Raw genomic sequence first — 49,319 nt, forward strand, 5'->3', positions numbered from 1 at the left:
TGGACTTCAGCCCCCCAATTTCCCCAGCCCCGCGCCCACCCGCTCAGCAGCCTGCAAATCCCCACGCGCCTCCAACTCCTGCGCCACTTGCCGCAACTGCTCAACCGTCAATCCCACATTCAGACTGATCTTCAAATGCGACTCCAGCTGTGATTCCACCCCAGCCATTGCCGCCAGCGCGCCAACCGTCGCCAGTTCCCGATCCGTCCATGCCAGGTTGTCGCGGGCGAAGATGTCGCCGAACAAGTGCACTTTCAGAAACTGATCGATCGCCGGGGCGAATTCGAACAGTGGGCCGGACACTGGCGCACCGACCAGACGAGTCTGATTGTCGGTGCCGAGTTCAGTGAGCGCATATCCCGACGGAACCGGACCCGGCTCGCGTCCCGGCACGTCTTCGATGCCCCGAGCAGCGCGTTCCTGCAAAACCTTCATCAGCAATGACAAGGCGTTGAGGCTGCGCGGGAACCCGGCGTAGGCGTACAGCTGCACCAGAATTTCCTTGGTCTCGCTGATGCTCAGCCCGGCATCGAGACCACGATTGAGTGCGTCGTGCAAACGCGGCATGTCGCCGATGGCAGCGTTGGCGGCAATCGGGGCGATCGCCAGTTGTTCAGGCGTCAGAGGCTGTTCTTTCATGATCGGTTTCTCCGGTGATCGGGAAGGATTGGCGCAAAGGGGACTCACGCAGGCTGCACTGGCGAGGACCGCGCAGCCGAGGGCGACGATGCGCAGAAGACGCCCTTGATTTAACGATTTCTGGTTCATCAATGACTCTCCTCACTCATGCAGAGTGAACGTCACCCGCACATCGCCACGCCCCAAGACTTCAGCCAAGTCCTGCGGGCGGTCGATGCGACCAAGACGCGAATAGCGGTAGGACGAATCGAAGGTTTTGTAGAAGACCACCAACGTATCGTCGCCATACAAAAGGAAATCGCCGTTGTGGATCGTGCCCGGCCGGTAGGGCTGGGTGGGCAATGGCGGCTGCACGGTGGCGTATTTTTCATTGCCGTGCAGGTCGGTCATGTCCAGGCTCAGCGGCAATCGCGTGAGCAATTGCCGCGTACTCGGGTTGTCATCCAGAGCAATGGCAAAACGCTGTTCTCCGACGGTCATCCACATCCTGCTGGCCTCCATAGCGGTCGGTGCAGACAGAGCAACGGGCAGCCATGCCATCAGTACGAATCCCTTCCAGCCGTTGGCAAAAGTCCGCATCGCTTTGCTCCGTCGCGTTGAAAGTTACTTCAGGTTGCTCTTGAAGAACTGCGTCAGCTTGGCAAAAGGAATCAGCTCGACCCGGTCGTACAGATCGACATGGCCGGCATTCGGCACGATCACCAGTTCTTTCGGCTGCCCCGCCAACCGGAATGCCTCTTCGCTGAACTCACGGGAGTGCGCGTCGGCACCGGCAATAAACAACATCGGGCGCGGCGAGATGCTCTCGATATCGACGAACGGATAGAAGTTCATGAACTTGGTGTTGCTGCTCAGCGTCGGCCGCGTGGTCTGTTGCGGCGTCGAGCTGGCCGGGGTGAATTCGCCGCGCGGGGTGCGGTAGAAATCGAAGAATTCACGCTGGATCGGATGGGTGTCGGCCTTCAGTTCCAGCACGGTGCCGCCGGTGTATGCGACCTTGCCGCCAGTGAACTCGGCGTAACGCTGCTCTGCCGCTTGCGCAATAATCTGCTTGCGCTGCGCAAGGCTTTGCGAATGCTTTAGGCCGTCACGGTTGGCCGCGCCCATGTCGTACATGCTGACAGTGGCGATGGCTTTCATGCGTGGGTCGATTTTCGCCGCGCTGATCACGAAGCTGCCGCTACCGCAGATGCCCAACACGCCGATGCGCTCGCGGTCGATGAATGGCCGTGTGCCGAGGTAATCGACGGCCGCGCTGAAGTCTTCGGCATACATGTCTGGCAACACCGCGTTGCGCGGCGCGCCCTCGCTTTCGCCCCAGAACGACAGATCCAGCGATAGGGTGACAAAGCCCTGCTCTGCCAGTTTCTGCGCATACAGATTGGCGCTCTGCTCCTTTACCGCGCCCATCGGATGGCCAACGATAATCGCCGCGCTGCGCGCTGCCGGGTCGAGTCCTTTGGGCACAAACAGGTTGCCGACCACGGTCAGTTGATATTGGTTTTTGAAGCTGACCTTCTGCACGGTCACCTTGTCGCTCTTGAAGAAATTGTCGGCACCGTGGGACATGTCAGCTCCGAATGCAGTAAATGAACTCAGGAGAAACCCGAGCAGTATGAACAGTCGTTTCATGGGGGGCGTCCTTGATCGAGAAGCCAGGCGTGGCCGGGATGAAGGTATTGTTGCGCAGGCTCGAGGCTTTGATTAGCTAATGAGTGCTTAATGCGGTTATAAACACTGCTAATCAATAAACCCGAGCGCGCACCCATGGCCAAACCCAACTTCAACGACCTGCTCGCCTTCGTCACCGTTGCCCGCAGCGGCAGCTTCACCCGCGCGGCGGTGCAATTGGGCGTGACGCAATCGGCGGTGAGTCAGATAGTCTCGGCGCTGGAAGCGCGTCTGAAAATTCGCCTGCTGACCCGCACCACACGCAGCGTGTCACTGACGGCGGCCGGCGAACGTTTGCTGCACACCGTGGGTCATCGTTTCGATGAAATCGAAGCCGAGCTGGACGCGCTGACCGAGTTGCGCGACAGGCCTGCCGGTACGGTGCGCATCACCTGCGGCGACAACATCATCAAGACCACTCTGCTGCCCAAGCTGACGCCACTATTGCTGCAATACCCGGACATCAAGCTCGAGTTTGATATCAACTACGGTTTCCGTGACATCGTTGCCGATCGCTTCGATGCCGGCGTGCGTTTCAGCGATACCGTCGCCCAAGACATGATCGCCGTACCGATCGGCCCGCCGCTGCGCATGGCCGTCGTCGCCTCGCCCGACTACTTTGCCCGGCACCCCGCCCCGCAACATCCGCGCGAGCTGGCGGCGCACCGCTGCATCGACATTCGCTTCCCGACCTACGACGGTGTCGATGCCTGGGAATTCGAGCGGCAGGGCAAAAAGCTGAAAGTGCGGGTCGACGGCCAACTGGTGTTCAACTCCACCGTGCACATCGCCGACGCCGCTGTGAACGGGTTAGGGATTGCCTACCTGCCTGAAGACGAGTTCGGTGCGCATCTGGCCGAAGGACGTTTGGTCAGAGTGCTGGAAGACTGGTGCGAACCGTTCGGTGGCTTCCACCTCTACTACCCCAGCCGCCGCCAACCATCGCCGGCGTTTTCTCTGGTGGTGGATGCGTTGCGCGTGGATCCAGCACCGTTGTAGGAGCGGGCCTGCTCGCGATAGCGTCGGCACATCCAACAGGGTAAGTGCCTGATCCAGCGCTTTCGCGAGCAGGCTCGCTCCCACAGGTTTTTGCGTCAGACCCCGGAAAGCAATCGATTCACAAGTCCAATGTGGGAGCGAGCCTGCTCGCGAAGGCGCCAGACCAAGCAAATCATCTCTGCATGCCAGCCGCGCGGCACCCTCACAACTTCGGCACGTCCCCGGTCGCCTCGGCAATCGTCGCCAAAGTTTCCTCCATGCTGGCGATGTCTTCATGCAGCTTTTGAAACACCAGATCCAGCGACTCGGGAGCGTCCACGGTCTGATGGCCACGCAGCGACTCGACGCTAGCGCTCTCCACGTGCTGGAGAATGTCCACACTTTCTCGCAGTGCCAACAGCTGATCGAAGATAGCGGCAATCTGCGCCTGGCTGCGGGTGCTCATCATTTCCACCCAAGCCTGGCAATGATTTCACGGCGATACGGCGTGTCGATCTGCGCCGGCACCTGTTCGATATAGTCGCGCGCTTGTTCGTGCGCCGCGCCGCTCAACCCGGCCAGATAAGAAACTGCGTCGTCGACATTCGGCACCAGGCCTTCGATGTTCTTGAATCTGCCGGGCAGCGCCGTCCAGATCACTGCATCCAGTTGCCGAGGAATTGCCCATTCGGCGAGCATGCCCATCGGCGAGGTACCGACGGTGAAACTGCCGATGCCATCCTCCCTGCCCTCCGGCACGCCTTCTCGAATACGCAGCAGTTCGCGGGCCTGATCGAGATCGGTCACGTCGAGGACCGACCACAGCACTTTGCACGGCGGCGCGTTCGCGCTTATGGCTGTAGTCAACTCGCCATTGTCACTGACGCGAACGAAGTCGATCGGTACCTGCGGCCCGTCGGCAAACCACTCGCTGGCCAGCGGCAAGCCGTCCGGTTTCCAGATCAGTGAGCCCCATCCCAGACATGCAATGACCATAAATCAGACCCTTCTGAAGAAACGATGAACACAGAAAAGAACAGCCTGCTCAGCCTTTGGTTTTTCGCGGGTCGGCTGCGCGCGGAAAGGTGCGTTCTTCCTGAATCGTCCCGTCTTCTTTATGGATTTTCAGCGAGGCGGTTTTGTCTTGGAGGTAGTCGCTGGCAATTTGGGTGATCTCGGCTTTGGTTGCAGCCGTTTTCGAAGCACGCTGCGCGCCCTCTTTGACCAGTTCCCAGCGCTGCTGGTTTTTGTTGATGTGGTAGTTATCCATTCCTTCACCTCTGATGTGAATGACGTGACCGTTAAAGGATTGACCTTGAGCGGTTCAGAGAGTTTGAAAGAATTGATCCCCTCTCAATACGCGAACTCGTGCCCCAACTCGCTCTCCATCCACGCCAGAAAACGCCTGACCCGTGGAAAGCTCGAATGCGCTTTGGGGAATACCAGATGGTGCGCAGCCACCGCAGCACTCAGAGATTCAGGCGCGACTTCAACCAGCGTGCCCGCGGCCAGATACTTCTGCGCCAGCAATGTGCTTTCCAGCGCGAAACCCAAGCCATGACTCGCCGCTTCCAGCGACATGTAGGAACGATCGAAGCTCAGCGCGTACGGCCGCTCCGGACGCGCCAGACCATGCTGGGCAAACCATTGCGCCCATTTGAGCAGGGTGGCTTCCGACAGAATCAGATCACACTCCAGCAGATCCGCCGCGCCGCGTACCGGGCGTTGCGCGAGCAGTTTCGGTGAGGTCAGCACCGCGAACGTCTCGTTCCTGACCGTGCGCACCTCATAACTGGGCCAGTTCGGCAGGCCGTGACGGATATCGACGTCGATCTTGTCGCGACTGAAGTGCAGCGATTCATAGGAGCACGAAAGATTGATCTGTATGTCCGGGTGACTGGCGCGAAACGCTTCCAGACGCGGCATCAGCCAGAGCAGGCCGAAGCTTGGCGATGAGTGCAAGCGCAGGCAATCGAGGCTGACATCGCTGGTCGCACGCTCGGTGGCAACGGCGAGGCTGTGCAGAATCCCGGAGACTTCCTTGAGGTACTGCTCGCCGACCGGCGTCAGCGAGACGCCCCGAGCAGCGCGAACGAATAATTGCCGGCCGATCATCCCTTCGAGTTTCGCCAGTTGATGGCTGACTGCCGAGGGTGTCAGGTCCAGCACTTCCGCCGCTCTGGCGACGTTGCCGAAGCGCGCGGTTTGTTCGAAGGCCTGAATTGCTTTCAGCGGTGGCAGGATGATCGATGCCTCAGTGTCAGAGCGCATGGGGACTCCGTGGTGATTTCTTGTGATGTACGGCCCGGTTTCATTCAAGCATTTGCGAAACGGCCTGACGAGTGCTGAATTTTTTTCAGCATTGAGTGACTTCCGCGTTATTGCTCACGCTCGCCCCGGAGGACAAGCTGAGTCATCGGTTACTTACACACCGACCCAATAAAAACAATTCGAGGGAATCCTCCATGCTTCTTCAAGGCAAAGTCGCAATCATTACCGGTGCCGCATCTGCCCGTGGCATTGGCCGCGCTACCGCCAGCACATTTGCGCAACACGGCGCTCGCGTGGTCATCCTCGATCTGGATGCCTCCGCAGCACGTGACGCCGCCGCAGCACTGGGCGAAGGTCATCTGGGCCTGGCGGCCAACGTGGCCGACGAAGCGCAGGTTCAGCAAGCCGTCGCCGCCATCATCGAGCACTTCGGGCGCATCGATATTCTCGTCAACAACGCCGGCATCACCCAGCCACTGAAGACTCTGGATATTCGCCCTTCGGACTACGACAAGGTGCTGGACGTCAGCCTGCGCGGCACTTTGCTCATGTCCCAGGCGGTGATTCCGCTGATGCGCCAACAGTCTTCCGGCAGCATCGTCTGCATGTCGTCGGTGTCGGCCCAGCGCGGCGGCGGCATCTTCGGCGGCCCGCATTACAGCGCGGCCAAGGCCGGTGTGCTGGGGCTGGGCAAGGCCATGGCGCGGGAATTGGGGCCGGACAACATCCGCGTCAACTCCATCGCTCCCGGCCTGATTCACACCGACATCACCGGCGGCCTGATGCAGGATGAACGCCGCCACGCCATCATCGAAGGCATTCCGCTGGGGCGCCTGGGTCAAGCGCAGGACGTCGCCAACGCCGCGCTGTTTCTGGCCAGCGACCTGTCCGCTTATCTGACCGGCATCACCCTCGATGTGAACGGCGGCATGCTGATTCACTGAGTAACTCTGGGCGGGCCTGCGTGGCCCGTGCGGTTCTGGATCGATGACGCAGCCGGGCCTGATGACCTGGCGGTCAATAAAAACAAGAGATCAGACCATCATGACTACCCTGTCGCTCGAAGCGGTTTCGACCGTGCGTTCTTCTGCCTATCGCAAAACGGCCTGGCGGCTGATGCCGTTCCTGATGCTGTGCTACCTGTGCGCCTATCTGGACCGGGTCAACGTCGGTTTCGCCAAGCTGCAAATGATGAACGATCTGGCTCTCAGCGAAACGGTCTACGGACTGGGCGCGGGGGTGTTTTTCATCGGCTATTTCCTTTGCGAAGTGCCTAGCAACATCATCCTGCACAAGGTCGGCGCACGGGTGTGGATTGCACGGATCATGATCACCTGGGGCATCGTCTCGGCGCTGTTCGCCTTCGTCGAAACCGCCTGGCAGTTCTACGCGCTGCGCTTTCTGCTGGGGATTGCCGAAGCCGGTCTGGCGCCGGGCCTGCTGCTCTACCTGACCTACTGGTTTCCGTCCTATCGGCGGGCGCGCATGACCGTGTTGTGGTTTATCGCCATTCCGCTGTCAGGCATGGTCGGTGGCCCGCTGTCCGGTTGGATCATGAACCACTTTGCCGGCGTGCACGGCTGGGCCGGCTGGCAGTGGATGTTCGTTCTCGAGGCGGTGCCCACCGTGGTCGTCGGCCTGCTGGTGCTGAGTTATCTGAAGGACGGCGTGCATCAGGCGACCTGGCTCAATGACGAGGAAAAAGCGCTGATCACTCGCGAACTGGCCGAAGACGACCAGCAAAAGGTCACCCACGCCTCGATCGGCGAGTTCATCCGCGACCGGCGCTTGTGGCTGCTGGCGGCGATCTACTTCTGTGTGGTCATGGGCCAATATGCGATCACCTTCTGGCTGCCGACACTGGTGCGTAACGCAGGGGTTTCCGACCCGCTGCACATCGGTTTCCTGACCAGCCTGCCCTATCTGTGCGCCATCGCCGCCATGCTCCTGGTCGGCCGCAGTGGCGACAAACACCGCGAGCGCCGCTGGCACCTGATCGTGCCGATGATCGCCGGTGCCATCGGCTTGAGCCTGGCAGCGCTGATGGGCGGCAATCCGACCTTGTCGATCCTCAGCCTGTGCCTGGCCGCCTCCGGCATTCTCTCCGCCACCTCGTTGTTCTGGATGCTGCCCACCACGCTGCTTGGCGGAGTGTCTGCGGCGGCCGGCATCGCCGCGGTCAACAGCTTCGCCAACCTCGCCGGGTTCTGCTCGCCTTATCTGATCGGCTGGATCACCACCCTGACCGGTTCCAGCGCCATCGGCATGTACCTCATCACCGGGGTGCTGTTCCTCGGCGCGAGCCTGGTCCTGCGTATTCCCGCCGCTTTGGTCAATCGTTGAGTCAACGGAGTTTCATCATGACGACTAATCTTGCACACGCTGCATCGCTGAGCCTGACCCAGCGCGCGCACAACATTCGCCGCCATGCACTGCGCATGGGCCAGGTTCAGGGCCAGGGCTATGTAGGCCAGGCCCTCGGCGCGGCTGACCTGCTGGCGGTGTCTTACTTTCATGCGATGAACCATCGCCCGACAGATCCCGAATGGGAGCAGCGCGATCGCTTCTATCTCTCCATCGGCCACTACGCCATTGCGCTGTACGCAGCGCTGATCGAAGCCGAGATCATTCCGCTCGACGAGCTGGAAACCTACGGTTCGGATGACAGCCGCCTGCCGATGTCGGGCATGGCCGCCTATACCCCGGGCATGGAAATCACCGGCGGCTCGCTGGGTCAGGGCCTGGGTATCGCGGTCGGTGCCTGCCTGGGCCTCAAACGCAAAGGCTCGTCATCTTTCGTCTACAACCTGCTGTCCGATGGCGAACTCAATGAAGGCTCGACCTGGGAAGCGGTGATGTCGGCTTCGCACTGGCAGCTCGACAATCTGATCGCCATCGTCGACGTCAACAACCAGCAGGCCGACGGTTACTCCAGCGAGATTCTCTCGTTCGAACCCATCGTCGATCGCTGGCAAGCCTTTGGCTGGTTCACCCAGCGCGTCGACGGCAATGACCTCGACGCCCTGGTCGCTGCATTCGATGCCGCGCGCAATCACCCCGGCGGGCAACCGCGCGTGATCATCTGCGACACGAAAATGGGCAAAGGCGTGCCGTTTCTGGAGAACCGGGAAAAGACCCACTTCATTCGCGTCGAAGAGCACGAATGGGACCTGGCACTGAGCAACCTTGAAGAAGGAAAAGACCAATGAGCAACGCCGCCAACACTGCGCCTTCGACTGCTACTGGCGCGCCGGTGAAAAAGCGCCTGACCACCTCGGCGATGATTGCCTCGATTGCCTCCGAGGGCCAGGCGACCCGCTCGGCACCGTTCGGCCATGCGCTCGCAGCGCTGGCAGACCAGCGCGCGGACATCGTCGGCCTGTCAGCTGACCTGTCCAAGTACACCGACCTGCACATTTTTGCCAAGGCGCACCCGGAGCGTTTCTATCAGATGGGCATGGCCGAACAGTTGCTGATGAGCGCGGCCGCGGGCATGGCGCGTGAGGGTTTCGTGCCCTTCGCCACCACCTACGCGGTGTTCGCTTCGCGCCGTGCTTACGACTTCATCTGCATGGCCATCGCCGAGGAAAACCTTAACGTCAAAATCGTCTGCGGTTTGCCCGGCCTCACCACGGGTTACGGGCCGAGCCACCAGGCCACCGATGATCTGGCTATTTTCCGCGCCATGCCCAATCTGATGATCGTCGACCCTTGCGATGCGCTGGAAATCGAACAGGCCGTGCCGGCCATCGCCGCTCACCAAGGCCCGGTCTATATGCGTTTGCTGCGCGGCAACGTGCCGTTGGTGCTGGACGAGTACGGTTATAAATTCGAGATCGGCAAGGCCAAGACCCTGCGCACGGGCAACGACGTGCTGATCATCTCCACCGGGCTGATGACCATGCGCTCACTGGAAGCGGCCAAGCAATTGCAGGCCGACGGCATTGATGTGGCCGTGCTGCACGTGCCGACTATCAAGCCGCTGGATGAACAAACCATTCTCGCCGAAGCGCGCAAATCCGGGCGTCTGGTGGTCACAGCCGAGAACAGCTCGATCATCGGCGGTTTGGGTGAGGCGGTTGCCGGGTTGTTGTTGCGCAATGGCGTGACGCCCACCTTCAGACAGATCGCGTTGCCCGACGCCTTCCTCGACGCCGGTGCCCTGCCGACGCTGCATGATCGCTACGGCATTTCGACGCCGGCTGTCTGCGCGCAGATCAAAGCCTGGCTGTAACTCCACCGTGGGCGGCGCTTCGATCAGAGGCGCTCGCTCATTCGAGAACAGGAGGCAGAACGTGAAAGCACATGAACTGCTGGATCCCGACTTCAAAAGCTTTTCAACCCCCGGCGCACAAGCCTGGACGTTGGAGACGCTGCCCGCGATCAGGGAGCGTGTCCATGCGACATTCAAATCCCGAGAACAAGCGCGCGGTGAAAGCCTATGGACCAAGGCCCACGACGGTGAGGATTTGCGCCTGTGTCTTTACCGGCCCGCCGCCGCAGCAGCGGACGGTAATTTTGCGGTGATCCTGTACATCCATGGTGGAGGTTTCGTCCTCGGTTGCCCCGAAATGGCCGATGACTATCTGGCTGACCTCGCCGAAGCACTTAAGGCGATCATCGTCGCCGTCGATTATCGTCTCGCGCCAGAGCACCCCTTTCCTATTCCCCTGGAAGATTGCTACACCGCCCTTGGCTGGGTTTTCGCCCACCAGCAAACGCTCAATATTGACGCCGACAAAGTAATCGTCATGGGCCACAGTGCCGGCGCCGGGCTGGCAGCAGCGCTGGCCATTGCGGCGCGGGATCGCGGCGAGTATTCCATCGCCAGTCAGGTGATGGTTTATCCGATGCTCGACCACCGTTCGGGCAGCGCAGCCTCGCCTCAGCAGAACAGCACGACCGGCGTGATTGGCTGGACGGCGCAAGCCAACCAGTTCTGCTGGGATTGCCTGCGCGCTGACCAAGCGCTGGATGATCTGCCAATTGGCTGGTTTTCGCCGGCCCTGCAAGACGATCTGCGTGACTTGCCACCGACGTTTCTGGCCGTCGGGGCGCTGGATCTGTTTCTGGAAGAGGACGTTGCATTTGCCCTGCGCCTGTCGCGCGCCGGGGTTGCCGTCGAACTGCATGTCTACCCTGGGGCGCCACATATGTTTGATCAGTGCCCCGGCAGCGTTAGCGATCAGTCTGCGCTGGATATCGTCCGATCAGTTCGGCGATCGATAGCTAGCGCATTAACTGCTGAGGAATAGAAAGAACAGCTGAAACGGTACAACAGGATTTCTTATACAAAGCCTTCCCCCCCCTCCCACGCTTATTGATTAATACCTTCGCAGACCGGCAGCTGCGGAGGTTGGCCTGCGCTTTGAGAAATTCAATATCGCTTAGCCATCGCTCTCCTCGATTCCGCCCGGCCCTTTTCCAGCGCCCCTTTGGATAATGTCGAAAACGACACATTTTGTTGCACCCAAAAACCGCTTGGATCCAACGCCCCGACAAACGGTAACGACCTGAATAGAGCAGATTTTCAAATAGATAAACGTGGGCAAATGGCCCATCCATACGCTCGTCAAAAATCAGGCAGCCCCATCCGACACTCCCTATCTATGGTTTTAAAACCATCCGTGGACGTCCGCCCCACCCATTTACAGGGAGTAGTAATGGACAACATCGTCATTGCCGACAAAGCCAATTCTCAGCTCACTGCCCAGAACTGGGGCAATGTTCAGCTCAATCAACCTTCAGTTGTACAAATGCCGGTCCGTCCCGACCAACTGGCGTCGACCAGTCGCAGCGGTCAGGATTTGATCGTCAATCTGAAGTCTGGCGAGCAAATCAAAATCTCCAATTTCTTTGTCACCAGCCCTGACGGCGTGCCCAATGACATTGTCTTTCAGGGTGACGACGCGACGCTGTGGCAGGCGCGCTACAGCGCCGAGCCGTTCAATGGCTTTACCTTTGACGAAATCAATTCGCTGGACGAGCTGATCGCTGGCGTCGGAGTGGTGGATGGCGCGACGCCGGCATGGGCGATTGCCGGGCTTGGCCTGCTGGGCGCGGGTGGTGCGGCAGCCGCTGCCGGCGGAAGTGGGGGCGGCGGCGGTGGCGGTGGCGGTGGCGGTGCAGACGCGACGCCTCCTGCGCCCGCGACCGGATTAACCTTGTCGGCCGATGGCCGGGTGCTGAGTGGTTTTGGCGAAGCTGGCAGTGTCGTTCAGGTACGCGATGCAGCCGGCAACCTTTTGGGGTCCGGAACCGTTGGCGCCGATGGCAGTTTCCAGGTCGACCTGGGCGCGCCGCAGAACAATGGTCAGCCGCTCGACGTCACACTCACCGACCCTGCGGGCAACGTTTCGACGCCGGGTACGGTCACTGCGCCGGATACCACCGCGCCCACCGCGCCAGGCAATCTCAGCGTGAGTGCCGATGGCACGCAACTCGGCGGCACCGGTGAAGTCGGCTCGACCATCCAGGTGCGCGCCGCCGATGGCACTCTGCTCGGTAGCGCTGTGGTGGCGGCGGATGGCACCTTCAGCGTCGCCCTCAGCCCCGCGCAAACCGGCGGTCAGCCGCTGACAGTGAATGCCACCGATGCGGCAGGCAATATCTCGACCGGCGCAACGGTCAGCGCGCCGGAGATCGTCGAACCGACGACGCCAGGCAATCTTGGTTTGAGCAGCGACGGCAGCCAACTGACCGGCACCGCCCGGGCCGGCACCACGATCGAAGTCCGTGCCGCCAACGGCGAATTGCTCGGGCGCGCGGCGGTGGCCGCTGACGGTACTTTCCTGCTGACGCTGGTTCGCGCGCAGGCCAACGGTGAAACCTTCAGTGTCGTGGCAGTCAACAGCGCCGGCGCGCAATCGCCGGCCATCACCTTCAATGCACCAGACATCACCGGCCCCGGCACTGCGACGGATCTGGCGGTGAGCAGCGATGGCCTCTCGGTCACCGGCCGTGGCGAACCCGGCAGCACAGTCAGCGTCACCAATGCCCAAGGTACGTTGCTCGGCACAGCGCAGGTGGCAGCCGATGGCTCGTTTACCGTGCAACTTAACGCCGCGCAAATCGATGGTGAGGCGCTGAGCGTGCTGGTCACCGACGCCGCCGGCAACCCTTCGCCAGCAGCGACCGTTATCGCCATTGATCTGGATGGCCTGACTCAACCGAGCGACATCGCGGTAAGCGTCGATGGCACGCAGTTGAGCGGACGCGGCCAGCCCGGTTCGACCGTAACGGTGCGCGACGCCAACGGCAATGTGCTCGGTTCGGCCGTGGTGGCGGCGGACGGTACGTTCAGCCTGCAACTGAGCAGTCCGCAGAACAATGGCGAAACACTGCAGATCAGTGCCAGCGACGCGGCTGGCAACACTTCCGCACCACTGAACTACGTGACGCCTGACACCCAAGGGCCGACGGCCGTCTCCGATCTTGCGCTCGACGCTCAGGGGCAGACGCTCACCGGTAAGGGTGAGTTGGGTGCGTCGGTCACTGTGCGCGATCCGGCCGGCAACATCATCGGCACGGGCACGGTGGATGCCGATGGCAATTTTACCGTTCCACTTTCCACACCACAGACCGATGCGCAACAACTGCAAGTGATCCAGACCGACGCAGATGGCAATCCATCGGCGCCGGTCAACGTGATCGCACCCGATCTGACCACACCGGTAGCCGTGACCGATGTGAGCATTTCCGCCAATGGCGCCGTAGTCTCCGGCGCGGGTCAGATCGGCGCCACCGTTACTGTCACTGACACCAACGGGACCGTGCTGGGAACAGCTTTGGTCGGCAGCAACGGCCGGTTCGAAGTCACCCTGTCCTCGCCCCAAACCAATGGCCAGAACCTCAGCGTGGTGCAGACCGATGGCTCGCCCACTGGCTCCCCGGCAGTTCCAGTTGAAGCGCCGGATATCCAGGCTCCCACTGCCCCTTCGGATCTGACGCTGAACGCAGGCGGCACTGAACTGAGCGGCACCGGCGAACCCGGTGCCACCGTGTCGGTCAAGGATTCGGCCGGCAATGTGCTGGGCACCGCGATCGTCGACGGCACCGGCGCCTTCACAGTGCCCCTGAACAGCCCGCAGATCGAAGGCCAACAACTGCAAGTCAGCCAATCGGATGGCGTGAACGTTTCCCCCAGCACACCACTGACGGCGACGGACACCACCGCGCCGCTGGCGCCGGACAATGTCGTGCTCGCCAGTAACGGCGTGACCTTGACCGGCACCGGGCAAGCGGGCAGCACCGTAACCGTCAGCGCGCCCGACGGCACGGTGCTCGGCTCTACGGTGGTCGCCAGCGACGGCAGTTTCAGCGTCAACCTGAGCCCGGCTCAGCTCGACGGTCAGGTGCTGAACGTGATCCAGACCGACGCGAGCACCCTGCCCTCGCCAGCCACGCCGGTCACCGCACCGGACATCACCGCCCCGCCTGCACCGACCGGGCTGGTCGTCGATCCTGCAGGGGCCACGGTCACCGGCACCACGCAGCCCAATAACACGGTGCAGGTGCTGGATGCCGACGGTAACGTCCTTGGCACCGCGACCGCTGACGGCACGGGCGCCTTCACGGTCGACCTCGATACTGCGCAGACCAATGGCGAAGCCTTGCAAGTCGTGGTGTCGGATGGCGCCAACAGTTCGCTTCCCGGCAGCGTCACCGCGCCGGACAGCACCCCGCCGGCAGCGGTCAGCGATCTCGCGCTCAACCCGGCCGGCACGCAGGTCTCTGGCCTTGCCGAACCGGGAACCACGGTCACCGTCAGCATTGCCGGCGGTGGCGCTGTGCTGGGCACCGCGACGGCCGATGCGGATGGCCGCTTTGTCGTGACCCTCAGTCCACCGGCCGAGCCTGGCGGCAATCTGGAAGTCATCAGCACGGATAGCGGCGGTAATGATTCGCCCGTCGTGCCGCTGGCAGGACTGGACGGTAGCCAGGTCGCGACCCCGACCGATCTGGCCTTGAGTGCCGATGGTTTCACCCTGACCGGCGCCGGTACGCCCGGTTGCACCGTGACGGTGACCAGCAGCAGCGGCACGGTGCTCGGCTCCGGGCTGATCAACAGCTTCGGCCGCTTCACCCTGTTGCTCAGTAGCAAACAGATCAATGCGCAAGTCCTCCAGGTGACCGCCACAAGTCCCGACGGTGACGTGTCGATTCCGGGCACGGTGACGGCGATCGATGGCACCGCGCCGGATGCTGTGAGCAATCTAACGCTGAATGCCAACGGCACGACACTCACTGGACGCGGTGAGGCCGGGGCGACGGTCACTGTCACCGACGCCACAGGTACCGTGCTCGGTACTGCACTGGTCGCCAGCAATGGCACGTTCAGCCTGACGCTGACGCCGGCACAACTTAATGGCCAGGCGCTTACCGCGATCCAGAGCGATGCCGCCGGCAACCTGTCGCAACCCGCCGGCATCATCGCTACCGATCTGCAACCTCCAGCTGCCGCGACTGGCGTCAGCATCAATGACGTCGGCACCGTGGTCAAAGGCCAGGGCGAAGCCGGCAGCACCGTGACCGTGCGCGATGCCGCCGGTAACGTGTTGGCCACCGGCGTAGTCGATCAGAGCGGCAACTTCCAGGTCACCCTGCCCAACGCGCAGAACACCGGCGAAACCCTGCAGGTCACTCTGACCGACGCCAATGGCAACGCCTCGACTTCCACTGGTGTGATCACCGTAGACGGCACCCCGCCGGCCGCTGTGCAAAACCCACTGATCAGCGCCGATGGCAGCACCCTCAGCGGCACTGGTGAGGCTGGCGCGACGGTCAATGTCACCACCGCCAACGGCACCTTGCTCGGCAGTGCCGTGGTTGGCGCGGACGGTTCGTTCAGCGTGACCCTGGCGCCAGCGCAGAGCAATGGTGAGGCGCTCGCGATCAGCCAGACCGACCCTGCCGGCAACGTCTCGCCATCAACCAGTGTCAACGCCCCCGACATCAGCCCGCCGGCGGCACTGACCCAGGTTGCGGTGAATGCTGACGGTGTCACCGTCACCGGCCACGGCGAGCCCGGCGCCACCGTGTCTGTACGCAGCGCCGACGGCACCCTGCTTGGCACCGCGCAGGTCGGCAGCGGCGGCGCGTTCACTGTCACGCTGAACGCAGCACAACTGAATGCCGAAGTGCTGACCGTCACTCAGGAAGATCCGCCGGGTAACGTTTCGACTGCGGTTGAAGTCACCGCCGTGGATTTGACTGCGCCGGCGATTCCGAGCGCATTGACGCTCAATGCTGCCGGCGTGCAACTGGCCGGTAACGCCGAGGCCGGCAGTACCGTGACCGTGCGCGACAGCCAGGGCAAACTCCTCGGCACCACCACGGCGGCCGCGAACGGCACTTTCCAGATTACCCTCAACAGCCCGCAAACCAATGGCCAGGCACTCAACGTGACAGCCACCGATGCGGCAGGCAATCCGTCGGCCCCGGCAATCGTCAATGCGGTCGATAGCACGGCGCCGTTGGTGGCGAGCGATCTGGCGGTGAGCGCCGATGGTGCCACCCTGACCGGCATTGGTGAGGTCGGCGCCAGCGTGGAAGTTCGCGATGCCGGCGGTGTTTTGCTGGGTACCGCGACCGTGGCCAGCAACGGCAATTTCAGCGTCACGTTGTCCCCGGCTGCCGTGGCTGGATCGAATCTTTCCGTGGTGCAGATCGATGCTGCCGGCAACACCGGACCGGCGGCGCCGGTGACTGCACCGGGCAATCTGGCGGAAAGTGCACCGACCAATCTGGCCCTCAGCGCCGACGGTCTGACCCTGACCGGCTCGGCCACCGCCGGCAGTACCGTGAGCATTCGCAATGCCTCGGGCGTGTTGCTCGGCAGCGCGCTGGTGGCGGCCAACGGCACTTTCAGCGTCACGTTGAATGCCGCGCAACTCAACGGCGAACAGCTGTCTGCCGTGGCGACGTCGAGCGCCGGGATCAATTCATCCCCGACCGATTACACCGCTGCCGATATCGCCGCGCCAACGCCGCTCAGCGAGCTGAGCCTGGCACCGAACGGCACGGCCCTGACCGGGCGCGGTGAAGCCGGCGCCACGGTGACCGTGCTCGGCACCGGCGGAGCGGTTCTCGGCAGCGCCGTGGTGGCGGCCAATGGCACCTTCAGCGTCACCCTCAGCCCGGCACAGACCTCTGGTCAGACTTTGAGCCTGAGCCAGGCCGACGCCGCCGGCAACGAATCCAACAGCGTCAACCTGATCGCCCCGGATCTGATCGCGCCCAATCCGCCGGCGGCGCTCGTGGCAAGCGCTGACGGCACCTTGCTGTCGGGTACCGGTGAGGCCGGCACCACGGTCAACGTGTACAACGCCGCCGGAGCGCTGGTCGGGACCGGCACCGTGAGCATCGACGGCACGTTTGCGATCACCCTGACCACACCGCAAGCCAATGGCCAGGCGCTGACCGTGTCGCTGACGGATGCGGCGGGCAACACCTCGGCAGCCACGCCGTTCACTTCGGTCGACAGCACACCGCCAGCGGCCGTTTCGCAACTGAGCATCGGCGGCGACGGCGCAAGCCTGACCGGGCGCGGCGAACCCGGCGCGCAGGTGCGCGTCATCGACAGCGACGGCGACGTGCTTGGCACCGCCGTGGTCAGCGCGACCGGTACCTTCACCCTGCCACTGAACCCGGCGTTGACCAACGCCGAAGTGATCACCGTGGTCCAGGCCGACGCAGCGGGCAACGACTCGCCGGCAGTGAACCTGACCACACCGGACTTCACCCCGCCTGATCCACTGGACAACGTCGACATCAACTCGTCCGGCGCGCTGGTCATCGGTACTGGCGAACCCGGCGCGACCGTGACCGTGCGCGATGCCAATGGCACCTTGCTCGGCACCAGCGTGGTACTCGGCGACGGCACCTTCAGCGTCACCCTCAATCCGCCGCAGATCAACGAACAGATCCTCAGCGTGCAGCAGGCTGATCCACCCGGCAACGTCAGCGCGCCTGTGTCGATCACCGCACCGGATCTGACCCCGCCAGCGACGCCGGCCGATCTGCAACTGAATGCCGATGGCGACACCCTCACCGGGACCGGCGAAGTCGGCGCCATTGTCCGCGTGACATCCGCAGACGGTACCGAGCTGGGCACCGGCACCGTGGGCAGCGATGGCCGTTTCCAGATCACCGTGACCCTAACACAGACCAATGGCCAAGCGCTGTTCGTGGTGTTGGCGGATGCGGCCGGCAATGCCTCGCCTGCCGGCACCCTGACGGCACCTGACAGCACGCCTCCTGCCGCGCTGACCGATGTCGAGATCGACGCCAGCGGCAACCTCATCACCGGCTCCGGTGCGGCGGGCTCGCAGGTAGTCGTCACCAACGCGGTGGGCACCATCATCGGCACCGGTACCGTGGCGTCCGATGGCAGTTTCAGCGTGACACTGGACCAGCCGCTGCTCAACGGTGAAGCCTTATCGGTGATCCAGCGTGATGCCGCGGGCAACCCCTCGCCGATCGTGCCCGTCACTGCGCCGGACATCACCCTGCCCGCTGCGCCCACAGGCCTCGCTCTTACGTCCGACGGCGTGACACTGACCGGTATCGGTGAAGCCGGCGCCACGGTGCGTGTACTCAGCGCGACTGGCACTGTGTTGGGCTCGGCAACCGTGGCCGGCAATGGCTCGTTCAGCGTGACCCTCAATCCGCCGCAGGTGAATGGCGAGCTGTTGAGCGTCAATCAGACTGATCCGGCTTCAAACATTTCACCCCCAGCACCTCTGCAAGCGGGCGACAGCACTGATCCACTGGAAGTGGCCGATCTCAACGTCAGCCAGGACGGCTTGACCGTCACCGGTACCGGCGAGCCCGGCGCAACCGTCACCGTGCTTGACGGCGCGGTGGTGCTCGGCACAGCGACGGTGGCGGGAGATGGCAGTTTCAGCGTCACGTTGTCGGCTGCGCAACTCGATGGTCGCGCACTGTCGGTCGTGCAGGCCGACGCACAAAACAACCAGTCCGAGCCCGTACTGGTCGACGCGCCGGACAGCACTGCGCCGATCGCACCAACGGTGACATCGCTGACCGGCGCTGGCACCTTGCTCGCCGGGACCGCCGAAGCCGGCAGCACCGTGACTGTCCTGTCTGCCAACGGCACTGTGCTGGGCACGGCGGTAGCATTGGGCGACGGCACCTACACCGTCACGCTGAATCCGGCCCAGGCCAACGGTCAGTTGTTGTCGGTGATCGCGACGGACGAAGCGCAAAACGCATCGCCAGAGCTGCTCTACCCGGCGGCAGATACCACGGCTCCGGATGCCGTCACCGGTCTGACCATCAGCGGCGATCTGAGCCAACTCGCCGGTCGTGGCGAAGCCGGTGCGAGTGTCGAAGTGACCGATGCGCTGGGCAATATAGTCGGCAGCGGCACGGTCGCGGCCAACGGCACATTCCTGATCGATCTGGACCCCGGCATCACCGCCGGGCAAGTGCTGACAGTAAATCAAACAGACGTCGCGACTAACGTGTCCGCAGACGCCGACCTGACTGTTCCGGCAGTGCCAGCCCCGGCTGCACCGGACAATCTTGTACTGACAGCCGACGGCGTGACGCTGACCGGCACGGCGGCGATCGGCACCACCATCAATGTTTATGGGCCTGACAACAGTCTGATCGGCACCGGCGTTACAGGCCAGGATGGCACGTTCAGCGTGGTGCTGACGCCTGCGCAAACCAACGGAGAAAGTCTTGAGGTCACCGCCAACACTGCGCTGGGTGGCGCCTCGCTGCCGACTGAAATCACCGCAGGCGACACCTCGGCGCCGGCGCCGCTCAGCGATCTGGCGGTCAATGCCAGCGGCACACTGGTCACCGGTCGCGGCGAAGTCGGCGCGTCGGTGACCATCACCGGCGCTGGCGGCGTGGTGCTGGGCAATGCGACGGTTGGCGCCAATGGCACCTTCAGCGCACAGCTCAATACGCCGCAGGTCAACGGTCAGGTGCTCAATGCGACTCAGACCGATGCGGCACTCAACACTTCGTCGGGGCTTAACGTAACCGCGCCCGACATCACTCCCCCGGCCGCTCCGACGGCGCTGGTACTCAGCGGTGCCGGTCTGGTGCTCGGCGGGCTCGGTGAAGCCGGCGCCACCGTCACTGTTCGCGGTGCGGGTGGCGCGGTGCTGGGCACGGCGACGGTGGCGGGCAATGGCTCGTTCTCGGTGACCTTGTCATCGGCGCAACTCAACGGCCAGCAGCTGAGCGTCACGCAGAGTGATGCGGCGGGCAACGTTTCGCCGGTTACCAACCTCAGCGTCGCCGATACCACAGCGCCGGCGCCGCTGAGCAATGTCAGCTTGAACGGTACTGGCCTGGCGGTCAGCGGCACGGGTGAGGCCGGCGCGACCGTCAGCGTGACCAACGCAGCCGGTACCGTGCTGGGCACCGCTGTGGTCAATGCTGGCGGCACCTTCACCGTGCAACTGTCCAGCGCGCAACTGAACGGCCAACAGCTGAACGTTCAACAGGCCGACCCGACGGGTAATCTGTCGCAGGTCTTCAATCTGACGGCCCCTGACGTGCAAGCGCCGATTGCAGCCAGCGGTCTGACGCTCGCTGCCAACGGTCTGACGTTGAGCGGTACGGGCGAAGCCGGTGCGACGGTCAACGTCTACGGTCCGGGCGGCGCGCTGATCGGCACCACCACCGTGGGCAGTGGCGGCACGTTCAGCTTCGACCTGAACACCGCGCAACTCGACGGGCAGCTGTTGACCGTGCGTCTGGTCGACCCGGCCGGCAACCTGTCGCCCAACGCCAGCCTGACAGCGCCGGACATTACCGCACCCGGCGCGCCGACTGGCGTCAGCGTCAATGGCAGCGGCACCCTTCTCACTGGCGTCGGCGTGCCCGGTTCGACCATCAGCGTGCGAGGCGTCGGCGGCGTGGTGCTCGGCACCGCCACCGTCGCCGCTAACGGCAGTTTCTCCGTGGCACTGGCCTCGGCGCAGATCAACAGCCAGGTGCTCAGCGTCACCCAGGCCGATCCGAGCGGCAACGTATCGGCTGCGGCGACCGCGACGGCGCCAGACCTGACACCGCCCGCTGCCGCCACGGCGCTGCTGGTCGGCGCCGACGGCCTGACCGTCACCGGTACCGGCGAAGTCGGCGCAACCGTCACCATCAAGTCGGCCAGCGGCGCCGTTCTCGGAACCGGCACGGTCAACAACCTCGGCGTGTTTACCGTCACCCTGAACAGCGCGCAGATCAACGGTGAAAACCTCACCATCAACCTTAGCGACGCACGCGGCAACGTTTCGGTGGCCGCCAACGTCATTGCGCCGGACGTCGACGTCAACGCGCCAGTGATCGCCAGCGATGACCTCGCCGTCGGCACCGTCACCCTGGCACCGGTCACCGCCTCGCAGACCTTCAACGACTCGTTCACCACGCTGCTTGCCGGATTCTCGAAAACCTTCACCTTCACCGTCGCCGGCGGCACGCGTCTTGATCCGACCCTGACGCTGACCACCAGCAGCCTGATTTCGCTGATCGATGGCGTGGTCTACACCCTGCAAGTCAAGGATGCCAGCGGCAACTGGGTGACACTGGATGTCAACGGCAGCGGCGGCCTGCTCGACCTGATCGCGCTCGCCGGCCAAGGCGTGCGGGTCGACATCGGTAACCTGCTGTCAGGCGATTATCGACTGACGGTTTCAAGCACCGGCATCGGCGTGCTGACCACGGTCAATACCCAGCTGCAACTGGATGTCAGCAGCCTGACCCAGTTCAACGGCATTGCCGGGCCAGCGGTGACTGGCAACGTCATCTCCAACGTCGGCGTCGATGGCACGGCCGATCAGACCGGCCCGGACAACGGCGCGCAGTTGCAGATCTTCAAGAACGGCGCCTGGGTCAGCGCCGGCGCCGGCACCACGGTGCAAGGGTTGTACGGCACGCTGACCATCGACGCCAATGGCAACTACAGCTACAAACCGAACGGCAGTGTCAGCAGCGTCGGCAAAGTCGACGTGTTCAACTATCAACTGGTGCACCCGAACGGCTTGAGCGACACCGCCAATCTGTACGTGCGCATCGACAGCCCGCAAGCCAGCGAAGTGTGGAATGACGCCAACCTTGGCAGCCCGGCGCTGGTGGTGGATGCCACAGCGGACAGCGCCTCGACTGACGTCACCCTGATCAACCGCGAAGTCACCACCAACTCTGCCCTTGGCACTTTCAATGTGCTGCTGGGCGGCGGCAGCGGTAACTACAACACGGTGGTCGCGGCCGATACCGTCAGTGACCTGACCGTGGTGGTCAATTCGAGCAACCTGTTGGCGCTGCTCGGTTCGATGACGGTGGGCCTGTACAAGCTCAACACCGCCACCAACCAGTACGTGCTGGTCAAGAGTTACGGCGGCAACGCGCTGGTCAATCTCGGCGGCGGCAACTACGGGATCAAGTTCGACGACCAGACCGCCGGCAGTTATCAGGTGCGGGTGGCAGTGGGCGGCCTCGGCCTGCTGACCAGCGTCAACACCAGCCTGATCAACGTCGCGACCTACAACAATCAGTTCGTGGTCGGCAGCTACACGCCGGTATCGGGCAATCTGCTCACCGACACCGCTGGCGGCGGCGCCGATGTGTTGGGCTCGGTCTACACCTTGCTCAGCGTGCTGGTCGCCGGCAGTTACGTTGCGCTGGGTTACAACGGCGTCTCGCTGGTCGGTAACTACGGCACCCTGGTGGTCCAAGCCAACGGCAACTACACCTACACGCTCAAGGCCGGGCTGACCGATGCGGTGATCGGCCAGGAAGACACCTTCACCTACCAACTCACCCACCCCAACGGCACCGTGGATACCGCGACGCTGACCATCGACCTGAACAATGCCGGCGCATTTGCCAGCACCGCTTTCTCGGCCCTGGCCAGTGATGACCTCGGTCTGGCCCATGCCACTGGCAGCGACTTGATCCAGGGCACCGAGGGCAACGACACCCTCGACGGCTCGCACGGTGGCGCCGTGACCCTGCAAGGTGGCGGTGGCGACGACACGCTGATCATCGCCGATCAGCAATTCACCTCGGTGGACGGCGGCAGCGGCACCGACACCCTGCTCTGGGCCGGTGGTGATGTGTCGATCAACCTCGGCGATCTGCAGAGCAAGATCCACAACGTCGAAATCCTTGACCTCAACCATTCCAGTGCCGTTGCGCTGACACTGAATCTCAGCGATCTGCTGGCGATCACGTCCTCGGACAACAACACCCTGCTGATCAAGGGTGACGACAGGGACAGCGTGCACATGACCGATGGCTGGGTCGCCGATGGCACGCAACAGGCCGACGGCATCGACTATGTTCAATACACGGCGCAGGAGGATCCTAGCCACCACTTGTGGGTACAGAACGGCATTCAAGTGGTTTGAAACAAGACATCGAACGTTGGTCTCTCAACAGTAAGGGAAGTCTGTGGAGTCAGTTTTTCGCCAGAAATGGCCGGTGGTCCTGTTGACCATCGGCCTCTACCCCGCTTTCACCGCCGGCGTTCGCGCCGACGACAATCTCGACAGCAGCTTGCGCAGCATCAGCCCGTCGCAACTGCAACAACCGGCAGGCAATGACAATCGTCAGCGCCCTGCCCTTGCTTCCAAAGCGTCTGCCGATGCGGACGCGTTGGGCCTGGAACAAGCGGTCAGGCTCGCCGTGGACTGGCACCCCCGCATCGGCGAGGCCATCGGCACCCTGTTCCAGCAAGGCGAAGGGGTCAACGTCGCCGAATCCGGTTATTACCCGCAGGTTACCGGCGGCATCAAGGGTGGCTACACCAGCGGTTACGGCAGCGATGCCGGCAGCCAATCGGTGAACATTTCCCTCAAGCAGATGCTGTATGACTTCGGCAAGGTTTCCAGTTCAGTCGACGCCGCCCGCGCCCGGGTGGCGCGCAGTCAGGCCGGGATTCTGCTGGCAATCGACGACATCGCCCGCGACACCGCCAGGGCCTACATCGAAGTGCAGCGTTATCAGCGTCTGCTCGAGGTTGCCCGCGAACAGATTCAGGGCATCGGCGGCATCGTTGACTTGGCCAGACAGCGCAGCGACATGGGCGCCAGCACCCGCTCCGATATGGTCCAGGCGCAGTCCCGCGCAGAAGGCGCGACGGCGACGTTGCAGGAATTCAAGGCGCAATACGCACGCTGGCAAGCCACTCTGACCAGTCTGCTCGGACGGCGCACGCCGCCAGCAGTCAGCGATGCCGCCGCGCCGACGCTGACCCAGGCCTGCGACGCCTCGCAGATCTCCGACACCCTGCCCGCCGTTCTCCAGGCGGCTGCGCAACGCACCCAGGCCCAGGCCGAGCTGGCCCAGGCCAAAGCCGAGGCCTACCCGACCCTGTCGCTGCAACCGTCGGTCAACCAATACCTGGACGACCACTACGACGATCAGAACTCGCGCGCCGATCGCACCCAGGTGGGGATCTTCCTCAACCTCGAAGTGCCGATCTACCAGGGCGGTGCGATCAGTGCGCGCAGCCGCGCCGCCGGGCATGCGCTGACCGCAGCGGATTCGGCCGAAGACTTCGCCCGTCTGCAAGCACGTCAGGGTCTGGCCGAAGCACAGGCGCAAACCTCGGGCCTGAACCGGCGGCTGCGCTCGCTGGAGTTTCGCCAGACCAGCATCACCGAAGCGCGCATGTTGTATGGCCGCCAGTACCTGGAACTGGGCACGCGGCCGCTGCTGGACTTGCTCAACGCCGAGCAGGAAATCCATCAGTCGCGCTTCGATCTGGTCAACACCCAGGCCGAGCTGCAACGCCTGCAGATCGACTGCTTCTACAACAGCGGTGCGATTCGCCGGGTCTTCGGCATCGACCACAGCGCCATCCAGAATGTCGAGATCCTGCCATGACCGATGCCAGCATCACTGTTCCCGAACCCGCTGCTGCCGAAGCTCGCGAAGATTATTCGCCATGGCTGGAAGCGGTGTTGAAGGTCGCCCGCCACTACCGACTCGACGTCTCGCCGGAAAGCGTGCGTCTGGCCTCGGTGCACAGCGAAGGCCGCGTCGAAGAAGTGGTTCGGCACATGGCGCGTCAGGCCGGTTTGAGCGTGAAGTTCGCGGTATTCGACAACAAGAGCCTGAGCCGCTGGCGCACGCCGCTGGTGGTGCAACTGCGCGATGGTCAGGTCGGCGTGCTCGAAAGCATCGGCGAAACCGGCGAGCTGGGCATCTGCTTCAGTGGCGACCAGGGTTTGCAGAGCCGCATGGAGGCTGGCGCGCTCGCCGAGCAGGCCCTGCGCACGGTGATTCTGCGTCCGACGCAACCGGTGGCCGACGTGCGCACCAACGATTACATCAAGCCCTACGACGAGCACTGGTTCCGGCGCATCGTCCTCACCGATCTGCGCCCTTACAGCCAAGTGATGATCGCCTCGCTGGTGGCCAACCTGCTGGGCATGGCCGGGGTACTGTTTTCCATGCAGGTGTACGACCGGGTGATTCCGGCCGAGTCGCTGCCGACCCTGTACGTGTTGTTCGGTGGGGTGATGCTGGCGCTGCTGTTCGATTTCGTCATGCGCATTCTGCGTCTGCGCATCACCGATGTGCTGGGCAAACGCGCCGACTTGCGCGTCTCCGATCTGGTCTTTGGCCACGCCTTGCGCCTGCGCAATTCCGCGCGGCCGAAGTCCACCGGTTCGTTCATTTCGCAGTTGCGCGAGCTGGAGCAGATCCGCGATCTGATCACCTCCAGCACTGCCACGGCACTGGCGGACATGCCGTTTTTCCTGCTGTTCCTGCTGGTGTTCTATTTGATCGGCGGGCCACTGGTGCTGATTCCACTGGTGGCGCTGGTATTCATGTTGCTGCCCGGGATCATCGCGCAACCGCGTCTGGCGCGACTGGCCAATGCCTCGATGCGTGAAGCGGCGCTGCGCAACGCCATGCTGGTGGAAAGTATTCAGGGTCTCGACGACATCAAGGCATTGCAGGCCGAGCAGCGTTTCCAGCAACAGTGGAACCAGTACAACGCCGCCTCGGCGGACAGCAGCCTGCGCCTGCGCACCCTGACCAACAGCCTGGTGGCGTGGACGCAGAACGTGCAAGGCGGAGTGTTCGCAGTGGTCATCGTGTTCGGCGCGCCGATGGTGATTGCCGGCGACCTGACCACCGGCAGTCTGGTCGCGGCGTCGATTCTGTCGTCGCGGATGATGGGGCCGATGGCGCAACTGACCCACGTGCTCACGCGATGGCAGCAGGCCAAGGTCGCGCTCGAAGGCTTGAACCGGATCATGCAGATGCCGGTGGATCATCCCGAAGGCAGTCAGCGCGTGCACCTGCCGGCGATTCGTGGCGACTACCGCATGCGTCAGGCCAGCTTCCGCTACAGCGAGGAATCGACCCCGGCGCTCAACAACATCGACCTGAGCATTCGGCCCGGCGAGCGCATCGCCCTGCTCGGCCGCAACGGCGCTGGCAAGTCGACGTTGCTGCAAGCACTGGGCGGCGCGATGGATCTGAGCAGCGGTGAAACAACCCTGGACGGCATCGCCCTGGCACATCTGGATCCGGCCGATCTGCGCCGCGACGTCGGCCTGCTGTCGCAACAGGCGCGACTGTTTCATGGCACCTTGCGCGACAACATCACCCTCGGCGCCGGTCAGGCCAGCGATCAGGAAATCATCGCTGCGCTGACCGTCACCGGTGCCCTGGACTTTGTTCGGCAGCTGCCCAAAGGCATGGATCACCTGGTGCTTGAGGGCGGCCTGGGTTTGTCCGGAGGTCAGCGTCAAAGCCTGTTGCTGTCACGCTTGTTGATCCGTCAGCCACAAGTGCTGTTGCTCGACGAACCGACGGCCGCGCTCGATGACGTCACCGAGCGTCTGCTGCTGGAAAAACTCGCGACCTGGACCCAGGGCCGAACGCTGGTGGTCGCCACGCATCGGGTCAGTGTGTTGCAACTGGTCGAGCGGATCATCGTCCTCGACAACGGGCGTATCGTCATTGACGACCACCGCGACGCGGCATTGGCGCGGCTGCGCGCACCGGGCAAAGGAGTGGCGGTATGAAGCCGATGATGACCGACGTGCCGGACCCGATGTCCTACCTCGACGGCCGCGATGAGCGCGCACTTGCCGGTGGCGCAAAGGTGATCTGGGGTTGCGCGCTGATGCTCGCCTGCTTCATTGCCTGGGCGGCGTGGTTCGAGATCGTCGAGGTTTCGACCGGTACCGGCAAAGTCGTGCCGAGCTCGCGCGAGCAGGTGATTCAGTCGATGGAGGGCGGCATTCTCGAGCAGCTCAATGTCAGCGAAGGTGCTTTGGTCGAGCGCGGGCAGATCCTCGCGCAACTGGACCCGGTGAAAAACCAGTCCAACGTCGGCGAAAGCGCGGCCAAGTACCGCGCAGCGCTGGCCAGCGTCGACCGCTTGCAGGCCGAAGTCAGCGAAAAGCCCTTGACCTTCGACGCATCGCTGCAGGAATTTCCCGATCTGATCCGCGCCGAAACCGAGCTTTACCAGACCCGGCGCAAAGGTCTGGCGGAAACCCTCGACGGCATTCAGAGCTCGCTAAAACTGGTACGTAGCGAACTGGCGATCACCGAGAATCTGGCGAAGATCGGCGCCTCGAGTCGGGTTGAAGTGCTGCGACTGACCCGTCAACGCTCGGAGCTGGAATTGAAGGCCACCGAAGCCCGCTCCGATTACATGGTCCGCGCCCGCGAAGACCTGGCCAAGGCCAACGCCGAAGCGCAGATGCTCGAAGCGGTGATCCGTGGTCGCACCGATTCACTGTCGCGCCTGACCCTGCGCTCGCCGGTGCGCGGCATCGTCAAGGACATCGAGGTCAGCACGATTGGCGGCGTCATTGCGCCCAACGGCCAGGTCATGCAGATCGTGCCGCTCGATGAACAACTGCTGATCGAGACGCGCATCTCGCCGCGCGACATCGCCTTCATTCATCCGGGCCAGGCGGCGAAAGTGAAAATCACCGCCTATGACTATTCGATCTACGGCAGCCTCGACGGCGAAGTGGTGACGATCTCGCCGGACACCATTCAGGACGAAGCCAAGCCCGAGATCTTCTACTACCGCGTGTTCATCCGTACCGCGTCGGATGAACTGCACAACAAGGCCGGCAAACGCTTCGCCATCGTGCCCGGGATGATCGCCACGGTAGACATCCGTACCGGCGAAAAAACCGTGCTCGACTACCTGATCAAACCACTCAACCGCGCCCGCGAAGCGTTGCGCGAACGCTGATCAGCGGCTGGCCAGTTTGGTCGCCGGTGGCGCTGTCGGGGTGATGCTGGCCTGATAGCGCGACCACTCGCGATTGATCTCCGCGTACGGCAGGAAAATGCTCACGCGCGGTTGATCGAGCAAGTCCTTGCGCTTGAGGCGGCTGACATCGTCACGGGTGAGAAACGCCACGTTGATGCCAACCACTTTGCCATCGGCGGAAAACACCGGCCCGCCGGACATGCCTTTGGCCAGTGCGCCATTATGGGTGCCGTAAAGCACGTTGCCCTCTTTGACGTCGAGGCGAACCATCGCTGGCAACGCCTGGCCGGTGCCCTTGACCGACATGTACAGCGAATTGAAGCCCACCGAAGTCAGCTCCTCGCCCGGCTTGTAGCCGCGCCACGCCGGCACGCTATTGGCCTTGTGGCGGAAGAACTGCACGTCTGCCTGCCCCTGGAAAACCGTGCCCGACAAGTAAGGAATGTGCTTCACCGTCACGGCGAAGTCTTCATTCCATTGCACAGCCGAACCCATCAGCACGTAAGGCAAAGGCGCGCCGGAGTGAACGACAAAGGCTTGGTCTAAAACAGGATCCTGAACAAAAGCGACTGGCATTCCATTGCACCCGCTGAGCAGCAACGACGCTGCAACAAGTGACTTGAGGGGGCGCATTTTCGGTACATCTTGAGGTGAGGAAAGGTGCTGCAATATGTCATTGCGCCATCACTTTTAGCAATAGGCTCAGCCTACCGCTTGTCGGCATGCGATATAGTGAGTCAATGATTGGATCCAAGCAATTTCCCGGCAATGCGCGCAATCCACAGCGAATGACCGCAAATGATCGTGATTGTCTTCAACCAGGTCGATTGATCCCATGCTGACGAAGCTTGCGGTACAGCGTATTGCGGCTAATCCCCAGACGACGGGCAACTCGCGCGACATGCCAGTGTTCAGCTTCAATCAAGCTGAGCAGAGTTTGCCGTTCGGATACGCCCAGTGGATCGTCAACAGGTTGGTCGTCACTTGCGGGCAGTAACTCGTGCACGTCCTCCAGCGTGACCCGGCCTTCCACTGCCAACGCCACCAACGTACGCAAACAGGTGCGCAGTTGCCGGACGTTGCCCGGCCAGGGCTGCGCCAGCAAGCGCTCTCGAACTCCCGCTTGCAGCCGCACAGTGGCGCCCGCCGCTTCTTCGCGCAGCAGCAGGTCGAGCAGACGGCCCCTGTCGGAACGCTCGCGCAGCGGCGGCAGTTCCACGGCGAAACCGCCAATGCGATAGAACAGGTCCTCGCGCAGGCGTCCGTCGGCCACGCAGGCTGGCAGATTCTGGTGACTGGCGCTGATCAGGCGTACATCAAGCGGTCGCGGCGTTGCGCTGCCCAGCGGCACAACCTGGCGCTCTTCGAGCACGCGTAGCAGACGGGTCTGTAGCGCGAGGGGCATGTCGCCGATTTCGTCGAGAAACAGAATACCGCCATGGGCCTGCTCAAGCTTGCCGACCATGCCGTCCTTGCGCGCGCCGGTGAAGCTGCCGCCGCGATAGCCGAACAGCTCGCTTTCAATCAGCGTCTCGGGGATCGCCGCGCAGTTGATCGCGACAAACGGCTGGCCGGCGCGGGAGCTGGCGCGATGCAGCGCTGCCGCAAAGGCCTCCTTGCCGGTGCCGGTTTCACCCTGCAGAAACACCGGCACGTCACGCTCCAGTACACGCAACGCGCGAGCGAATCCGCGTTGCAGGCGCGGGTCTTCCAGGCACACGCGCTCATCCTTGATTGGCGGGACAGGCGCAAGGGTCAACGGCGCGGAGCGGATCGGTTCGCGCAACTGGCCGTAGAACAAGCGCCCGTCGGCCAGGCGCATCGGCCAGCAGACGTGCGCCTGAGCACTGGCCTGTTCGAGCAACTGCTCCATCGGCGTTTCCAGCAACATGGTCAACGACTGCCCGACCATCTGCTCGCGGCTCAGGCCCAACAGATCCAGCGCCGCCGCATTCACCGAACAGATCCGCGCACTCTCGTCGAAGCTGAGCAGGCCTTCACCCAGCAGCCCGACAAACCCGGCGTCGGGATGAAACCGCAGCAAATAGCGCTGCGGATCGTGGCCAAGGAAAAAACAGCTCTCGATCAACCTGGCCGACAGATTGGTCAGGGCCATGGCCTTGAAGCGTTGCTCAAGGCTGCTTTCCTCGCGCACGGAGGACAGGTTGAGCACCGCGAGCAACTCACCGCTGGCGTCGAATATCGGGCTGGCCGAACAGGTCAGGCCGACGTGCTGGCCACGGAAATGCTCGTCGCGGCGAATGGTCACGTGCTGGCGCTCGACCAGGCAGGTGCCGACGCCGTTGGTGCCCTCGTGCTCCTCGCTCCAGACCGAGCCGAGCCACAGCCCGGAGCGCTGGAACTCGCCGCGTTCGGCTTCGTTGAACACGCTGTCGATCGCCACGCCGCGCGCATCGGTGAGCAGCACGACATGGCCGTCACGTCCCAGTTGCTGGTGCAGGCTGTTCATCTGCCAGTGCGCCACGGAAATGATGTGTTCCAGCGGCGCACGGTGTTCGCGCAAACGCGCCTGTTCGAGCACGTCCGGCGCGCGGCGGCTGGCCGGATCGAGCTGGTATTGATCCAGGCAGCGCCGCCACGAACGGGTGATCGCCAGGTCTGCCGCCGCGCTGTGGCTGGCAACAGAGCCCTGCACCGCTTGCAGTACCTGGCGCGCGTGGGCGTTGATCGAGGCCGGTTTCATTGTTGTTGTTCTCCGCTTCGGTGAAGACACGGGTGTGTCCGCAGCTTAGATGAAAAGCTCGTTGCGGGGGAATTTCGCGCCGAGTGACACAGTGTCATCCGCGATTCTCGAATTTGTGACATGTCGCCTCCGCCAAGCCTTGTCGGCCTTTGCATCAAATGCTCTGGCCCGCGCCTTTCAAGGAGATGGCCCAAGCCTTGCTCTGATGCCATGGCTTACCAAAACAACAAGATCGGGAGTGGCCCCATGAACATCGCTATTGAAACCCCTTTGCAATCGCCAACAGCGCAACTTGCGGCCTGGGTCGAACGCCTCGGCGAACGTCTGGCGCAACGAGATGTGGACGGCACGCTGGAGCTGTTTGCCGAAGAATGCCACTGGCGTGACTTGCTGCTGTTCAGTTGGAACCTCGTCACTCTGGAAGGCAAACCGGCGATTCGCGACATGCTCGAAACACGCCTTGAGCAGACCCGGCCCGAACGCTGGCAACTCGAAGGTGAAGCCACGCTCACCGATGGCGTGCTTGAAGGCTGGATGAGTCTGGAAACCGACTCGGCGCGCGGCAAAGGCTATGTGCGCCTGAAAGACGGTTTGTGCTGGACGCTGCTGACCACCATGCGCGAACTCAAAGGCTTCGAAGAACCCAGCGGTCGCCGCCGGCCGATGGGCGCGAGCCACGGCCATGCCCACGCTGACAAGCGCAACTGGCTGGAGCGCCGCCGCGATGAAGAAGCGGCGCTGGGCATCACCACGCAACCGTACTGCCTGATCGTCGGCGGCGGTCAGGGCGGGCTCGGCCTCGGCGCAAGGCTCAAACGCATTGGCGTACCGACGCTGATCATCGACAAAGCCGAACGCCCCGGCGATCAATGGCGCGGCCGCTACAAGTCGCTGTGCCTGCACGACCCGGTCTGGTACGACCACATGCCCTACCTGCCCTTCCCCGACCACTGGCCGGTGTTCACCCCGAAAGACCAGATCGGCGACTGGCTGGAGATGTACACCAAGGTCATGGAACTCAACTACTGGCCGCGCACTGAGTGCCTCGGGGCTACGTTTGACGAAGAGACTGGCCGCTGGACCGTGGAGGTCCTGCGCAACGGCGAGCCCGTCACCCTGCAACCGACGCAACTGATCCTCGCCACCGGCATGTCTGGCGTACCGAATGTGCCGGTGTATCCAGGCGCCGAAAACTTCCAGGGCCAGCAACATCACTCCAGCCGTCACCCCGGCGGCGATGCGTGGAAAGGCAAGCGCGCAGTGGTCATCGGCGCGAACAATTCAGCCCACGACATCTGCGCCGATCTGGTGGAAAACGGCACCGAGGTGACCATGGTGCAACGTTCGAGCACGCACATCGTGCGTTCGGACAGCCTGATGGAACTGGTTTTCGGCGGGCTTTATTCCGAAGAGGCGCTCGAGTCGGGGCTGACCACGGACAAGGCCGACCTGCTGTTCGCCTCGATTCCGTACAAGGTCATGCCACAGTTTCATCGGCCGATCTTCGACGCGATCAAGGAGCGCGACAAGGACTTCTATGAACGCCTGAGCCGGGCGGGTTTCATGCTCGATTTCGGCGACGATGAATCGGGTTTGTTCTTGAAATACGTACGCCGTGGCTCGGGTTACTACATCGACGTCGGCGCCTCGGAACTGATCGCCAACGGCACGATCAAGCTCAAGAGCGCGCCGGGCCTCGGTGTCGAACGCATCGAAGCGGATGCGGTGGTGCTCACCGATGGCAGCCGCTTGCCGGCCGATCTCATCGTTTATGCGACAGGTTATGGCTCGATGAACGGCTGGGCCGCGAAGCTGATTTCTCAGCAAGTCGCCGACAAGGTCGGACGCTGCTGGGGCCTGGGTTCCGGCACCACCAACGACCCCGGCCCGTATGAAGGTGAACTGCGCAACATGTGGAAGCCGACCCAGCAGCAGAACCTCTGGTTCCACGGCGGCAACCTGCATCAGTCACGACACTATTCGCTGTATCTGGCGTTGCAGTTGAAAGCCCGTTTCGAAGGCCTCGACACCGATGTTTATCGCCTTGCAGAGCGCCATCATCTGGGCTGATTCCTCAAGTGGTCGTTCGTCGGTGCGCAGACCAAGCGCACCGGCGAACTGGAAAGTGCGTGCTAGGGTGTCTAGCCCAAGCACGTTTCAATCCAGGAAAAATGAGGAGGATTCATGCCACTTCATCCCATTCTGTTCATGGGCGGCTCCGGCGCCATCGGCCATCAGACGGCCCGCGCATTGCGCGCGGCGCATCCCGACGTCCCCTTGCTGATCGGCGGGCGCGACCTCGCCAAGGCTGAGCAAACCGCCGAGCAAATTGGCAATGCCCAGGGTGTGGTCATCGATGCTCGCGCAGAAGATCTGGGGCTGGGTGATCGCCCGGTCAGCGCCATCGTCCTGTTCTACATGGACCACGCCCTCGCCGGACTGCGCTTTGCGCAAAAGCGCAAGGTTCCGCACTTGAGCATCTCTTCCGGCGTATTCGAAATCGCCCCGCAGATCGCCAGTTTCATCCACTCGCCCGACGCGTCTCCCATTGTCCTCGGCTACGAATGGATGGTCGGCGCGACCACGGTAGCGACGCTGCACATCGCCAAAGCCTTCGCCCGCGTGCACGACATACGCATCCACGCACTGGTCGACGAACAGGACGGCGGCGGCCCGACCGTGGCCGTCGATTTCGAGCACCTGAACAAAATGCTGCCCGCCGCGCTGACCCGCCGTGACGGCGAATTCATCTGGCGCGAAGGCGACGACGCCAAGGTCAGCTTCCGCGCCGTCGACGGCACAATCATGCAGGGCGCCGGCTTTTCCTCGATCGACGTCACCGGCCTGGCCGCCGCCACCGACGCCCCGAACGTCGAGTTCAACCTCGCCAGCGGCGTCAGCTCGACCCGGCGTCAGGGCCAGCCGATGTCGACGGAAATACTCATCGAACTTGAAGGCACTGATCACGATGGCCAGCCATTGCGCACCCGCCACGCCGTTGTTCACCGATCAGGCGCAGCAGCGTTGACCGGGCTCAGTGTGGCCATGCTGCTGGAGCGACTGGTTGGGCTGAATGGGCAAGCGCCTGTGAGGCCCGGGTTGTATTTTCCGTATCAGTTGCTGGACGCACAGGTGTTTTTGCAGCGGCTGGAAAAAGACGATGGCGAGCTGATCGAATTGGACGTGTGACCCCTCTGGACAAAGGCTGGTCAATTTTGTCCGAGCGCCTGTACGACACGCTCCGCGATGGCGAGACAGCTCGTCAACCCAGGAGATTCGATGCCGAACAGATTAACCAGCCCCGGCACTCCATGCGCCGATGGGCCACTGATGACAAAGTCCGCCGCCGGCTCGTGTACGGCGTTGATTTTCGGGCGGATGCCGCTATAGGCCGGTTCCAGGCTGCCATCGGGCAGGCCGGGCCAATAGCGGCGAATCGCCTGATAGAAACCTTCGGCCCTCTGAGGATCCACGCGGTAATCAACCTGATCGATCCACTCGACATCCGGTCCGAAACGCGCCTGCCCCCCCAGGTCAAGCGTCATGTGCACGCCGAGACCCGCAGCTTCGGGCGCGGGATAGATCAGATGGCGAAAAGGTATCCGACCGCTGAAGCTGAAGTAGCTGCCTTTGCACAACCTGGCCAACGGCACATGTCGCGAAGACAGACCAACGATGTGGCCCGCAAGCCGGGGCGCAGACAAGCCTGAACAGTTGATCAGCTCGCCACAGCTGACGTTCATGGGTTGCGCGCCGCCGATCTGCAACTCAAAACCCTGCGGGCGACGACAGGCCGATTCGAACGGCGTGTTAAAGGCAAACGAGGTGCCCGCCGCCTCGGCGTCTGCCTGCAGGGCAAGCATCAAGGCATGGGAGTCGACAATTGCAGTAGAGGGCGACCAGAGTGCCGCGATACATGACAACTCAGGCTCCAGTTCCAGCGCCTGCCGGGCGCTGAGCAGTTGCAGGTCGTTGACGCCGTTGCGCCGTCCCTGCTGCCATAAGCGCTGCAATGCCCCGCACTGCGCGTCATCGGTTGCGACGACAAGCTTGCCCAGAGGTTGGCACGCTACTGCGTGCGCTTCACAAAAGGCATACAGACGATGCCTGCCGTCGACGCACACTTGCGCCTTCAAGCTGCCAGTGGGGTAGTAGATGCCAGCGTGAATGACTTCTGAATTGCGCGAGCTGATGCCCGTTCCAATGCGTTCACCCGCCTCCACCACAACCACTTCACGGCCGCTCAAGGCCAGGGCCCGGGCGACAGCCAGCCCGAGCACTCCGGCGCCAATCACAACACATTCGATATCGACGCTCACCGTCTCACCGCGCGTTCAAATTGCTTGATCAGCGTGACGACCTTTTCCACGTCGCCATCCGACAAATGATGGTGACAAGGAAGTGTGATCATTTGCCGGGACAGGCGTTCGGTTGTGGGTAACGCGATGCGTGGCTGACTACTCAACCATGCCTTCTGCCAATGAATGGGCACCGGATAATGAATGGCCGCTTGCACATCGTGCTCTGCCAGATAAGCCTGCAGCTCGTCACGATGCGTGGATTGCACGACATAGTGATAGTAGGCATTTCCCGGTTTGCCGCCCCCCAGGTCGGCGCCCGTGCGGGTTGTCGAGAGGACGTCATCATAGAACGCGGCAATTTCCACGCGTCGCTTCAGCCACTGATCCAGATACTTCGCTTTGATGTTGAGTGCTGCGGCCTGCAACGAGTCGAGTCTGGAGTTGATGCCGAACCGGATCGATTCGTTACGGTTTTCCAGGCCGTGATTGCGTGCAATCCGCGCGTACTCGGCAATTCCCGGATCGCGAGTCACCAGCATCCCGCCGTCACCCAGACCACCGAGCGTCTTCAAGGGATGCATGGAAAACGCTGACGCATCAGCGCAAGTGCCGACTTGCCGGCCATCGATCGTAGTGCCGATCGCCTGAGCGCAATCCTCGATCACGGCAACCCCGCGCGAGCGGCACAGGTCGATGATGGGGTCGATATCCAGAGGGCGTCCGCGCAGATAGACAGGAATCACGGCTTTGGTCCGATCATTCACAAGTGGCGCAATCGTCTCGACGCTCAGGAGTTCATCGTCACCCACATCTGCCAGGATCGGCCGGGCACCAACAGCAACAATGGCTCCGACTGTGGCAACAAAGGTATTGGCGCAGGTGATCACCTCGTCACCGGGGCCGATATCGAGCGCGCGCAATGCCAGAAACAGCGCATCCGTGCCTGAATTGAGGGCAACGGCGTGCGCGCCGCCACAACGATCCGACATCCATGACTCGAACGCCAGAACCTGATCGCCGAGAATGAACTCGCCCGATTGCAACAGCTCCCGCCAGCGTTCAAAGATCTCGCCACAGAGATCCTGGGCCTGTTCCTGTACGTTATTGCACTTGATCATTACGCGCACTCCCTGGCATGAACATGATGGACGTCAGGACGATCAGCAGAGTGCCAACCGCGCTGATGACGGCGGTCAACGCAAGCGTCTGGGAATAGCCGATCATCCCGCCGACTACGCCGCTGCCCAGATAAATGAACGGGTGCACACCACTGGTGACAAAGGTATCCACCGCCACGACTTTGCCCAGATCCTTTTCGGGCGACAGTGTCTGCATGGCGGTTGCCCAGCCGGTGAGCCAGGACGCTTCGACGACACCGACGCACGTCGCCCCCAGAATAGCCATCCAAGCCGCCGTCCCCAGCCCGAGTAACGCCATCGCTCCGGCCAGGAACAACCCGCATACCACCGCAAGCCCGACCAGGCGTTCGTGCCCCGAGGCCAGCACGGTGACAACCGATCCGAGACAAGCGCCGAACCCTGATGCTGCCAGGCAATATCCCCACATTTCTTCGCTGAAACGAAGACTGATCGCGTAGGGTGCAACGACCAGAAAAATCGGAAAACACAGCACGTTCACCACCAGCGTCGCCGCAAACCCCAGCAGCAGCGTGGCGTTACGGCTGACCACGGTGATGCCCTTGAACGCCTCGCGCAGGGAGAACTCTTCTTCGGATTCATGACGGCCGACATTCGGTAACTGAGCGGTGTAAATCGCCGCGCCGAAGAAGGTCAAGCCATCGATCAGTATCCCCCAGACCGGATCCCACAAGATGATGAACACGCCCAACGTCGCCGGAAACAGAATGGCGACCAGGTTATCGATGAAGTTCATCGCGCCGTTGCCCGCGACCAGCGCCTTTTTCGGTAACAGGCTGACCAGCAGCACCTGAGCGCAGGGCCGAGAAACGCCGATGCCGATGCCGAAGATCAGATAGGCCAGCACCAGCCAGCCCCAAGGCGCACCGGTCAGAAGCAGTGCGACGGCGGCAAGCTGCGCCATGCCTCGGGCCGTATCGGTGTAGATGAGCACCTGTCGAGGCGACTTGCGATCCGCCAGCATGCCGCCGGCCAGAGCACCGATGACGGTTCCGATCCCGACTGCGGCCATGATGAAGCCAAACACATCACCACCAAAACCGTCCCGTATCAGCGCTATCGGCAGCGCCGCCAGACAGATGGCGTCGCCGGCCATCGACAGACCCTGGCCGATCAACAACTTGCGAAAGGGCAAGACCCGCAGCGCATCGTTATAGGGGGATAAGCGTTTTTTGATAGAGATCATCGGTGCCCCTCCTTGAGGCATATATATCCATCCTGGCCATGTTCTGTTGCCAACTGCCGGCCGCCCTCGCGGATTTCCAGCTCATCGTCTCCGATTACGGAAATGCGCAGACGCCGGCCCCGAAACTCAAGGGTGAAGTGGTAGGCATCCCAATCGGCGGGCAACCTCGGGCGGAAGGCCAGTTGGTCCGCAACGAGATCAAGTCCTGCCAGCCCTTCCACCAAGCCTTGCCAGGCTCCGGCATAGGCGGAAAGATGCAGGCCATTGCTGTAGTCGTCGAGCGGAGTGAAATCCAGGTTGTAGCGGCTGGCCCGAGCAATGAAATCGGCACTGATCGACGTCTTGCCCAAGTGCGCGGCGACAACCGCGTGCGGGCCGTAGCTCAATGACGATTCATGCACCGTACGCGGTTCATAATATTGGAACGCTGCGCGTTTCACGTCTGTTGAAAAATCTTCTGGAAACATCGACATCAACAACACGATGTCGGCCTGTTTGACCACCTGCGACGCGAAATTCTGCAGGTTCTCTGCGCTCTCCCGTTCGGCCTCGTCCGCAAACTGCGGTCCGCGCTTTTTGTCGGAACGCAGCTGCGTGTCAGGTAAGGCGGCATAACCCTCAAACTCTTCAGGAATGACCACCCCACCCACAGTGATCCAGGGCAGAAAGACGTTATCGGCTATCGACTGCCAGCGCCTGGACTGTGCCTCGGGCAATCCCGGAAAGCCCGGCCGGTCGCACAGGGAAAGCGCTGACCGGAGACACCAGCGCAGCATGTAATTGGTAAAAAAGCTGTTGTCCACATGATAGTGGTATTCGTCCGGCCCCATGACCGATTCAACGACATACGCCTGACGACTCTCGGACCACTTGAACACGGACGCGGCGAAACGGGCGCACTCGAGCAGCATTTCAAAGCCGCGAGAGATCATGAACGCATCGTCACCGGTGACCTTCCAGTATTTGTTCACGGCATAGCAAACGTCTGCCGAAATGTGGAGCACCTCATGGACACTCCACTCTCGTCGAATGTCCTGTTCGGGATACGCCAGCACATAATGGGGACCATTTTCCCGCCCTCGATCATTGGCTGCTTCCGGAAAACGCGCTCCCTCATAGCCACTGGCCCGAGCAAACTCCCGTGCTTGTTCCAGACAGTGGTAGCGATAGTCAATCAACGCCCTGGCGACGCCGGGTTCGTTCCAGATCCAGAACATGCACTTGTGCAGTTCGGTATCGAAGAACGTCGCTCCGGAGTGATATGTGCTGGTCAGGCCGCGCGCCGGCGAGAGCGTTCCCCGCTCGGGGGGCGCGACTCCCACGCCGTGCTGCAGCAATTGAAACATCGCGTACTTGATGCCCAGATCGATACGTCTCTGCGCGGTTTGAACAGTGACGTCATGCTCGCTCCAGATCTTGCTCCATCGGCAAAGATGGCTGCTCTGGATATGGGTCATATCGAAGTCGCCAGAAAGCGCGTCGGGCATACTGTGCTCGCCATCGATTGCAACCCGCCAATGCGTGGCGATGCGATGCTGCAACACCGAGTTGAAATCCATGGTGACGGAAGCAATACAACCCTGCAGGCCGTGTCGCCAGCAAACAACCGAACTCGCCGCTGTACCGGACTGTTCGACACGTACGTCGTAGCGCAGCCGATACTCTGCGGCATCGACATCCACAGTGAAGGCCGTTCGATCGACAACACTTTGCCCAAAACGGTAATGTCGGGCGGTCAGCCAGTCACTGGTGCCCAGGTATTCATTCTCGGCACTGCCATCCACGCCGTAATCCAGTCGCAATCGGTGCGCACCGGTCGGCTCGCCCAGTCGAGTCAGACTGATGCGGGTCGACACGGCGCTGTCATCAGGAGCATCAATGAACTGATCAATCGTCAGCTCATAACGGACGCCCCGCAGTTGGAACAGCTCGCGGCTGCTGACTGTCGCCTGATCCATCGCCAACACCACCGCCGGTCCATCGCCTGATGGCTCGAGAGGTTCGCCCGTGTCCACATCGTAGAGGCGCAGGACTGCCGGCGCTGGCAAAGAAATGATCTCCCGCGAAACGCCGACCCCGGGTGCATAGACCCCCGCGCAGAGCAGTTGCGTGCGCCGTGTGCGCGGCGAGGCACTGGGCACATGCGGGCGCACGCCGATCAAGGGATTGGCCAGCATTGCCACGCAGGCTGCGAAGGACGATGTCCGCGGCTCGATACCGACGATATCCTCGCACTCTTCTCCATAAGCGATGGTCAGCACGACGTGTCCCCCGACGCCTGGTACGACCAGTCGTTGTGCAGCATGTTGCGCACATTGTGATAGCGGGTGTCGGACAGCACATCGTCACTGTCGTTGAAGTTCCCGGATTGCCACTGCTCGCAGATTTCCACGATGGCATCCCTGATTGAATAGATGAACTCGAAACCCAGTGTCTGCTGCACCCGTCGCGAATCCAGACGGTAAGACCGAACATCATCGCTGCGGGTAGTGGTGATCGGCACGTTGACGAGGAAGTAGCGATCGACAACCTGTTTTACCTGATCGGCTATCTCGGTCACCGTGTGGTTTTCGTAGCCGACGTTGATTGCGGTTCCGCAGACTTCGTCCAGCGATTCGCGCTCCACGAGCATCGTATACAGCCGGGTCAGATCGCCGATATGCACATTGGGGCGGTATTGGCTGCCGCCGAACACGGTAATTTCACCGCGCGCCAGCGCACTGGCGGTAAGGATATTGACGGTCAGATCCAGGCGCTGGCGAGGCGACCAGCCGCACACGGTAGCGGCTCGAACCGCGACGGTTTCAAAGGATGCATCAGTGAGCCCGAACAGTATTTTTTCGCCGTCAGCCTTGAAGCGGTTGTAGTCGGTGATGGGCACGCAGGGTTGGCGCTCATCGACAAATGGTTCTGTATTGACGCCGTAGACACTGGCTGAGGATGCATAGATAAAGCGCCGGCAGCCAAGGCGCTTTGCACTGCTCATGAGATGCGGCAGACAATCGATATTGATGGACTGGCCGAGTTCGGGTGCCGAATTGAAACTGGGATCATTGGCCACTGCGGCAAGATGGACAACGGTGTGCATCCCCCGAAGCGACTGCTCGACGAGCAGCGGATCGCGAATATCGCCCTTTATGAATTCCAGTGCCGGATGGTTCATCACGCCCTCCAGGCCGTTGCCGAAATAAAGCGCATCCAGTACCCGGACCCGGTAACCGGCAGCCAGCAGTTTTGGTACCAGACGCGAGCCAATGTAGCCCGCACCGCCTGTAACGAGAACAGCGGATTGATTATTCATGGTCCTTCCTTGGGATGGGTTTGCCAGGGGGTATTCATCAAGCGATGACAGTATTGATGCCTGTGGATGAGCAGCCTTGGGCTCAAGATCATGCCGGCGGATCTGCCAGGCATGGAGCCCCAGGCCACAGGCCAGATCCGTTGCATAGGGACTGTCGTCAATCAGCTCGACATCCTGCGGATCGCGGCTTCCGACCAGTTGTTGAATCAGCGCTTCGCGGCTCTGACCGGGCGCCTGTCGGGTAATCGATAATCTGGATTCTTGCCGCAGACTGGAGCGCTCGATAGCCGCCTCGAACAATTGCGGCGCATTCAGAGACGCCGTATAAAACATCACTGGCTGTGCGGCTTGTGCAATACGTTCCAGCAATCGCTTTGCGTCCTCGAACAGCTCAGTGCCTTGGGAGAGCTGTAGAAATTCCTTTTGTTTGTGCTGCGCCAGTTCGTCTGCGCTGAGCGAGCCGGTCATTTCAGCACCGATGTCATCGGTGATCAGCGCCAGCAATCGTGAAGCGCCTTCCATGCGAGGACGTCCGGCAATGTGGTCAATGTATTCGCGCTGAGTCAGTTGTTTGCCGGCAAGTCTGTGAGCGGCGTTGCTCCACGCTTGAAAATGCGGCGTGTCGATCATTGTTCCGTCGAGGTCAATCAGCAAAAGTTTCGACATGATTGCTTACCTGTCATCTGTGCGTGGACATGACGAGCCGGGCGATTCTGGACGTCGAGTCGAATATCTTGTCGTCCGTCAAGATCATTCGCCCCCCTGCGCTTTCAACCAGTGCGCGCTCCGCCTGAAGTCTCACGTCTGACCCGTCACTGTAATCCGCACCCTTGAAATAGAGGTTGGGACGTAGCGTCTTGATCATCAATTCAGCAGTGGGTGTGTGATTTACGATGACATGATCGCAATAGCGAATAGAGGCAAGAAACTCTGCGCGTTTTTGATCGGGGAATACCGGCCGGTCCGCTCCTTTATTGACATATGGGTCGGCGGTAACTGACACGAACAATCGATCCACCATTGTTCTGGCACGTTGCAAATGATAAAGGTGCCCAGGATGTACGATGTCGAAACAGCCGTGACAAAGACCGATAGTCAAACCTTTTTCGCGGCAATAAACCGCCTCATCCTGCAATGCAGTGATGTCACTTAAAACGCCCATGATTATTCATTCCTTTGAGATAAGAGATTTAGCCATGATGTTCAGGTGTTCAAGTTCTCCCCAGTAATCGGGAAGCTGCCCGACGATTTGAAAACCATTGCGTAAATGAAAACGGTAGGCTGCACGTTCTTTGTCAATATTTCCTATATCCAGACATAACCATGTCTTTTCATTTGCCAGAGCATACTTTTCAATTTCGTCATATAACAACGAAGCCACCCCGTATCGACGGTATTGGCTATCAACAATCAACCAGTCTGCCCACAGGACATACTTCGAGGGGATCGGACCTGCGGCGCAGCCCATCGTCCCGATCACCCGTCCGTCTACTGTGGCGACAAATCGCCCCCCCTCAAATTGAGGATTGGCAAGTTCATTGGCAAATTGCTGACCCGCAGACTCGGTAAGATCCTCGCCAGAGGCAATCTGGGCGACCAACCCCAGAACAGCTTCCATGTCAGCCTTTGCAAATCGCCGCAGGCGAATCTTCGTAACAGGTTCATTTGGCATGGTACTGAACCCTCTTGAGTGCCGAATCAAGCCGCTCACAGGCGTCCGCCAACATTTCAGCCGTATGCGATGCACTCAGGGTGACAGGCTCCGGGCAATAACTGAGGGGCATCAAAAAGCCATACAAGTTGTACTCACGGGATAGCAGGGCGAACAACTTCTGGGCAAAGTCGATCGGGTAGAAATGCTCTATCTCCCTCATGGTTCGAGGACGTTCGGAGGTTCCGATGTGGACGCCGATTCGACCGCCGTACCCATCGATATGACAGGGTATGTGGTGTTTATCGAAAACGTCCCTAAGCCCGGCTTTCAAGCGCGATTCCAGGCCGGCGATGTGGCGGTGCACCGCTCCATCCTGCAAATGCTCGATGGCGGCAAGCGCGGCGGACACGGACAGGTATCGCCCCGTATTGGTCCCGCTGACCTGAACAGGGCCGCGTGGTGCGATTACGTCCATGTATTCGGCTTTACCGGCAATACCCGCGATCGGCATGCCGCAGCCGAACGCCTTGCCGAAGGCGGCGATGTCGGGTACGACGCCGAAGTCCTTTTGCGCACCACCAATGTTTGCGCGGAAACCGGTGAGCACTTCGTCGAAGATCAGCAGCGCGCCCTTACGGCTGGTCAGCGCACGCACATTTTGCAGAAAACCTTCATCCGGCCTGATGCATCCGATATTCAATGCAACAGGTTCCAGGATCACCCCTGCCACATCGTCCTTGTATTTTTCAAAAGCATTTTCCAGCGCTTCCAGATCATTCCATGAAACCGAAACCGTCAAGTTGCCGAATTCGTCAGGAATTCCCACAGTGCCCGATAAACGTTCCAGTTCTCTTCCCGCCAATAACGCGCCAGAGCGCGGTGAAGAGTCCACGTTCCAGGTCAAAGAGTCATTCAGCCCATGAAAATGCCCTTCGAACTTGATGATGATGCGTCGACCGGTAACGGCACGGGCGATACGCGTCGCATACATGGTCGCTTCCAGTCCGGAGTTGACCAGCCGCAACTTTTCGGCGCAGGGGACGACCGCACAGAACCGCTCACTCAACAAACGATGTTCATCGGTCTCATACTGCTGAAGAAAGCCCCGCTCCAGTGCCTTGAGAATGGAGTTTTTGATGACCGGACTATCGTGCCCCAACAGGCAGGATCCCCAGCCCATAATATAATCATCGCGCCATTCGCCCGATGACAGCTGAACGCGCGCGCCGGCGGTATTCTGCACATTTATCGGCCCGACTACCGACAAGTGATTCCATCCCGATAGAACATTGCCAACACGTGTTTCCTTTAAACAATCCATGACGACTGACTCTCCCTTTAAAAAGTTTAGAGCGAACAAAGTCCAATACCCAGGCAAATGAAATTCGCCATGGCATTCGAACAAGATTCGATCGTGCGATACGCAATAACGTAGAAAGCAGCGCAGCAAGTTGGAGAAAAAACTAGCCCCGCCATCTACGTCGCGTCAATTTAAAAAATAAATGGCCGCCTAACAGCTTGTTTGCCAATGAAAACTGTTTTTCTTAAGAGAAAGTCGCGCAAAACATCAGGCGCATTATTTCAAACAGATATAAATGAATTTTCGCACTTATATTTCAGCAAGTTAGCCACAGCAAAACGCATTCTTTCAATGACGGGAAAATCTGATCCGCAAAATTCGCAAACAACTGTGATGCTTATTAATCACATCCTGTATAAGCGGCGGACTTGGTTAATGACGAGAGTCAACTCCGCACACTTGAAAATCTCCAATAGCCAAGAGAGAGAGTTAGTCGCGGATAGCAAAAGGCCCGTCATTGACGGGCCTCTTTCAAACCTGACCTTATACCGAACGCGAGGGTTGAACCTGCCCCCTGTTCTCAGGCCGAATCCTGAACCAGATCGCATACATCGCCGGCAGAAACACCAGCGTGATGATGGTGCCAACAAACGTGCCGCCGATCAGCGTGTACGCCAGCGTGCCCCAGAACACCGAGTGGGTCAGCGGAATGAACGCGAGAATCGCCGCCAGCGCGGTCAACAACACTGGTCGCGCTCGTTGCACTGTCGCTTCGACCACGGCATGGAACGGCGCCAGCCCTTCCTGCTCGTTGTGATGGATCTGCCCGATCAGAATCAGCGTGTTGCGCATCAGAATCCCCGACAGCGCAATCAACCCGACCAGCGCATTGATGCCGAATGGCTGATTGAAGATCAGCAGCGTCGGCACCACACCGATCAAGCCTAACGGCGAGGTGAGGAATACCATGATCATCGCTGAGATCGAGCGTACCTGGACGATGATGATGAGCAGCGTCATGGCGATCATGATCGGCAGCAATGGCAGGATCGCTTTGCCGGCCTTGCCGGATTCTTCGATGGCGCCCGCCTGTTCAATCCGGTAGCCGGAAGGCAGGTTTTCGATGATCGGCTGCAACTGCTGGATGATTGCGCCGGAAACGTCCGGTGGCTGCAAACCTTCGGCGATGTCACCACGCACGGTGATGGTCGGCGTGCGATCGCGGCGGCGCAGGATCGGGTCTTCCATGCGCACTTCGACCTGGCCGATCTGCGACAGCGGGATGCGCTGCCCCGCTGCGCCGACCAGGGTGAAGCCTTCGATCTGTGCCGGGTCCAGGCGGATATTGCCCGCCGCACGGCCAACGACCTGCACGGAACGGATGTCCTCGCGCACCGCCGTGATCGGCACGCCGCTGAGCAGAAATTGCAACTGCTGGGCGACCGCGCTGGACGTCAGCCCCACCGCCTGCAAGCGGTCCTGATCCAGGTTGAAATGCAAAGTCGGCGTCAGCGGCCCCCAGTCAGTGTTGACGGTTCTCATCATCGGGCTGTTCTGCATTACCGCCCTGACCTGCTCGGCGATGTCGCGCAATTTCGCCGGATCAGGCCCCATCACCCGGTAGGCCACCGGGAATGGCGAATATGGACCGAAGACAATTTGCGTCGCCCGAACCCGCGCCTCTGGAGCAAGCCCTGCGGCGACCGCTTCGCGCAAACGCAACTTGAGGGTTTCGCGAGCGTCCTGGTTGTCGGTCAGCACGACGATTTTGGCGAACGACGGATCCGGCAACTCCGGCGCCATTGCCAGGAAAAACCGTGGTGCACCCTGACCGATATAGGCGGTGACGATTTTGGCTTCATCCTGCTTGTGCAGCCAGGCTTCGACTTTGGCCGCCGCGGCGCTGGTCTGCTCGATGGACGTGCCGTAGGGCATCTGCACTTCGATCATCACTTCGGGGCGGTCAGAGGTCGGAAAGAACTGCTTCTTCACCAGCCCCATGCCTGGAATCGCAACGGCAAACAGCGCGACCACCGCACCGGCCACCAGCCATTTGCGCGTGATCACCCACGCCAGAACGCGCCGGAAACGGTTGTAGCGCGGCGTGTCGTAGATTGCCGCGTGCCCGCCTTCGACTTTCTTGATGTCCGGCAACAGCTTCACGCCCAGGTACGGCGTAAAAGCCACGGCGACGACCCACGAAGCAATGAGCGCGATGCCGACAATCCAGAACATGTTGCTGGTGTATTCGCCCGCCGTTGATTGCGCGAATCCGTTGGGCAAAAAGCCAATCGCCGTCACCAGCGTACCGGCCAGCATTGGCGCTGCCGTATGACTCCAGGCATAAGCGGAGGCCTTGATGCGGTCGTAGCCCTCTTCCATCTTCACCACCATCATTTCGATGGCGATGATCGCGTCATCGACCAGCAAGCCGAGCGCCAGAATCAGCGAGCCGAGAGTGATCCGGTCAAAGTTCTTGCCGGTGGCCGCCATCACCACAAACACGATCGCCAAGGTCAACGGCACCGCCGCCGCAACCACCACGCCGACACGCCAGCCCATGCTGAGAAAGCACACGAGCATGACCACCAGCAGCGCGACAAAGAACTTGACCATGAACTCGCCCACCGCCGAGTCGATATTCACTGCCTGATCGGTGACTTTCGACAGCGTCATGCCCAACGGCATTTCCCCGTTGATCCTGACTGTCTCGGCATCCAGCGCCTTGCCCAGATCGAGACCGTTCCAGCCCTCGCGCATGATCACGCCGAGCAATAACGCTTCTTCGCCGTTGTTGCGCACCAGGAAGGTCGCCGGGTCTTCGTAGCCGCGTTCGACCGTGGCCACGTCAGACAGCTTGAGTGTTCGGCCCTGAGCGACAACAGGCGTGTCACGGATTTTCTGCAACGTGTCGAACGCGCCGTCGACGCGCAAAAACACCTCTGGCCCTTTGGTTTCGACCGACCCGGCGGGTGTCAGCACGTTTTGATTGTTCAGCGCGGCGAAGAGGTCCTGCGGCGACAAGCCCAGCGTCGCCAAGCGATCATGGGAAAACGAAACGAATATCCGCTCGGCCTGCTCGCCGATGATGTTGACCTTTTTCACCCCCGCCACGTGCAACAGGCGCTGGCGTAACGTCTCCGCGTCGCGTACCAGCAAGCGCTGCGGCTCGCCCTTGGCTTTCAAGGCGAACAGCGCGAAGGTCACGTCGGAGAACTCGTCGTTGACCATCGGCCCGATGACACCCGCCGGCAGCCTGATCGCTTCATCGTCGAGCTTCTTGCGTGCCTGGTAGAACTCTTCCTGCACTTGCGATGGAGGTGTGCTGTCGAGCAACGAGACCATGGTGAATGCCAGTCCCGGGCGCGTGTAGGTTTCCGAGCGGTCGTACCACTTCAGTTCCTGCAAGCGTTTTTCGAGGGGTTCGGCGACCTGATCCTGCATCTCTTGCGCGGTCGCTCCCGGCCACGCGGTGATGACGGTCAGCTGCTTGACCGTGAACGGCGGATCTTCCGCCCGGCCCAATTTGAAGAACGACAGGACGCCGGCCACGGCGATGAGAAAAATCAGAAACACCGTGATCGCACGTTGGCGCACGGCGATAGCGGAAAGGTTGAACCGGCCCTCGCTCATGGACGACTCCCGGCAATCTGGCCGTCGTCGCGGGCAAGCAAGCGCACTTCTTCGCCATCACGCAGCAGATGCGCGCCCAGCGCGACAATCGGCTCACCGACGTTGAGCTGGCCAGCGACACGGGCCGAATCATCGCTCAAGCCCAGCACCTCGACCGGGCGCCAGCTCACTGTCGCCGGAGTGCCGGCGATGACCCACACGCCGGGGCCTTTGCCCGGGTTGTAGATCGCGGCGACGGGCACTTTCAGCGTCTGATCTGGCGAAGAACCCTGAGCAATTTCGACGGTGACCGTCGAGCCGATTGGCGCATTGGCCAACCTGCCTTCAAGCACATAGCGCGCCTCAAAAGTACGAGTTGTGCTGTCAGCCGAATCGGAAAGCAGACGCAGTTTTGCGCTGACGGCAGCCGACGTATCGCCATACAGTTTTGCCTGAGCGGTTGAGCCCGGCGCGGGGCGCAAGGTCTCGGGCAGATGGACGATGGCCTCCCGCTGACCGGCCCGCGCCAGCCGCACCACCGGTTGTCCCGGGCTGACGACTTGCCCGGGTTCGGCGAGGGTTTCCACCACCACGCCATCAGCGTCCGCCAGCAAAACCGCGTAACCCGAGGCGTTGCGCGCTACGTCCGCTTGCGCCACAGCGGCATTGAGCTGCGCCCTGGCGGTGTCAGCGGCGGCTTTGAACTGATCGTAGGCCGATGCCGAAATAGCGCCGGCGGCGACGAGTTTGCGATTGCGTGCTTCGTCACCGGCTGTCTGTATGGCTCGGGCGCGAGCGGCGCTCACCGCTTCTTGCTGGGCTCGCGCCTGCAGGCCGAGGTCGATCGGGTCGAGGCGCATCAGTGGCTGGCCACGCTTGACCGTCTGACCGGTATCAACCAGACGCTCGAGCACCTTGCCCGAAACGCGAAAGCCCAGATCGCCCTGGGTGCGCGCAGCGACGACGCCGGTGAATGATCGAGACCCATTTTCTGCCGGTTGCACCGTTGCCGATCTGACAATCGGCGCCAAGGTACGTGGATCTTTTGCGCTGGAGGAATCCCCGCACGCCGTCAGGGCCAAGGGCAACAAACATACCGCGAGGGGGAAAGGTCGGAGCCGGCGCATGGAATTCCTTCACTGAAAATAGGATGATCATCATATTCTCAATCTTGTGACCGATGTCGTCAACAGTCACAAAGTCGCCGGCCCGACTTTCAGCGCTTAATCAGAACCGATAGCTGACAGAAGTACCGAGCCCGCTGGCGCTGTTCTTGTATTTCGCGCTGTACGAACCCCGGTACGCAGCACTGAAATAACCAAACTGCGGCGGCCATGTTGCCCTAGTGACCATGCCAGTCAAGAGTCACAAACAGAACAGCGGAAATGTCGTTGCGTCAGGAACAGGATGGGGTTGGGACGACTGATCCGAGTATTCGGATCAGCAGAGGGTCAAGGCATCAAGCTGCGCAGGATGAGGTTCGAAGTCAGCGTGGGTGCCACTTCGATGAAATCGAGGTTGTGTTGCAGCATCAGTGGATTGACGAAGGGCCTTAGCGCCAGGTGAATCGATTCGACCGTCTCGTCCAGCGGCGTCCTGCGCTCGAACTCACCGGCCTCGCGCCCTTCACGGACAATGTCGGTGATAAAGCGCTTGATCTGCGCATCGTAACGCTGCGCACTTGGCCAGTTCTCACCCGCTGCAAACGCGGCAATGTCATAGAGTTTGCGATCGTTGAAGAACAGATTCACACCCGTGGCGATCACAGTTTTCACCAACCGGCGGAAACGCTCGGTGGGCGTTAGTTCTTCCTCGTTTATCGCCTCCTCGACCGCCGCAACGATCTGCCCCAGACAGTTCGCGCAGATGGCTTCGCCAATCGCCTGCTTGGAATCGAAGAATTTGTAGATGTACGCCTTGGAGAAACCGATGGCCTTGGCCAGATCGGACACCGTGGTCTTGGCGTAGCCGTACTGGCTGAAATGCTCGTTGGCCGCCGCGACAATCTGATCACGAATGTCGTGATCAACGGGACCACGCGGGCCGGGGAAGGATGGGGAAACTGAGGACTGATTCATGTCGGCAGCTTACTCACCCGCCCGCCGACTGACAACGTGTGACTCATTCTGAAAAACACCACCCATCCACTGTGGGAGCGAGCCTGCTCGCGAATACGCCCGCCCAAACAACACCAATTCCCCAAGCTGCTGCACTACCCGGCCTTACTGATCGCAGAAAAATTGATACGAGAAAAGCCATGCAGCAACATCCCGACAATGATCAGCGCCCCCGCCCGCAACCA

General features: G+C 61.5%; 32 protein-coding genes. 12 read left to right on the plus strand and 20 right to left on the minus strand.

Annotated elements, in window-relative coordinates:
• Positions 1 to 6 precede the first annotated feature (6 nt).
• The 3 genes from D8U70_RS18330 to D8U70_RS18340 form a co-directional block, all read right to left on the minus strand.
• On the minus strand, positions 7 to 639 hold the full coding sequence (locus D8U70_RS18330) for a carboxymuconolactone decarboxylase family protein (RefSeq protein WP_241664672.1): 633 nt from the start codon (positions 637 to 639) through the stop codon (positions 7 to 9).
• 141 nt (positions 640 to 780) lie between these two features.
• Positions 781 to 1,218 carry a cyclophilin-like fold protein gene (locus D8U70_RS18335; RefSeq protein WP_241664673.1) on the minus strand — a complete coding sequence of 146 codons (438 nt, stop codon included), beginning with the start codon at positions 1,216 to 1,218 and terminating at the stop codon, positions 781 to 783.
• Between the two features lie 24 nt (positions 1,219 to 1,242).
• On the minus strand, positions 1,243 to 2,271 hold the full coding sequence (locus D8U70_RS18340) for an alpha/beta hydrolase (protein WP_122507035.1): 1,029 nt from the start codon (positions 2,269 to 2,271) through the stop codon (positions 1,243 to 1,245).
• A 135-nt stretch (positions 2,272 to 2,406) separates the two neighbouring features.
• Between D8U70_RS18340 and D8U70_RS18345 the strand changes: the two genes are divergently transcribed.
• Entirely contained in the window at positions 2,407 to 3,309 is a 903-nt protein-coding gene (locus D8U70_RS18345) for a LysR family transcriptional regulator (protein ID WP_130929456.1), read from the plus strand.
• A gap of 202 nt (positions 3,310 to 3,511) precedes the next feature.
• On the opposite strand, the gene D8U70_RS18350 is transcribed toward D8U70_RS18345, so the two are convergent.
• The 4 genes from D8U70_RS18350 to D8U70_RS18365 form a co-directional block, all read right to left on the minus strand.
• Positions 3,512 to 3,754: a hypothetical protein gene (locus tag D8U70_RS18350; RefSeq protein WP_122610325.1), complete on the minus strand. Its 243-nt coding sequence runs from the start codon at positions 3,752 to 3,754 to the stop codon at positions 3,512 to 3,514.
• Positions 3,754 to 4,284: a hypothetical protein gene (locus D8U70_RS18355; RefSeq protein WP_130929457.1), complete on the minus strand. Its 531-nt coding sequence runs from the start codon at positions 4,282 to 4,284 to the stop codon at positions 3,754 to 3,756. Before D8U70_RS18355 ends, D8U70_RS18350 begins: the two co-directional genes overlap by 1 nt.
• Positions 4,285 to 4,333: 49 nt before the next feature.
• Entirely contained in the window at positions 4,334 to 4,558 is a 225-nt protein-coding gene (locus D8U70_RS18360; RefSeq protein ID WP_016774410.1) for a DUF2188 domain-containing protein, read from the minus strand.
• Positions 4,559 to 4,641: 83 nt separating this feature from the next.
• Positions 4,642 to 5,559 carry a LysR substrate-binding domain-containing protein gene (locus tag D8U70_RS18365; RefSeq protein WP_130929458.1) on the minus strand — a complete coding sequence of 306 codons (918 nt, stop codon included), beginning with the start codon at positions 5,557 to 5,559 and terminating at the stop codon, positions 4,642 to 4,644.
• Between the two features lie 194 nt (positions 5,560 to 5,753).
• Between D8U70_RS18365 and D8U70_RS18370 the strand changes: the two genes are divergently transcribed.
• From D8U70_RS18370 to D8U70_RS18410, 9 genes are all read left to right on the plus strand, one after another.
• Positions 5,754 to 6,503 (plus strand): SDR family NAD(P)-dependent oxidoreductase, encoded by a 750-nt coding sequence (locus D8U70_RS18370; RefSeq protein ID WP_024012667.1) that lies wholly within the window; start codon positions 5,754 to 5,756, stop codon positions 6,501 to 6,503.
• Between the two features lie 100 nt (positions 6,504 to 6,603).
• Positions 6,604 to 7,902, plus strand: coding sequence for an MFS transporter (locus D8U70_RS18375; RefSeq protein WP_073474915.1), 1,299 nt, complete (start codon positions 6,604 to 6,606; stop codon positions 7,900 to 7,902).
• Between the two features lie 17 nt (positions 7,903 to 7,919).
• Positions 7,920 to 8,768 (plus strand): transketolase, encoded by an 849-nt coding sequence (locus D8U70_RS18380; protein WP_122507031.1) that lies wholly within the window; start codon positions 7,920 to 7,922, stop codon positions 8,766 to 8,768.
• The gene (locus D8U70_RS18385) at positions 8,765 to 9,793 is read left to right on the plus strand and encodes a transketolase family protein (RefSeq protein ID WP_071171997.1); all 1,029 of its coding nucleotides are present in this window, start codon (positions 8,765 to 8,767) and stop codon (positions 9,791 to 9,793) included. The genes D8U70_RS18380 and D8U70_RS18385 overlap by 4 nt, the downstream gene beginning before the upstream one ends.
• 61 nt (positions 9,794 to 9,854) lie before the next feature.
• A complete protein-coding gene (locus D8U70_RS18390; RefSeq protein WP_130929459.1) occupies positions 9,855 to 10,814 on the plus strand; it encodes an alpha/beta hydrolase in 960 nt (319 codons plus the stop codon).
• A 408-nt stretch (positions 10,815 to 11,222) separates the two neighbouring features.
• Positions 11,223 to 22,949: a BapA/Bap/LapF family large adhesin gene (locus D8U70_RS18395; protein WP_130929460.1), complete on the plus strand. Its 11,727-nt coding sequence runs from the start codon at positions 11,223 to 11,225 to the stop codon at positions 22,947 to 22,949.
• 43 nt (positions 22,950 to 22,992) lie between these two features.
• Positions 22,993 to 24,429: a TolC family outer membrane protein gene (locus D8U70_RS18400; RefSeq protein WP_130929461.1), complete on the plus strand. Its 1,437-nt coding sequence runs from the start codon at positions 22,993 to 22,995 to the stop codon at positions 24,427 to 24,429.
• The gene (locus tag D8U70_RS18405) at positions 24,426 to 26,588 is read left to right on the plus strand and encodes a type I secretion system permease/ATPase (RefSeq protein ID WP_110645708.1); all 2,163 of its coding nucleotides are present in this window, start codon (positions 24,426 to 24,428) and stop codon (positions 26,586 to 26,588) included. Before D8U70_RS18400 ends, D8U70_RS18405 begins: the two co-directional genes overlap by 4 nt.
• An 8-nt stretch (positions 26,589 to 26,596) precedes the next feature.
• Positions 26,597 to 27,781, plus strand: a complete 1,185-nt coding sequence (locus tag D8U70_RS18410; protein ID WP_130929470.1) for an HlyD family type I secretion periplasmic adaptor subunit — start codon at positions 26,597 to 26,599, stop codon at positions 27,779 to 27,781.
• Here the strand turns inward: D8U70_RS18410 and D8U70_RS18415 are convergent, their stop codons facing one another.
• Together D8U70_RS18415 and D8U70_RS18420 are read right to left on the minus strand one after the other, a co-directional pair.
• Complete coding sequence (locus D8U70_RS18415; RefSeq protein ID WP_122750270.1) at positions 27,782 to 28,378, minus strand: trypsin-like peptidase domain-containing protein; 597 nt, start codon at positions 28,376 to 28,378, stop codon at positions 27,782 to 27,784.
• A 238-nt stretch (positions 28,379 to 28,616) separates the two neighbouring features.
• On the minus strand, positions 28,617 to 30,506 hold the full coding sequence (locus D8U70_RS18420; protein ID WP_130929462.1) for a sigma-54-dependent Fis family transcriptional regulator: 1,890 nt from the start codon (positions 30,504 to 30,506) through the stop codon (positions 28,617 to 28,619).
• A gap of 246 nt (positions 30,507 to 30,752) precedes the next feature.
• Between D8U70_RS18420 and D8U70_RS18425 the strand changes: the two genes are divergently transcribed.
• Positions 30,753 to 32,576: an NAD(P)/FAD-dependent oxidoreductase gene (locus D8U70_RS18425; RefSeq protein ID WP_130929463.1), complete on the plus strand. Its 1,824-nt coding sequence runs from the start codon at positions 30,753 to 30,755 to the stop codon at positions 32,574 to 32,576.
• 114 nt (positions 32,577 to 32,690) lie between these two features.
• On the plus strand, positions 32,691 to 33,695 hold the full coding sequence (locus D8U70_RS18430; RefSeq protein WP_130929464.1) for an NAD(P)-dependent oxidoreductase: 1,005 nt from the start codon (positions 32,691 to 32,693) through the stop codon (positions 33,693 to 33,695).
• Between the two features lie 20 nt (positions 33,696 to 33,715).
• Here the strand turns inward: D8U70_RS18430 and D8U70_RS18435 are convergent, their stop codons facing one another.
• The 11 genes from D8U70_RS18435 to D8U70_RS18485 all read right to left on the minus strand — a co-directional run bounded on the left by D8U70_RS18435 (position 33,716) and on the right by D8U70_RS18485 (position 49,095).
• Positions 33,716 to 34,825, minus strand: a complete 1,110-nt coding sequence (locus D8U70_RS18435; RefSeq protein WP_073474932.1) for an NAD(P)/FAD-dependent oxidoreductase — start codon at positions 34,823 to 34,825, stop codon at positions 33,716 to 33,718.
• Positions 34,822 to 35,925, minus strand: a complete 1,104-nt coding sequence (locus D8U70_RS18440) for a DegT/DnrJ/EryC1/StrS family aminotransferase (RefSeq protein WP_130929465.1) — start codon at positions 35,923 to 35,925, stop codon at positions 34,822 to 34,824. The genes D8U70_RS18435 and D8U70_RS18440 overlap by 4 nt, the downstream gene beginning before the upstream one ends.
• Entirely contained in the window at positions 35,909 to 37,150 is a 1,242-nt protein-coding gene (locus tag D8U70_RS18445; protein WP_071171989.1) for an MFS transporter, read from the minus strand. The genes D8U70_RS18440 and D8U70_RS18445 overlap by 17 nt, the downstream gene beginning before the upstream one ends.
• Positions 37,147 to 39,411, minus strand: a complete 2,265-nt coding sequence (locus D8U70_RS27865; RefSeq protein WP_206663051.1) for a glycoside hydrolase family 65 protein — start codon at positions 39,409 to 39,411, stop codon at positions 37,147 to 37,149. Before D8U70_RS27865 ends, D8U70_RS18445 begins: the two co-directional genes overlap by 4 nt.
• Positions 39,405 to 41,117 (minus strand): NAD-dependent epimerase/dehydratase family protein, encoded by a 1,713-nt coding sequence (locus D8U70_RS18455; protein ID WP_130929466.1) that lies wholly within the window; start codon positions 41,115 to 41,117, stop codon positions 39,405 to 39,407. Before D8U70_RS18455 ends, D8U70_RS27865 begins: the two co-directional genes overlap by 7 nt.
• A gap of 13 nt (positions 41,118 to 41,130) precedes the next feature.
• The gene (locus D8U70_RS18460; protein ID WP_039758830.1) at positions 41,131 to 41,613 is read right to left on the minus strand and encodes an adenylyltransferase/cytidyltransferase family protein; all 483 of its coding nucleotides are present in this window, start codon (positions 41,611 to 41,613) and stop codon (positions 41,131 to 41,133) included.
• A gap of 6 nt (positions 41,614 to 41,619) precedes the next feature.
• Positions 41,620 to 42,123 carry a GNAT family N-acetyltransferase gene (locus D8U70_RS18465; protein WP_039758832.1) on the minus strand — a complete coding sequence of 168 codons (504 nt, stop codon included), beginning with the start codon at positions 42,121 to 42,123 and terminating at the stop codon, positions 41,620 to 41,622.
• On the minus strand, positions 42,113 to 43,426 hold the full coding sequence (locus D8U70_RS18470) for an aminotransferase class III-fold pyridoxal phosphate-dependent enzyme (RefSeq protein ID WP_130929467.1): 1,314 nt from the start codon (positions 43,424 to 43,426) through the stop codon (positions 42,113 to 42,115). The genes D8U70_RS18465 and D8U70_RS18470 overlap by 11 nt, the downstream gene beginning before the upstream one ends.
• 522 nt (positions 43,427 to 43,948) lie before the next feature.
• The gene (locus tag D8U70_RS18475) at positions 43,949 to 47,038 is read right to left on the minus strand and encodes an efflux RND transporter permease subunit (protein ID WP_130929468.1); all 3,090 of its coding nucleotides are present in this window, start codon (positions 47,036 to 47,038) and stop codon (positions 43,949 to 43,951) included.
• Entirely contained in the window at positions 47,035 to 48,144 is a 1,110-nt protein-coding gene (locus D8U70_RS18480; RefSeq protein WP_130929469.1) for an efflux RND transporter periplasmic adaptor subunit, read from the minus strand. Before D8U70_RS18480 ends, D8U70_RS18475 begins: the two co-directional genes overlap by 4 nt.
• A gap of 324 nt (positions 48,145 to 48,468) precedes the next feature.
• Entirely contained in the window at positions 48,469 to 49,095 is a 627-nt protein-coding gene (locus D8U70_RS18485; RefSeq protein ID WP_122507016.1) for a TetR/AcrR family transcriptional regulator, read from the minus strand.
• Between the last annotated feature and the right edge of the window lie 224 nt (positions 49,096 to 49,319).

This window comes from Pseudomonas sp. Sample_20, assembly GCF_004307585.1.
Taxonomy (GTDB): domain Bacteria; phylum Pseudomonadota; class Gammaproteobacteria; order Pseudomonadales; family Pseudomonadaceae; genus Aquipseudomonas; species Aquipseudomonas atacamensis.

What these genes read in the sequence shown, in the direction of transcription:
- D8U70_RS18330 (WP_241664672.1), bottom strand. Translation starts at nt 639, where the DNA reads ATGAAAGAACAGCCTCTGACGCCTGAACAACTGGCGATCGCCCCGATT.
- D8U70_RS18335 (WP_241664673.1), bottom strand. Translation starts at nt 1,218, where the DNA reads ATGCGGACTTTTGCCAACGGCTGGAAGGGATTCGTACTGATGGCATGG.
- D8U70_RS18340 (WP_122507035.1), bottom strand. Translation starts at nt 2,271, where the DNA reads ATGAAACGACTGTTCATACTGCTCGGGTTTCTCCTGAGTTCATTTACT.
- D8U70_RS18345 (WP_130929456.1), top strand. Translation starts at nt 2,407, where the DNA reads ATGGCCAAACCCAACTTCAACGACCTGCTCGCCTTCGTCACCGTTGCC.
- D8U70_RS18350 (WP_122610325.1), bottom strand. Translation starts at nt 3,754, where the DNA reads ATGAGCACCCGCAGCCAGGCGCAGATTGCCGCTATCTTCGATCAGCTG.
- D8U70_RS18355 (WP_130929457.1), bottom strand. Translation starts at nt 4,284, where the DNA reads ATGGTCATTGCATGTCTGGGATGGGGCTCACTGATCTGGAAACCGGAC.
- D8U70_RS18360 (WP_016774410.1), bottom strand. Translation starts at nt 4,558, where the DNA reads ATGGATAACTACCACATCAACAAAAACCAGCAGCGCTGGGAACTGGTC.
- D8U70_RS18365 (WP_130929458.1), bottom strand. Translation starts at nt 5,559, where the DNA reads ATGCGCTCTGACACTGAGGCATCGATCATCCTGCCACCGCTGAAAGCA.
- D8U70_RS18370 (WP_024012667.1), top strand. Translation starts at nt 5,754, where the DNA reads ATGCTTCTTCAAGGCAAAGTCGCAATCATTACCGGTGCCGCATCTGCC.
- D8U70_RS18375 (WP_073474915.1), top strand. Translation starts at nt 6,604, where the DNA reads ATGACTACCCTGTCGCTCGAAGCGGTTTCGACCGTGCGTTCTTCTGCC.
- D8U70_RS18380 (WP_122507031.1), top strand. Translation starts at nt 7,920, where the DNA reads ATGACGACTAATCTTGCACACGCTGCATCGCTGAGCCTGACCCAGCGC.
- D8U70_RS18385 (WP_071171997.1), top strand. Translation starts at nt 8,765, where the DNA reads ATGAGCAACGCCGCCAACACTGCGCCTTCGACTGCTACTGGCGCGCCG.
- D8U70_RS18395 (WP_130929460.1), top strand. Translation starts at nt 11,223, where the DNA reads ATGGACAACATCGTCATTGCCGACAAAGCCAATTCTCAGCTCACTGCC.
- D8U70_RS18405 (WP_110645708.1), top strand. Translation starts at nt 24,426, where the DNA reads ATGACCGATGCCAGCATCACTGTTCCCGAACCCGCTGCTGCCGAAGCT.
- D8U70_RS18410 (WP_130929470.1), top strand. Translation starts at nt 26,597, where the DNA reads ATGACCGACGTGCCGGACCCGATGTCCTACCTCGACGGCCGCGATGAG.
- D8U70_RS18415 (WP_122750270.1), bottom strand. Translation starts at nt 28,378, where the DNA reads ATGCCAGTCGCTTTTGTTCAGGATCCTGTTTTAGACCAAGCCTTTGTC.
- D8U70_RS18420 (WP_130929462.1), bottom strand. Translation starts at nt 30,506, where the DNA reads ATGAAACCGGCCTCGATCAACGCCCACGCGCGCCAGGTACTGCAAGCG.
- D8U70_RS18425 (WP_130929463.1), top strand. Translation starts at nt 30,753, where the DNA reads ATGAACATCGCTATTGAAACCCCTTTGCAATCGCCAACAGCGCAACTT.
- D8U70_RS18430 (WP_130929464.1), top strand. Translation starts at nt 32,691, where the DNA reads ATGCCACTTCATCCCATTCTGTTCATGGGCGGCTCCGGCGCCATCGGC.
- D8U70_RS18440 (WP_130929465.1), bottom strand. Translation starts at nt 35,925, where the DNA reads ATGATCAAGTGCAATAACGTACAGGAACAGGCCCAGGATCTCTGTGGC.
- D8U70_RS18445 (WP_071171989.1), bottom strand. Translation starts at nt 37,150, where the DNA reads ATGATCTCTATCAAAAAACGCTTATCCCCCTATAACGATGCGCTGCGG.
- D8U70_RS18455 (WP_130929466.1), bottom strand. Translation starts at nt 41,117, where the DNA reads ATGTCGAAACTTTTGCTGATTGACCTCGACGGAACAATGATCGACACG.
- D8U70_RS18460 (WP_039758830.1), bottom strand. Translation starts at nt 41,613, where the DNA reads ATGGGCGTTTTAAGTGACATCACTGCATTGCAGGATGAGGCGGTTTAT.
- D8U70_RS18465 (WP_039758832.1), bottom strand. Translation starts at nt 42,123, where the DNA reads ATGCCAAATGAACCTGTTACGAAGATTCGCCTGCGGCGATTTGCAAAG.
- D8U70_RS18470 (WP_130929467.1), bottom strand. Translation starts at nt 43,426, where the DNA reads ATGGATTGTTTAAAGGAAACACGTGTTGGCAATGTTCTATCGGGATGG.
- D8U70_RS18475 (WP_130929468.1), bottom strand. Translation starts at nt 47,038, where the DNA reads ATGAGCGAGGGCCGGTTCAACCTTTCCGCTATCGCCGTGCGCCAACGT.
- D8U70_RS18480 (WP_130929469.1), bottom strand. Translation starts at nt 48,144, where the DNA reads ATGCGCCGGCTCCGACCTTTCCCCCTCGCGGTATGTTTGTTGCCCTTG.
- D8U70_RS18485 (WP_122507016.1), bottom strand. Translation starts at nt 49,095, where the DNA reads ATGAATCAGTCCTCAGTTTCCCCATCCTTCCCCGGCCCGCGTGGTCCC.